This window comes from Paraburkholderia sp. WC7.3g (assembly GCF_050436345.1).
Taxonomy (GTDB): domain Bacteria; phylum Pseudomonadota; class Gammaproteobacteria; order Burkholderiales; family Burkholderiaceae; genus Paraburkholderia; species Paraburkholderia podalyriae.
The window spans coordinates 456,616-512,924 of the sequence record NZ_JBNDMA010000001.1; the positions used below are offsets into that span (position 1 = coordinate 456,616).

The 56,309-nt window shown below is 65.2% G+C and carries 56 protein-coding genes (2 of these 56 only partly in view); 20 read left to right on the top strand and 36 right to left on the bottom strand.

Annotated features, from left to right (window positions below; genetic code table 11):
- Positions 1-180, top strand: partial view of a sensor histidine kinase gene (locus OKW43_RS02155; protein WP_187636193.1) — the 3' end only. Its footprint begins 1,029 nt before the window's first position; the window shows 180 of its 1,209 coding nt (coding positions 1,030-1,209); its start codon lies beyond the left edge, outside the window; the stop codon is at positions 178-180.
- Between the two features lie 30 nt (positions 181-210).
- Here the strand turns inward: OKW43_RS02155 and OKW43_RS02160 are convergent, their stop codons facing one another.
- The 3 genes from OKW43_RS02160 to OKW43_RS02170 all read right to left on the bottom strand — a co-directional run bounded on the left by OKW43_RS02160 (position 211) and on the right by OKW43_RS02170 (position 2,377).
- Positions 211-570: a hypothetical protein gene (locus OKW43_RS02160; protein WP_429444913.1), complete on the bottom strand. Its 360-nt coding sequence runs from the start codon at positions 568-570 to the stop codon at positions 211-213.
- Between the two features lie 14 nt (positions 571-584).
- Entirely contained in the window at positions 585-1,571 is a 987-nt protein-coding gene (locus OKW43_RS02165) for a hypothetical protein (RefSeq protein ID WP_429444915.1), read from the bottom strand.
- Positions 1,572-1,798: 227 nt separating this feature from the next.
- Positions 1,799-2,377: a hypothetical protein gene (locus tag OKW43_RS02170; RefSeq protein ID WP_429444917.1), complete on the bottom strand. Its 579-nt coding sequence runs from the start codon at positions 2,375-2,377 to the stop codon at positions 1,799-1,801.
- 242 nt (positions 2,378-2,619) lie between these two features.
- Here OKW43_RS02170 and OKW43_RS02175 point away from each other — a divergent pair, with 242 nt between their 5' ends.
- Positions 2,620-2,895, top strand: coding sequence for a metal/formaldehyde-sensitive transcriptional repressor (locus tag OKW43_RS02175; protein WP_429444919.1), 276 nt, complete (start codon positions 2,620-2,622; stop codon positions 2,893-2,895).
- Between the two features lie 6 nt (positions 2,896-2,901).
- A complete protein-coding gene (gene dmeF, locus OKW43_RS02180) occupies positions 2,902-3,843 on the top strand; it encodes a CDF family Co(II)/Ni(II) efflux transporter DmeF (protein WP_429444921.1) in 942 nt (313 codons plus the stop codon).
- Positions 3,844-3,990: 147 nt separating this feature from the next.
- On the opposite strand, the gene pcaF is transcribed toward dmeF, so the two are convergent.
- From pcaF to OKW43_RS02215, 7 genes are all read right to left on the bottom strand, one after another.
- The gene (gene pcaF, locus OKW43_RS02185; protein WP_429444923.1) at positions 3,991-5,193 is read right to left on the bottom strand and encodes a 3-oxoadipyl-CoA thiolase; all 1,203 of its coding nucleotides are present in this window, start codon (positions 5,191-5,193) and stop codon (positions 3,991-3,993) included.
- A 359-nt stretch (positions 5,194-5,552) separates the two neighbouring features.
- Positions 5,553-6,533 (bottom strand): D-erythronate dehydrogenase, encoded by a 981-nt coding sequence (gene denD, locus OKW43_RS02190; protein WP_429444925.1) that lies wholly within the window; start codon positions 6,531-6,533, stop codon positions 5,553-5,555.
- 79 nt (positions 6,534-6,612) lie between these two features.
- Positions 6,613-7,413: a 2-oxo-tetronate isomerase gene (otnI, locus tag OKW43_RS02195; protein WP_187636199.1), complete on the bottom strand. Its 801-nt coding sequence runs from the start codon at positions 7,411-7,413 to the stop codon at positions 6,613-6,615.
- 61 nt (positions 7,414-7,474) lie between these two features.
- A complete protein-coding gene (locus tag OKW43_RS02200) occupies positions 7,475-8,137 on the bottom strand; it encodes an aldolase (protein WP_429444927.1) in 663 nt (220 codons plus the stop codon).
- A complete protein-coding gene (otnK, locus tag OKW43_RS02205) occupies positions 8,134-9,447 on the bottom strand; it encodes a 3-oxo-tetronate kinase (RefSeq protein ID WP_429444929.1) in 1,314 nt (437 codons plus the stop codon). Before otnK ends, OKW43_RS02200 begins: the two co-directional genes overlap by 4 nt.
- A gap of 14 nt (positions 9,448-9,461) precedes the next feature.
- Positions 9,462-10,352, bottom strand: a complete 891-nt coding sequence (ltnD, locus tag OKW43_RS02210) for an L-threonate dehydrogenase (protein WP_429444931.1) — start codon at positions 10,350-10,352, stop codon at positions 9,462-9,464.
- Positions 10,353-10,397: 45 nt separating this feature from the next.
- Entirely contained in the window at positions 10,398-11,102 is a 705-nt protein-coding gene (locus tag OKW43_RS02215; protein WP_429444933.1) for a FadR/GntR family transcriptional regulator, read from the bottom strand.
- Between the two features lie 244 nt (positions 11,103-11,346).
- On the opposite strand from OKW43_RS02215, the gene OKW43_RS02220 reads away from it, so the two are divergent.
- Positions 11,347-12,171, top strand: coding sequence for an IclR family transcriptional regulator (locus OKW43_RS02220; protein ID WP_429444935.1), 825 nt, complete (start codon positions 11,347-11,349; stop codon positions 12,169-12,171).
- Between the two features lie 45 nt (positions 12,172-12,216).
- Here the strand turns inward: OKW43_RS02220 and OKW43_RS02225 are convergent, their stop codons facing one another.
- A complete protein-coding gene (locus tag OKW43_RS02225; RefSeq protein ID WP_429444937.1) occupies positions 12,217-13,407 on the bottom strand; it encodes a M20 aminoacylase family protein in 1,191 nt (396 codons plus the stop codon).
- A gap of 111 nt (positions 13,408-13,518) precedes the next feature.
- Between OKW43_RS02225 and OKW43_RS02230 the strand changes: the two genes are divergently transcribed.
- Positions 13,519-14,427: a LysR family transcriptional regulator gene (locus tag OKW43_RS02230; protein WP_187636250.1), complete on the top strand. Its 909-nt coding sequence runs from the start codon at positions 13,519-13,521 to the stop codon at positions 14,425-14,427.
- 30 nt (positions 14,428-14,457) lie between these two features.
- Here the strand turns inward: OKW43_RS02230 and phnN are convergent, their stop codons facing one another.
- The 3 genes from phnN to phnF are packed head-to-tail and all read right to left on the bottom strand — an operon-like array spanning position 14,458 to position 16,525.
- Positions 14,458-15,009 (bottom strand): phosphonate metabolism protein/1,5-bisphosphokinase (PRPP-forming) PhnN, encoded by a 552-nt coding sequence (phnN, locus tag OKW43_RS02235; protein WP_429444939.1) that lies wholly within the window; start codon positions 15,007-15,009, stop codon positions 14,458-14,460.
- Positions 15,006-15,770 carry a DUF1045 domain-containing protein gene (locus OKW43_RS02240; RefSeq protein ID WP_187636207.1) on the bottom strand — a complete coding sequence of 255 codons (765 nt, stop codon included), beginning with the start codon at positions 15,768-15,770 and terminating at the stop codon, positions 15,006-15,008. Before OKW43_RS02240 ends, phnN begins: the two co-directional genes overlap by 4 nt.
- Positions 15,767-16,525, bottom strand: coding sequence for a phosphonate metabolism transcriptional regulator PhnF (phnF, locus tag OKW43_RS02245; RefSeq protein ID WP_187636208.1), 759 nt, complete (start codon positions 16,523-16,525; stop codon positions 15,767-15,769). The genes OKW43_RS02240 and phnF overlap by 4 nt, the downstream gene beginning before the upstream one ends.
- A gap of 188 nt (positions 16,526-16,713) precedes the next feature.
- Here phnF and phnG point away from each other — a divergent pair, with 188 nt between their 5' ends.
- The 7 genes from phnG to OKW43_RS02280 are packed head-to-tail and all read left to right on the top strand — an operon-like array spanning position 16,714 to position 22,618.
- Positions 16,714-17,220 carry a phosphonate C-P lyase system protein PhnG gene (gene phnG / locus OKW43_RS02250; RefSeq protein WP_429444942.1) on the top strand — a complete coding sequence of 169 codons (507 nt, stop codon included), beginning with the start codon at positions 16,714-16,716 and terminating at the stop codon, positions 17,218-17,220.
- The gene (gene phnH, locus OKW43_RS02255) at positions 17,220-17,831 is read left to right on the top strand and encodes a phosphonate C-P lyase system protein PhnH (RefSeq protein WP_187636210.1); all 612 of its coding nucleotides are present in this window, start codon (positions 17,220-17,222) and stop codon (positions 17,829-17,831) included. The genes phnG and phnH overlap by 1 nt, the downstream gene beginning before the upstream one ends.
- Positions 17,831-18,967, top strand: coding sequence for a carbon-phosphorus lyase complex subunit PhnI (locus OKW43_RS02260; protein ID WP_187636211.1), 1,137 nt, complete (start codon positions 17,831-17,833; stop codon positions 18,965-18,967). Before phnH ends, OKW43_RS02260 begins: the two co-directional genes overlap by 1 nt.
- The gene (locus OKW43_RS02265) at positions 18,964-19,896 is read left to right on the top strand and encodes an alpha-D-ribose 1-methylphosphonate 5-phosphate C-P-lyase PhnJ (protein ID WP_429444945.1); all 933 of its coding nucleotides are present in this window, start codon (positions 18,964-18,966) and stop codon (positions 19,894-19,896) included. The genes OKW43_RS02260 and OKW43_RS02265 overlap by 4 nt, the downstream gene beginning before the upstream one ends.
- Positions 19,893-20,663 carry a phosphonate C-P lyase system protein PhnK gene (gene phnK, locus OKW43_RS02270; protein WP_429444947.1) on the top strand — a complete coding sequence of 257 codons (771 nt, stop codon included), beginning with the start codon at positions 19,893-19,895 and terminating at the stop codon, positions 20,661-20,663. Before OKW43_RS02265 ends, phnK begins: the two co-directional genes overlap by 4 nt.
- A gap of 8 nt (positions 20,664-20,671) precedes the next feature.
- Entirely contained in the window at positions 20,672-21,469 is a 798-nt protein-coding gene (gene phnL, locus OKW43_RS02275; protein WP_429444949.1) for a phosphonate C-P lyase system protein PhnL, read from the top strand.
- 15 nt (positions 21,470-21,484) lie between these two features.
- Entirely contained in the window at positions 21,485-22,618 is a 1,134-nt protein-coding gene (locus tag OKW43_RS02280; RefSeq protein WP_429444951.1) for an alpha-D-ribose 1-methylphosphonate 5-triphosphate diphosphatase, read from the top strand.
- 26 nt (positions 22,619-22,644) lie between these two features.
- On the opposite strand, the gene OKW43_RS02285 is transcribed toward OKW43_RS02280, so the two are convergent.
- From OKW43_RS02285 to manD, 4 genes are all read right to left on the bottom strand, one after another.
- Positions 22,645-23,475 (bottom strand): GntR family transcriptional regulator, encoded by an 831-nt coding sequence (locus OKW43_RS02285; RefSeq protein WP_222945668.1) that lies wholly within the window; start codon positions 23,473-23,475, stop codon positions 22,645-22,647.
- 54 nt (positions 23,476-23,529) lie between these two features.
- Entirely contained in the window at positions 23,530-24,828 is a 1,299-nt protein-coding gene (locus OKW43_RS02290; RefSeq protein ID WP_187636216.1) for an MFS transporter, read from the bottom strand.
- A gap of 81 nt (positions 24,829-24,909) precedes the next feature.
- Positions 24,910-25,956, bottom strand: coding sequence for an L-idonate 5-dehydrogenase (locus tag OKW43_RS02295; RefSeq protein WP_429444953.1), 1,047 nt, complete (start codon positions 25,954-25,956; stop codon positions 24,910-24,912).
- A 141-nt stretch (positions 25,957-26,097) separates the two neighbouring features.
- A complete protein-coding gene (gene manD / locus OKW43_RS02300; RefSeq protein ID WP_429444955.1) occupies positions 26,098-27,306 on the bottom strand; it encodes a D-mannonate dehydratase ManD in 1,209 nt (402 codons plus the stop codon).
- Positions 27,307-27,470: 164 nt separating this feature from the next.
- Here manD and OKW43_RS02305 point away from each other — a divergent pair, with 164 nt between their 5' ends.
- A complete protein-coding gene (locus tag OKW43_RS02305) occupies positions 27,471-28,970 on the top strand; it encodes a mannitol dehydrogenase family protein (protein WP_429444957.1) in 1,500 nt (499 codons plus the stop codon).
- A 30-nt stretch (positions 28,971-29,000) separates the two neighbouring features.
- Here OKW43_RS02305 and OKW43_RS02310 read toward each other — a convergent pair whose 3' ends face one another.
- A complete protein-coding gene (locus tag OKW43_RS02310) occupies positions 29,001-30,818 on the bottom strand; it encodes a diguanylate cyclase domain-containing protein (RefSeq protein ID WP_429444959.1) in 1,818 nt (605 codons plus the stop codon).
- Positions 30,818-32,068, bottom strand: coding sequence for an ABC transporter substrate-binding protein (locus OKW43_RS02315; protein WP_429444961.1), 1,251 nt, complete (start codon positions 32,066-32,068; stop codon positions 30,818-30,820). The genes OKW43_RS02310 and OKW43_RS02315 overlap by 1 nt, the downstream gene beginning before the upstream one ends.
- 613 nt (positions 32,069-32,681) lie before the next feature.
- Between OKW43_RS02315 and OKW43_RS02320 the strand changes: the two genes are divergently transcribed.
- From OKW43_RS02320 to OKW43_RS02340, 5 genes are all read left to right on the top strand, one after another.
- On the top strand, positions 32,682-33,464 hold the full coding sequence (locus OKW43_RS02320) for an ABC transporter substrate-binding protein (protein ID WP_187636221.1): 783 nt from the start codon (positions 32,682-32,684) through the stop codon (positions 33,462-33,464).
- Positions 33,465-33,729: 265 nt separating this feature from the next.
- Positions 33,730-34,845 (top strand): succinylglutamate desuccinylase/aspartoacylase family protein, encoded by a 1,116-nt coding sequence (locus OKW43_RS02325; protein WP_187636222.1) that lies wholly within the window; start codon positions 33,730-33,732, stop codon positions 34,843-34,845.
- A 317-nt stretch (positions 34,846-35,162) separates the two neighbouring features.
- Positions 35,163-36,341: a porin gene (locus tag OKW43_RS02330; protein ID WP_429444964.1), complete on the top strand. Its 1,179-nt coding sequence runs from the start codon at positions 35,163-35,165 to the stop codon at positions 36,339-36,341.
- A 292-nt stretch (positions 36,342-36,633) separates the two neighbouring features.
- Positions 36,634-37,926: an MFS transporter gene (locus OKW43_RS02335; protein WP_429444966.1), complete on the top strand. Its 1,293-nt coding sequence runs from the start codon at positions 36,634-36,636 to the stop codon at positions 37,924-37,926.
- 43 nt (positions 37,927-37,969) lie between these two features.
- Positions 37,970-39,025, top strand: a complete 1,056-nt coding sequence (locus OKW43_RS02340; RefSeq protein ID WP_429444968.1) for a serine hydrolase domain-containing protein — start codon at positions 37,970-37,972, stop codon at positions 39,023-39,025.
- A 3-nt stretch (positions 39,026-39,028) separates the two neighbouring features.
- On the opposite strand, the gene OKW43_RS02345 is transcribed toward OKW43_RS02340, so the two are convergent.
- Complete coding sequence (locus OKW43_RS02345; protein ID WP_187636226.1) at positions 39,029-40,762, bottom strand: IlvD/Edd family dehydratase; 1,734 nt, start codon at positions 40,760-40,762, stop codon at positions 39,029-39,031.
- Positions 40,763-40,982: 220 nt separating this feature from the next.
- Positions 40,983-41,423: a DUF1801 domain-containing protein gene (locus OKW43_RS02350; protein WP_187636227.1), complete on the bottom strand. Its 441-nt coding sequence runs from the start codon at positions 41,421-41,423 to the stop codon at positions 40,983-40,985.
- 132 nt (positions 41,424-41,555) lie between these two features.
- Between OKW43_RS02350 and OKW43_RS02355 the strand changes: the two genes are divergently transcribed.
- Positions 41,556-41,999 (top strand): VOC family protein, encoded by a 444-nt coding sequence (locus tag OKW43_RS02355; protein WP_187636228.1) that lies wholly within the window; start codon positions 41,556-41,558, stop codon positions 41,997-41,999.
- Positions 42,000-42,052: 53 nt separating this feature from the next.
- On the opposite strand, the gene OKW43_RS02360 is transcribed toward OKW43_RS02355, so the two are convergent.
- The 9 genes from OKW43_RS02360 to OKW43_RS02400 all read right to left on the bottom strand — a co-directional run bounded on the left by OKW43_RS02360 (position 42,053) and on the right by OKW43_RS02400 (position 50,881).
- Complete coding sequence (locus tag OKW43_RS02360) at positions 42,053-42,433, bottom strand: BON domain-containing protein (RefSeq protein WP_187636229.1); 381 nt, start codon at positions 42,431-42,433, stop codon at positions 42,053-42,055.
- Positions 42,434-42,463: 30 nt separating this feature from the next.
- A complete protein-coding gene (locus OKW43_RS02365; RefSeq protein ID WP_187636230.1) occupies positions 42,464-43,609 on the bottom strand; it encodes a porin in 1,146 nt (381 codons plus the stop codon).
- Between the two features lie 139 nt (positions 43,610-43,748).
- Complete coding sequence (locus OKW43_RS02370; RefSeq protein ID WP_187636231.1) at positions 43,749-45,374, bottom strand: 3-(methylthio)propionyl-CoA ligase; 1,626 nt, start codon at positions 45,372-45,374, stop codon at positions 43,749-43,751.
- A gap of 50 nt (positions 45,375-45,424) precedes the next feature.
- Complete coding sequence (locus tag OKW43_RS02375; protein WP_429444972.1) at positions 45,425-45,781, bottom strand: Rieske (2Fe-2S) protein; 357 nt, start codon at positions 45,779-45,781, stop codon at positions 45,425-45,427.
- Positions 45,782-45,813: 32 nt separating this feature from the next.
- Complete coding sequence (locus OKW43_RS02380) at positions 45,814-46,380, bottom strand: RBBP9/YdeN family alpha/beta hydrolase (RefSeq protein WP_429444974.1); 567 nt, start codon at positions 46,378-46,380, stop codon at positions 45,814-45,816.
- 18 nt (positions 46,381-46,398) lie between these two features.
- Positions 46,399-47,247, bottom strand: coding sequence for a TauD/TfdA dioxygenase family protein (locus OKW43_RS02385; RefSeq protein WP_429444976.1), 849 nt, complete (start codon positions 47,245-47,247; stop codon positions 46,399-46,401).
- A gap of 10 nt (positions 47,248-47,257) precedes the next feature.
- Positions 47,258-48,238 (bottom strand): quinone oxidoreductase family protein, encoded by a 981-nt coding sequence (locus OKW43_RS02390; RefSeq protein ID WP_429444978.1) that lies wholly within the window; start codon positions 48,236-48,238, stop codon positions 47,258-47,260.
- 107 nt (positions 48,239-48,345) lie between these two features.
- Positions 48,346-49,668: an MFS transporter gene (locus tag OKW43_RS02395; RefSeq protein ID WP_187636236.1), complete on the bottom strand. Its 1,323-nt coding sequence runs from the start codon at positions 49,666-49,668 to the stop codon at positions 48,346-48,348.
- A 157-nt stretch (positions 49,669-49,825) separates the two neighbouring features.
- On the bottom strand, positions 49,826-50,881 hold the full coding sequence (locus OKW43_RS02400) for a 3-keto-5-aminohexanoate cleavage protein (protein WP_187636237.1): 1,056 nt from the start codon (positions 50,879-50,881) through the stop codon (positions 49,826-49,828).
- 241 nt (positions 50,882-51,122) lie between these two features.
- Here OKW43_RS02400 and OKW43_RS02405 point away from each other — a divergent pair, with 241 nt between their 5' ends.
- Positions 51,123-52,124 carry an AraC family transcriptional regulator gene (locus tag OKW43_RS02405; protein WP_187636238.1) on the top strand — a complete coding sequence of 334 codons (1,002 nt, stop codon included), beginning with the start codon at positions 51,123-51,125 and terminating at the stop codon, positions 52,122-52,124.
- Between the two features lie 90 nt (positions 52,125-52,214).
- Here the strand turns inward: OKW43_RS02405 and phaC are convergent, their stop codons facing one another.
- The 5 genes from phaC to OKW43_RS02430 form a co-directional block, all read right to left on the bottom strand.
- Complete coding sequence (gene phaC / locus OKW43_RS02410; RefSeq protein WP_429444981.1) at positions 52,215-53,957, bottom strand: class I poly(R)-hydroxyalkanoic acid synthase; 1,743 nt, start codon at positions 53,955-53,957, stop codon at positions 52,215-52,217.
- Between the two features lie 13 nt (positions 53,958-53,970).
- The gene (locus OKW43_RS02415) at positions 53,971-54,441 is read right to left on the bottom strand and encodes a MaoC family dehydratase (RefSeq protein WP_429444983.1); all 471 of its coding nucleotides are present in this window, start codon (positions 54,439-54,441) and stop codon (positions 53,971-53,973) included.
- An 83-nt stretch (positions 54,442-54,524) separates the two neighbouring features.
- A complete protein-coding gene (locus OKW43_RS02420; protein WP_429444985.1) occupies positions 54,525-55,472 on the bottom strand; it encodes an electron transfer flavoprotein subunit alpha/FixB family protein in 948 nt (315 codons plus the stop codon).
- A 13-nt stretch (positions 55,473-55,485) separates the two neighbouring features.
- The gene (locus tag OKW43_RS02425; protein WP_429444987.1) at positions 55,486-56,235 is read right to left on the bottom strand and encodes an electron transfer flavoprotein subunit beta/FixA family protein; all 750 of its coding nucleotides are present in this window, start codon (positions 56,233-56,235) and stop codon (positions 55,486-55,488) included.
- Between the two features lie 70 nt (positions 56,236-56,305).
- On the bottom strand, positions 56,306-56,309 hold the 3' end of the coding sequence (locus tag OKW43_RS02430) for an acyl-CoA dehydrogenase (protein WP_429444989.1). 1,799 nt of this gene lie beyond the right edge of the window; only the last 4 of its 1,803 coding nucleotides appear in the window; its start codon lies off the right edge, out of view; its stop codon occupies positions 56,306-56,308.

Below are 56,309 nucleotides of genomic sequence, written 5' to 3' on the forward strand. Positions count from 1 at the left end.
GATGCGGAGCGCGTGTTCGACGAGTTCGAGCGCGCGGCCGGTGAGGAAATTCCGGGCACGGGGCTCGGGCTCGCGATCGTCAAGGAGCTATGCCGGGTGCTCGAGGGGCAGATCGAATTTGCGTCGCGCGAGGGCGTGGGGACCACGTTCGAAATCCGGTTTCCGCTGCGCGTTCAGTGAGCCGATCCATCGCATGATCCGTTTGCACGTTCAATGCAGTTGCGGTGCAGGCCGGCCCCGGCCCGCGGGTAGGCACTCGCTCATCACGCCGTTCTGCTCGCTCAATGCACGCACGACCACCTCCGACGATTTGCCGTCACGCCGCGCGAGCTCGGCCAGATCGAGCAACGCGGCGTAGCGCGCGGAACAGTCGCTCGCTGCGCTGGTGGCCGGCTTCGCGCGAAACTCGCGGTTGGGCTCGAGGTACGCGTTTAGCCCTAGCAGTGTTGCCATCACGATTGTCGCCAGCGCGGCTGCTTTGCTGAGCGCGCGCCACGCAGACACGGCGGCTCGCGAGTAGCGCATGGCGCGACGTGAGCGCCACGCTTCGACGCAGGTTCTGATTCGCATCGCCGCGCTCATCGTCAGGCCCAATGCGCCGGCACCCACACACGCCCGAACCAATGGCCCGGCACCCAGACGGCAGCCCGCGGTGCGACATACACAGCACGCGGCGCGATGTAGACGGCCGGCGGAGGCGGAGGCGCCACCACCACCACCGGCGGCGAAACGTAGGCCGGCGGGGGCATCACCACGACGGGCTTCGGCGGCACGTAGACGACCGGCGGCGGCACGACGACCGGAGGCGGCGGCGCGACCACTATCGGCTTCGGCGCGACGACCACGGTCGTGCCGGTCGTCGTCCCGCCCGCAACCACCACACCGCCTGTTACCACCGTACCGCTCGAGTTCACCGTGTTGCCCTGCGTGCCGGTCACGCTCGTCGACGTCGTCACGACGCCGGGCGCGACCCGCGTCGCGGTGCCCGAGTGATAGACGCTGTTGTCCGGGCCCGTCACCGTGCCCGAGCGCGCGCAGGTCGACCCCGCGCAATTCGTCGACGCCGCATGATTGACCGTATTGCCGTTCGACCCCGTGATCGAGCCCGACGACGAATACTGGCCCGGCGCGGTGCGCGTCACGTCGCCGGACGTCGTCGCCGTTTTGCCGTCGGGGCCGCTCAACGCGCCGGTATGCGAGCAGGAGCCGCCCGCGCAACTGGTGTCGCCGGAGTGCTGCACCGAGTTGCCGTAGCGGCCCGTCGCGGTACCCGAGTTCGAGAACTGGCCGGGCGCCGTACGCGTGAGCGTGCCGGTGTTGCTCGCGAAGCCGCCATACGGGCCGGCCACGCTGCCCGCATGCGAGCAGCTACCGCCACCGCACGAGCCGTAGTGCGCGCCGTTATAGACGCCGCGCGACGTGTACGCGGTGCCGTGACCCGACCACGCGAACGCCGATGCGCTGCCGAGTGCGAGCACGGCGGCGGCCGCGCCGAGCACCGCGTTGCGCAGCGCGGCTCGCGCCAGGCGGGCGCTGACCTTGTCGGAACCTGCGAACGAACGATTTTTCACGGTATGTCCTTGCTGGATTCGGGCCACTTGCGTCACTGCCGCGTGGCGACGAACGGACTATAGAAGGACACACCGCGGAAATCATCACGGAAGATATGTCGAGCTGTTTCACCGCGACGCGGGCCCGCCAGGCAAGGCTTCGCCGCCATCCGGCGGGCGCCGCGACATGTTTCGACATAGTTTGCGAAGCCGACGCGGCCACGGACCGCTCCCGCTAGCTCGCCCCGTCACTGCCCGACAGGCGTCACCTGCATGGCGGCCGCCGACACGAACGCCGCATGCACGGTATCGCCGATCTTCACGTCGCTGAGATCGACATCGGGCGCGGCTTCGAAGGTCTGCGTCTGGGATGCGCCGCGCAGCGTCACCAGGCGCTGTTTGCGATCGATCTTCAGCACGGTGGCGAGCACCTCGGTCTGTCGCGCCGCCTCGTACCCGCCCGATGCCGGTGTATAGCTGTGCCTGTCGGCGCGCTCGCGAATCCCCTTGCTCGCGCTGCTTGCCTTGTCGACCTTGGTGAGCACCGCATTCTTGTACAGCACGTCGACGCGATCGCCGATCTTCAGCTGATCGAAGCCCGCAACCTGCTGGCTGACGAGCACGATCGCGACGTCGCCGTGCGGGCCCTTCAGTGTCAGTGAGCGGTTGCCCGCATCGATGGCGACGATCTCCGCCGTCATATGCACCGGCTGCGCCGCGCTCAGTACCGCTTGCGCGGTGCTCGCCATGTCGTCCTGCGCGCGCACCGGCGGGGTCGCGGCCGCCACCGCGATGGCCAATGCTGCCGCTAGCGTCGCTGTTTTCATCCGCGTTCTCCTCGAGCAAGGTTTCAATAGTGCTTGACGGTCGGTCATGCGGGCGGCGCGCAATCGCTTCGCGCCCCGTAGCATTCGTGCCCGACGCGTTGAACTCCGCGTCTTCGGAACCACCACGTCAAACAGTATGACGCGAACGATCGGCCGACGTATGCGTCGGCAGGGCCGCCGACAGCCGCCAGAAACGCAATGTCAGTGCGGTGCTATCATCTATACCCATAGGGGGTATGCGTATGTCACATCTGAGTGAACACAAAGACGACTTATTGAAGCGCGTTCGCCGCATCGCGGGCCAGGTTCAGGCTATCGAGCGTTCACTGGAATCGGACACCGATTGCGAAAAAGTCCTGCATCTGGTGGCCGCGACACGCGGCGCAATGAACGGCCTGCTCGACGAGATCGTCGAGGCGCACGCGCGCGAGCATGTCGCGCATCCCGACCTGACGGCCAGCCAGCGCAAAAAGGGCGTGGATTCATTGATCGAGGCGATCCGCCGCTATTCGAAGTAGGTTTCTATGACTGACAACATGATCCACAAGCACGAGCACTCGTTTCTCGGCAGCTCGCACGACGAAAACGCACGCCGGACCCGTTCCGTCGTCGCACTCACTCTTGCCATGATGATCGGCGAGATCGCGGCCGGTTACATGACCGGCTCGATGGCGCTGCTCGCCGATGGCTTCCACATGGCGACGCACGCTGGCGCGCTCGGGATTGCGGCGCTCGCGTATGCGTTCGCGAGACGCAACTCGGCAAACCACGCTTTCAGCTTCGGAACAGGAAAAGTGGGCGAGCTTGCCGGCTTCGCTTCGGCGTTGATTCTCGCGCTGGTGTCGCTGGGCATCGGCATCGAATCGGCGTTCCGACTCATCCATCCCACCGGTGTCGCGTTCGGGCAGGCAGCGGTGATTGCGGCGATCGGGCTGGTCGTGAACATCGTCAGCGCGTTGCTGTTGTCGGGCGGCCATGCGCACCATGGGCATCATGGGCATCACGATCACGACCAACATCATCATCACCATCATCACGGCCATGCGCACGGGTCCGACAACAACCTGCGCTCCGCCTACCTGCACGTGCTCGCCGATGCGCTGACCTCGGTGCTGGCAGTCGTGGCCCTGCTGGCCGGCCGCTATCTCGAGTGGGTGTGGCTGGACCCGCTGATGGGCATCGTCGGTTCCATCGTCATCGCGCGCTGGGCATGGACGCTGATGCGCGACACGGCCGGCGTGCTGCTCGATAAAACCGACGAGCACGTTGCCAGCGAAATCCGCGAAATCCTGGACTCGCACGGCGACGCCGAGATCGCCGACCTGCACGTCTGGCAGATCGGCCCGGAGGCGCGAGCGGCAATCGTTAGTGTGCGCACGCACGGCAGCGTCACCGCGGAGACGATCCGCGCGCGGCTCGCGCCAGTGCATGAGGTCATGCATCTGACAGTCGAAGCGGCGTCATAACGGCCGCGCCCGGCGAAGCAAGGCGCAATCAAAACAAAGGGCCGGCGTGTCTCGACGACACGCCGGCCCTGCTGCTTTGTGCTATTCAGCTTGCGCCGAAACCCGCAAAGCGCGAGTACGAACCCGCGCGCTAAAACAACTCACGCATCACACGCGCTCGATCGCGATCGCAATGCCCTGGCCGACGCCGATGCACATCGTGCACAGCGCGAAGCGGCCCTGCGTGCGTTGCAACTGATACGTCGCGGTCGTCACCAGACGCGCGCCGCTCATGCCGAGCGGGTGGCCGAGCGCGATCGCACCGCCGTTCGGGTTCACGCGGGGATCGTCGTCGGCGACGCCGAGGGCGCGCAGCACCGCGATGCCTTGCGAGGCGAACGCTTCGTTCAACTCGATCACGTCGAACTGATCGATCGTCATGCCCAGACGCGCGAGCAGCTTCTGCGCGGCGGGTGCCGGGCCGATGCCCATCACGCGCGGCTCGACGCCGGCCGTCGCCATGCCGAGCACGCGGGCGCGCGGCGTCAGGCCGAAGCGCTTCGCGGTTTCTTCGTTCGCGAGCAGCAACGCGGCCGCGCCGTCGTTCACGCCCGACGCGTTACCGGCCGTGACCGTGCCGTCCGGACGCACGACGCCCTTCAGCTTCGCGAGCGTTTCGAGGCTCGTTTCGCGCGGATGCTCGTCCTGCGTGACCGTGATCGGATCACCCTTTTTCTGCGCGATCGTCACGCCGACGATTTCCTGCGCGAGCGTGCCGTCGCGTTGCGCGCGCGCGGCCTTCTGCTGGCTACGCAGCGCGAATGCGTCCTGGTCGGCGCGGCTGATGTTGTAGTCGGTCGCGACGTTTTCGCCGGTTTCCGGCATCGAGTCGACGCCGTACAGCTTCTTCATCAGCGGATTCACGAAACGCCAGCCGATCGTCGTATCGTAAATCTCGGCCTGACGCGAGAACGCGGTCGGCGCCTTGCCCATCACGAACGGTGCGCGGCTCATGCTTTCGACGCCGCCAGCGATCATCAGTGCGGCCTCGCCCGACTTGATCGCGCGCGCGGCGATGCCGACCGCATCCATGCCCGAGCCGCACAGACGGTTGACCGTCGAGCCCGGCACGTCCTTCGGCAGACCCGCGAGCAGCAGCGACATGCGCGCGACGTTGCGGTTGTCGTCACCGGCCTGGTTCGCGCAGCCGTAGATCACGTCGTCGATCGCGGTCCAGTCGACGTTGTTGTTGCGCTCCATCAGCGCCTTGAGCGGCACCGCGCCCAGGTCGTCGGCGCGCACTGACGACAGCGAACCCGCATAGCGGCCAATGGGGGTGCGAATCGCGTCGCACAGGAATGCTTCGGTCATGGGATGTCTCCAGTTGAAATGCTGCGTGCGCTGTGCCGCGGTCGGCTTTGCGCCATGACGCCGGTTCGATGCAGCGAGGCATCGGCCCGGTGGCCGACGGCCGCCGGCAGGAAGCTGCAAATGAGCGGCGGCGCGCGGCCGTCACGTCGGAGCAGCTTAGCGCAGGATCGTGAACGATGGGCTTCGGAGCGACGAGCTGCGGCTCTCGCGTCTTCCTCGCCCGGCCTCATGTTCTTTGTGCGAACGTACGGTCATATATCGAACAAACCAGGCTCGATGATAGGCGTGGGCACGAAAGCGTGTCAAGCACGGCCGCAGCCGTGCCAAGCGATACCAGGGAATACGCGGAAACGGGATCTTCAGCGAACTTCGATTCCTTCATCGGCGATGTAGCCGCGGATCACATCCGCGAAACTGCGCTCGGCCGCGAGCCCGAGCCGTTCTGCGCGCGACGTATCCCACGCACCGGGCCAACTGCCGACGATCTTCTCGATGCGCTCGTCGGGCTGCCGCACGATGCGGCTCGCGACCGCATCGCCCGCGACCTCGCGCAGTGCCGCGATCATTTCGTCGACGCTGACCGACAAGCCCGGCAAGTTCAGCGCGCGCTGCTTGCCGAGCGCGGCGCCGTCGAGTTCGAGGCCGGCGATCAGGCTGTCGATCGCCTTGCGCGGCGACAGCAGCCACAGCCGCGTCGAACCGGCGACCGGACACACGGCCTCTTCGCCATTGAGCGGCTCGCGGATGACGCCGCTCGCAAACGACGACGCCGCCGCATTCGGCCGCCCCGGCCGTACGCTGATAGTCGGTAGCCGCAGTACGCGGCCGTCGACGAAACCGCGCCGCGAATAATCGTTCAGCAGCAGTTCCGCGATCGCCTTCTGCGCGCCATACGACGACTGCGGATTCAGCGCGGTGTCGTCCTTCACGAGCGCGGGCAGATCGCCACCATAGACGGCGACCGAACTGGTGAACACGACGCGCGGTTGGTGCCCGCGCTGACGGCAGATTTCGAGCAGCAGCCGCGATGCATCGAGATTGATGCGCATGCCGAGATCGAAGTCCGCCTCGGCCTGGCCGCTGACAATCGCAGCCAGATGAAAGATCGCCGACGTTTGATCGTCGATCACACGTTCGAGCACGCTGCGCTCCGCGATATCGCCGACTTCAGTGCGCACGCGCGCATCGCCGAAATCGTGGGCGCGCACGACGTCGAGAAGCACCAGCCCGGTAATCGCTTGCGCTGCGCCGTGCGCATCTTTCAGCGCGCCGCGCGCGAGCAGTTCGCGCGCGAGACGCTGGCCGAGAAAACCCGCGCCGCCGGTAATCAGTACTTTCATGGTTAGGTGTCCACTGTAGTTGTCAGCGATAGCAGCAAAAGCAGCGAGATCAGCAGGGATCAGCGAAAGCCAGCGAAGCTCAGCGCCCCGCGTCGAGATAAGGCTTCAGCCAGCCCAGTCCCGCCGAGGTCCCCGCGCGCGGCCGGTATTCGCAGCCGATGTAGCCGTCGTAGCCGAGCGCATCGATCAGATCGAACAGGTACGGATAGTTCAGTTCGCCGATGTCGGGCTCGTGCCGCTCCGGCACGCCGGCGATCTGGATGTGGCCGATGCCGGCCATATCGCGTTTGAGCTTGATCGCGAGATCGCCCTCGACGATCTGGCAGTGATAGCAATCGAACTGCACTTTCAGGTTCGGCGCGCCGACTTCGGCGCAGATCGCCTGCGCGTCGTCCTGTCGATTGAGGAAATAACCGGGAATGTCGCGCGTGTTGATCGGCTCGATGACGATCGTGATCTGATCGGCTTGCGCGGCTCGCGCGGCATAGGCGAGATTGTTCAGGTACACGTCGCGCTGTGTTTTACGCTGCGTTTCGCCCGCCTGATCGCCGCCGATCAACCCCGCCATCACATGCAGCTTGCGATTGCCGAGCACTCGCGCGTACCCGAGCGCCGTGTCGACGCTGCGGCGGAACTCATCCTCGCGGCCGGGCAGCGATGCGATGCCGCGCTCGCCGCCGTGCCAGTCGCCGGGCGGTGCATTGAACAGCGCCTGCGTGAGGCCGTGCGCGTCGAGCCGTGCCTTCAGTTCGTTCGCGCGGTACTCGTAGGGAAACAGGAATTCGACCGCATTAAAACCATCGCGCGCGGCCGCGGCGAAACGATCGAGGAACGCGTGCTCGTGGTACATCATCGACAGATTGGCGGCGAAGCGAGGCATGGTGGCAGCTCCTTTAAGACAGTGCGATGCGGTGCGCGGCCTTCATCGGTCATGCGCCCCGCTACCAGCGCGCGCCGAACGCGGCACAGAGTTCTTCGATCGCGGCGGGGTCGAGCGGCGCGGGTCGCGGATTCGTCATCAGCCACAGGCGCGCGGTCTCCTCGAGCTCTTCGAGCACATACGACGCATGCGCGACCGAGCGGTCCCACACCACCGGCCCCAAACGTTCGAGCAACACCGCGCGCACCCGATCGGCCAGCGCAGCGATCTGCGCGGCCACTTGCGGATCGCCCGGGCGTCGATAGCGAATCAGCGGTACATGTCCTACTTTCATCACGTAGTACGGCGTGATCGGCGGCAACACGTCCGCTTCGCTCCACACGCCCGCGAGCGTCAACGCGACCAGATGGGTCGAATGGGTATGGACGATGCCGCGCGCGTCGCCGTTGCGCGCATAGATGCCGCGATGCAGCGCGAGCGTTTTCGACGGCTTGCCGCCCGACACCGCGTGGCCATCCGCATCGACCTTCGCGATGTCGGCCGGATCGAGGCGGCCGAGGCACGCGTCGGTCGGCGTGATCAGCCAGCCGTCGTCGAGCCGCGCGCTGATGTTGCCGGCGCTGCCGACGGTATAGCCGCGCTGATACAGACTCGCGCCGACCGCGCAGATTTCCTCGCGCACGCGCGCTTCGGTGGATGTATGAAGTGCCGGTGCGTCGCTCATTGCGCGGCTCCGTCGAGATGGCCCAGCGCCTTGTCGAAGAAGTCGGTCGTGCCGAAGTTGCCGGACTTCAGCGCGAGCGCGAGCGGCTCGGCGCCGGTCGTCGCCGTGGCCGGCACGCCCGGATCGATCTGCGCGCCGATGCGCAGCATGCGCACGTCGAGCGCCTGCACGACCGCGCCCGAGGTCTCGCCGCCCGCGACGACGAACTTGCGCACGCCGCGTTCGCGCAGGCCGCGCGCAATCGACGCCAACGTCATCTCCACCAGATGCCCGGCCTCGTTGACGCCGAGTTCGCGCTGTACGGCCTGCACCTGGTCGGTCGATGCGGTCGCATAGATCAGCACCGGCTCCGCGTGCGCGAAGCGCTGTTGCGCGAACGCGAGCGCCTCGCCGACGACATCCTCGCCGCGCGCCGCCGCGAGCGGATCGATGCGAAACGCGGGCCGCGTCGCGCACCATGCGGCGACCTGCGCGTTGGTCGCTTTCGACGCACTGCCCGCGAGCACCGCCGACAAACCTCCGACACGCGGCAATTGCGCGGCATGGGTTTGCTCGCCGAGCAGAGCCGCGCGCCGAAAGTTGGCCGGCAAGCCGAGCGCGACGCCGGAGCCGCCGGTGATCAGCGCGAGATCCGCGCAGGCCGCGCCGAGCGTGTGCAGATCGGCGTCGGACACCGCGTCGGCAATCGCGATGCGCACGCCGTCGGCGCGCAACGCGGCGAATGCGGCGCGCGCGCCCGCGTCGCCTTGTGCGAGCGCGTCGTAACGCACGAGCCCGACCTTCGATTGAGTTTGGCGCCGCAGCACGCGCACGAGGTTCGCGTCGCGCATCGGCGTCAGCGGATGGTTTTCCATGCCCGACTCGTTGAGCAGCGCATCGCCGACGAACAGATGACCGCGAAAAATCGTGCGGCCGTTCTCGGGAAACGCGGGACACGCGATCGTGAACGACGCGCGCTCAGCGAACTCGGCGGACAGCGCGTTCAGCAACGCATCAGTCACTGGGCCGATGTTGCCTGCATCGGTCGAATCGAAGGTCGAGCAGTATTTGAAGAAGAATTGCCGGCAGCCTTGCGCGCGCAGCCAGGCGAGCGCGGCGAGCGATTGCGCGACCGCGTCGGCGGCGGCGATCGTGCGCGACTTCAGCGCAACGACGAGCGCGTCGGCGTCGAGCGCTTCGTCCGAGGTGGGCACGCCGATCGTCTGCACGGTACGCATGCCACCGCGCACGAGCATGTTGGCGAGATCGGTGGCGCCGGTGAAATCGTCGGCGATGCAGCCGAGCAACGCGGGTTTCGTCTGAGCCGTCATGACCCGCCCCTCGCCTATTGCTTCGCCGGCAATTCGATGCCGGGAAAAATCTTCACCACCGCCGAGTCGTCTTCGCCACCGTGGCCCGCCGTCGACGCCATCATGAACATCTGATGCGCTGCCGCCGACAGCGGCAGCGGAAATTTGGTGCGACGCGCGGTATCGAGCACGAGGCCCAGGTCCTTCACGAAAATATCGACCGCCGACAGCGGCGTGTAGTCGCCCGCGAGAATATGCGGCACACGATTCTCGAACATCCACGAATTGCCCGCGCTGTGCGTGATCACGTCGTACAGCGCGTCCGGGTCGACGCCTTCGCGAAGGCCGAGCGCGAGCGCCTCGGCGGCCGCCGCGATATGCACGCCGGCCAGCAGCTGATTGATGATCTTCACCTTCGAGCCGACGCCATGCTCGGCGCCGAGCCGATACACGTTGCCGGCGATCGCGGCGAGCACGTCCTCGCACGCGGCGTAAGCGGCCGTGGGACCGGACGTCATCATCGTCATTTCGCCCGACGCGGCGCGCGCCGCTCCACCCGATACCGGCGCATCGAGCATCAGCAGACCGGCCGCCTCGACGCGCTTGCCGAGATCGCTCGCGAATTCCGGCGCGACCGTGGCACACGCGATCACGACACCGCCCGGCTTCATCGCCGCGAGCGCGCCATGCTCGCCGAACAGTACGGCTTCGGTTTGCGCGGCATTCACGACCAGCGTGATCACGACCTCGCAATGCGCGCCGAGATCCGAGGGCGTCGCGCAGCCTACGCCGCCTTCATCGACGAACGCCTGCAGCACGTCGCGCCGCAAGTCGCACGCGTGAACGCCAAAGCCCGCGCGCAACAGCGAGCGCGCGACGCCGAGCCCCATGGCCCCCAAACCTATGACACCGACATTTCTCGACATGCGTGACCTCTATGGATTGGTGCTGCATTCGTGGATTCACGCGCGTCAGACGATGCCCGCCTCGGCAAGTCGCCGCGCCGCGTTGTACAGATGCGTCTGCGCGGCATTGCGCGCCGCCATCGGATCGCCGGCACGAATCGCGGCGGCGATCGCCGCGTGCTCCTCGCGCACCTGCCGCGAGAAGTCCTCGCGCAGCGCCTCGTTGCGACGCGTAACGACCGTGCCCGCCTGGAGGTACTGATTGACGAACGTCAACGTCTTCAGGAAATAGGGATTGCCCGTCGCCGCCGCGATCGCGCGATGAAACGCGACGTCTTCGGCAACGCCGTCTTCGCCGTCGGCGACCGCCCGTTCGATGCGCGCGAGCGCGGCGTCGATCGCGGCCATGTCGGCATCGCTGCGGCGCATCGCGGCTTCCGACGCGACCTCGGCCTCGATCGCGCGGCGCAGCGCAAGGATGTGCACGACCGAGCCCGGTTCGACGGCTTCCGCATAGTCGATCCGCAGCGGGCGGATCGCGCCGTGCCCGGCGACGAACACGCCACTACCCTGGCGCGGCTCGACCACCCCCTCGTTCTTCAGCCGCGACAGCGCCTCGCGAATCACCGTGCGGCTCACGCCGAACTGTTGCGAGAGCACGGCTTCGGTCGGCAGCCTGGCGCCGCGCGCGAAGGTGCCCTTGTCGATCTGCTTCAGCAGTTGCTGCGCGACGGTGTCGCTCAACGCGCGCGCGGGAATCTTGTCGAACATGGTGGATCGGTGGGATCGGATGCGGTGAAGTGATCTGGTTATCGGGTCATCATACAAATTTGAACCGCGAATCGCATTCACGCAAACCCTGGGTTTTTTGAACGGATCGGCGTTATTTGGCGAAACAGAAGGCTTAAGCTATCGTCTCGCCTTTGCGCCGCCACGCAAAACGCGGCGCCGCATCGAAATCAACGCGCGTCGCACGTCCTTCGTGCGCACTTTTCCGACACCACGATCAAGGTCCATGAGCAAAGCCCTGCCGCCGTCTTCCGTCGCGCCCGCCAACGCCGAACCGGCCCCGGAGAAACCGGGCGACTCGTACGTGCAGTCGTTCGCGCGGGGCCTCGCGGTCATCCGCGCATTCGACGCGACGCGCCCCGAACAGACGCTCACCGACGTCGCCGCGGCGACCGGCCTCACGCGCGCCGGCGCGCGCCGGATCCTGCTCACGCTGCAAACGCTCGGCTACGTGGAAGCCGAGGGGCGCCTGTTCCGTCTGACGCCGAAGATTCTCGACCTCGGCTTCGCGTACCTGACCTCGATGCCGTTCTGGAATCTCGCCGAACCGGTGATGGAGAGCCTGTCGGCGCAGGTGCACGAAAGCTGCTCGGCGGCCGTGCTCGATCGCACCGAGATCGTCTACGTGCTGCGCGTGCCGACCCACAAGATCATGACGATCAACCTGTCGATCGGCAGCCGCCTGCCCGCGTACTGCACGTCGATGGGCCGCGTGCTGCTCGCCTCGCTCGACGACCAGACGCTCGACGCAACGCTGAACTCGTCGCCGCTCTACGCGCACACGCCGCGCACCGTCACCGACAAGGAAGAGTTGAAGAGGTTGATCGAGCAGGTGCGACGCCAGGGGTGGGCGATCGTCGATCAGGAGCTCGAAGGCGGCTTGATTTCGCTGTCCGCGCCGATTCGCAATCGCCAGGGCCGTGTGATCGCCGCGATGAACATCAGCGGCAACGCGCAGCGCAATTCGGCCAAACAGATGGTGAAGGCGTTTCTGGAACCGCTGCAGCAAGCCGCGCAGACGGTCTCCGAGATGGTCGCGCGACGGGGCTGATGAGGCGCGCACTGGGTCGCGCCCCGCGGCGTTCGCTGCGATCGCTCACCGCGCGAGGTAGCGCTCCACCAGCCGCGCCCAGAAGGCTGCGCCGATCGGCAGGTTGCGGTCGTTGAAGTCGTAGTGCGGGTTGTGCACCATGCAGCCGTCCTCGCCGGCGCCATTGCCGATGCGCAGGAACGTGCCCGGCCGCTGCTGCAGCATGAACGCGAAGTCCTCGCTGCCCATCAGGATGTCGGTGTGCTCGACCACCTTGGCGTCGCCGACCAGCTCGCGCGCGACCTGCACCGCGAAATCCGTTTCGGCGTCCGTATTGATGACGACCGGATACCCTTCGATGTACTCGACGTTCGCCGTGCCGCCATAGCTCGCGGCCTGCGATTCGGCAAGCTCGATGATGCGCTTCTTCAGCAACGCGCGTACCTCGGGGCTGAACGAGCGCACGCTCAGTTCGAGCCGCGCGCTGCTCGAAATCACGTTGTTCGCGGTGCCCGCGTGCATCGAGCCGACCGTCACCACGGCCGGCTGCGACGGATCGACGTTGCGCGCGACGATCGTCTGCAGCGCCATCACGATGCTCGCGGCCACCACGACCGGATCGACGGTCAGATGCGGACGCGCCGCATGCCCGCCGATGCCTTCTATCGTGATGATCGCCTTGTCGCCCGCCGACATGAACGGCCCCTTGCGGAACAGCAGCACGCCCGGCTCCGCGCCCGGATGGTTGTGCAGGCCGAACACGGCGTCGCACGGGAAGCGCTCGAACAGGCCGTCGTTGATCATCTTCAGCGCGCCGCTGTCGATGCCGCTCTCCTCGGCCGGCTGGAAATACAGATGCACGGTGCCCGAGAAATTGCGCGTGGCCGCGAGCCGTTGCGCGGCGCCGAGCAGGATCGTCGTATGGCCGTCGTGGCCGCACGCGTGCATCTTGCCGTGGGTGCCGCTCGCGTACGGCAGGCCGGTCTGCTCGATGATCGGCAGCGCGTCCATGTCCGCGCGAATGCCAATGCTGCGCTGACTGTCGCCCACTTTCAGCGTGCCGACCACGCCGGTCTTGCCGACCCCGCGCGTGACCTGCCAGCCCCATCGTTCGAGCTTGTCGGCGACGAGCGCCGCCGTTTGCACTTCTTCGTACGCGAGTTCGGGATGGTGATGAATGTGATGGCGAATCTCGCGCAGGCTCGCGGCGGCGGGCTCCAGATCGGACACTTCGGTCAAACGCGGGGTCTCGTTCATAGTTGGTATGGCTCCAGTGAGTAGCCTCGCACTATAGCCACGCCGTCAGGTTCGAATAAGATGCTATTTTTTTCACCCTGATTAACGCGTCTTATATTGGGGCCTACCCTTATGAAGCTGCAGCAGTTGCAGGCCTTCGTCGTCGCCGCGCGTCAGCGCAGCCTGCGCGCCGCCGCGCGTGAGCTTGGCGTCACACAGCCGGCCGTCACGCATACGATTCGCGAGTTGGAGAGCGCGCTCAACGCGGAACTAATGGTGCGCAGTGTGCGCGGCATCGAGCTGACCGCGTGCGGGCTCGCGCTGTTGCCGCGCGCCGAGCAGTTGCTCGGTGACATACGCCGCACCGTCGAGGCCGTCGAGCAGGTGAAGGGGGAACTGGCCGGCAAGGTCAGCGTCGGCACGATGCCATCGCTCGCGCTGACGGTGCTGCCGCATGCGGTGTCGAGCTTCCGCGAGAAGATGCCGCTAGTCAACCTGCATCTGGAGGAAGTCACGGTGCCCGATGCGCTCGCGCGTTTGCGCAACGGCGCGCTCGATCTCGCGGCGATCCATCACGTGCAGGCATTGGACAGCGACCTGGTGCAGGTGCCTCTGTACTCGACGCAGTTCGTCGTCACGATGCGCGCCGGGCATCCGCTCGCGAACGTCACGCGTCTGTCCGAACTGCTCGACGCCGAGTGGATCGTCACGGTCGGCGCCGATCATTTCCCGCACAGCGTGATGATGGCGATGTTCAGCGCGCACGGCCTGCCGGTGCCGAAGCGGCTGTTGCGCGCGCCGTCGTCGTTTGCGGTGACGCTCGGGCTGGTGTCGCAGACCGACGTGATCAGCTGCTTCACGCGGCCGCTCGCGCAGAAGGTCGCGCCGCTCGGCATTTGCGTCGCGCCGATCGAAGACGCGCTGCCGAACTACGATCTAAGCATCATCTCGCGACGCGATCTGCTGCCGACGCCGGCCGTGCAGCAGTTCGTCGCATGTTTGCGGCAGGTGACGCGGGAGCGGATGGAGGCCGTGCAATAAGCCGCTTGCCCGGGTGAGCGTGCGCTTGCGCTATGGGCTCACGCGCTCCTTGAGCACTGTGATCAAAGCGTGACCCGCGTCTTCGAGCGCGCCGGAGTTGTCGATCGTCGTGCAGCGCACGCCGGCGGGCAATGCAAACGGCGCACGCCGCGCGAGCCGCGCCGCGACCTGTTCCGCCGATTCGCGCGCCCGCGCGCCGAGCCGCGCTTCGAGAATATGGGGCGCGGCGCTCACATGCACCACTTCCGCGCGTGGATAGCGCGCGAGCGCATGCTGCACGTACTGCCGCGAGCCGTTGACGACCACCGTGCAGCCGCGCGCGAGCCACGCATCGAGTTCGATACCGATGCCATAGCGCAGCGAATGGCTCGACCATTCGAGCGCGAACAGGCCGAGCAGCGAACGCGCGGCGAACTCCTCGACGCTCAGTGTGACGTGCACTTCCCCATTGCCGCTCGGCCGCGTGATGTAACGATGCGCGAACACGACCGGCTCGCCGGCAAGCCGCTTGCGCGCGAATTGCAGCAGCGAGTCCTTGCCCGCGCCCGACGGCCCCATCACATAGATCAAACGCCCAGTCATTGGCTGCTCACCGCGCGTTGCTGCTTATCGTTGCCATAGCCGCGTTGCGCGCCGTCGCTGAACGGCAGCGCCCGCCACAGAATGAACGGGTCGCCCGGCGCCGGCTCGACGAACAGCGCGGCCTGATCGACCGCGAGCGGCCCAAGCGCGGGCGTGCGCTCACGCCACCAGGCGAGCAGCGTCGCGCGCTCGTCGGCATCGGCGAGCGAACTCGACAACGTCATGTGAAAACGGAACTCGTCGAACACGTACGGATAGCCCCATTGCAGCAGCAACGCACGTTGGCGCTCGCTAAGCGGCGCGGCGAGCCGGCGCTCGAGATCGGCCGCCGACGGATGCGCGCGCAGCCCGTCGAGCGATTGCAGCGCGTTCGACGCGAGTTCGCGAATGCGCGCCTCGCCATCTGCATTCGCGGGACGCATCGCGACGAAGTCGCCCAGCATGGCCGCTTCCACCGGCAACGCGAACGCGTGCTGCGCGAGCGCCCACGCACGCGCGGCCGCGAGCACGTCGTGCTGCGTGACGCCGGCGCCGGGCCGGAACGGCGCGACCAGCGTGCCATGCCAGCCATAGCGGCGCGGCGCGTCGGTCAACGCGGCGAGCGGGCGCGTCAGTCCCGGCGGCTGCGGCTGCGCGCAGCGCTCGCCGCTGTGCGCATCACGGCCGAGCCATGTCGAGCCGGCCCGCCACCAAGCGGATTCACGCGACGGCGCGTAGTACAGCGCAAAGCGCGCTTCGGCACTCCATGCGGGGCCGCTCACAGGTCGTGCTCCACGAGCAGTTGCACGCGGTCGGCCGCGAAATGCGTGAAGCCGTATTTGACCGGCGTGCCTTGCAGATCGACGTCGACGTTCTCGACCCACAGCACCGGCTGCTGACGGTTGATGTTGAGCCGCCGCGCGACCTCCGGCTCAGGCAGCACGCTGCCGATGCGGCTCCACTTGCGCAGATAATCGTCCACGCCGAATTCGGCCAGCGCCTTCGTCGTGCCACCGAGGCGTTGCACCACCTCCGGCAGATCCGGAAAACGCGTGGCCGGATACCAGCTGCGCGCGAACGTGAGCGGCACGCCGTCGGACGCGTTCAGCGATTCGATGCGATACACGGCCGCGCCCGCGCGCAGACCCAACGCCTTCGCGACAGTGGGCTCGGCCTTAACACGCGCCGCCGACAGCATCGTGCCCGCGGGCGAGTGATGCTGCTGACGCAGGTTTTCGGTGAAGCGCGTACGGCGGCCGATCGAATAGTCGATCGCGCCGGGCTGCACGAACGTGCCGCGCCCCTGCTCGACGCTGACCAGGCCGAGCGCGGCGAGGCCGAGCATCGCGCGACGCACCGTGTGGCGGTTGACGTCGAAGCGCTTCGCCAGCTCGCCCTCGCTCGGCAGCCGCCCTTCTTCGCCGAACCCGCTCGCCGCGATCTCGGCGGCCAGGATCTGTTCGATCTGTCTCCAGACGGCCACGCCCGCGCCGCGTTCGAGCGTCGTGGCCGGCGCCGCGCTGTCGTTCGATGTCATGGTGCTGTCATTCCCTTCGGTTCAAATGATCGCCATCACGTGCATTGTAGTGCGCGAGCCGTGATGGAAATATGAAACGTCAGCCTTGTACGACAGTCCAGACTTCTATGCTTATAAACGTCTAGACGTTTAGACGTTTAGATGAATAGATGCTCCAATGTACACTCGCTGGATCGATAGGAAATCCGATGAGCCCGAGTTCCGTTCCTCCCTCTTCGCCGCTGCCGGCCGTGTCTTCGGCGGCGCGGCGCGCCTGGATGGCCGTGCTGGCGCGTACGCCGCGCGCCGACCTCGAAGCGGCGCTGCAGCGCGCGCTGCAAGGCCGCCCCACCCCCGCGTACGACTGGCTGCGTCCCCCTGAAATCGGCCTCGCGATGGTGCGAGGGCGGATCGGCGGCAGCGGCGACCCGTTCAATCTCGGTGAGGCAACGCTCACGCGCGCCACGCTGCGTCTGCATGCCAGCGGCGACGCCGAGGCCACCGTCGGCTTCGCCTGCCATCTGGGACGCGACCGCCGTCGCGCCGAACTGGCCGCTCTCGCCGATGCTTTGCTGCAGATGCCCGAGCATCATGACAGCCTGCAGCGTCAATTGATCGAGCCGTTCGCCGCGCAACAACGGACGCGGCGCGCGCAACAGCAACAGGATGCCGCGGCGACGCGCGTCGAATTCTTCACGATGGTGCGAGGCGACTGATGGAACATTCACCGATTGCGTTGTCCGCGCTGACGCCGGGTTTCGCGGACCCGGTCCACGATACCCAGGCCGTGTTTCGCACGCTGCTCGACGCGTTGTCGCGGCCCGGCACGATCGGCGTGATCCATGACGTGCTGCCCGCGTTGCGCAACACACCAGTTGAACCCGCCGCGTTCGCCGCGCTGCTGACGCTGTGCGACTACGCGACGCCGGTCTGGCTCGCGCAGCCCGATACCGCGCTCGCGTCGGCGTTGCGTTTCCATACCGGCGCGCCGCTCGTCGAGGCGCCCGGCGCGGCCGCGTTCGCGTATGTGCACGATGCCGACGCGTGGCCGCCGCTCGAAAGCTTCGCGCCCGGCAGCGACGAGTCGCCCGAACAGTCGGCCACGCTGCTGATCCGCGTCGACGCGCTGAGCGGCGGCACACCGGTCACGCTCAGCGGACCCGGCATTCGCGGTACCGAAACAATTTCGCCGGTCGGTCTTCCCGCGCGGTTCTGGCAAGAACGCGCGATGCTCGCACCGCTGTTTCCGTGCGGCATCGACTGTTATCTGGTTTGCGGCCTGCGCGTGATCGGCCTGCCGCGCACAACTGAAGCGAAGGTGAACTGATGTACGTTGCCGTCAAAGGTGGGGAACGCGCGATCGAGGCGTCGTGGCGCCTGCTCGACAAAGCGCGCCGCGGCGATACGCAGATCGCCGAACTGAGCGTCGCGCAGATTCGCGAGCAGTTGCGGCTCGCGGTCGCGCGGGTGATGACCGAAGGCTCGGTCTACGACGAAGAGCTCGCCGCGCTCGCAATCAAGCAGGCGGCCGGCGATCTGGTCGAAGCGATCTTCCTGCTGCGCGCGTATCGCACCACGTTGCCGCGCTTCGGCTATACGCGTGCGATCGATACCGAAACGATGCAGGTCGAGCGGCGCATCTCGGCGACCTTCAAGGACCTGCCCGGCGGCCAGCTGCTCGGCGCGACCTATGACTACACGCAGCGTCTGCTCGATTTCGCGTTGCTGGCCGATGGTGATGGTGCACAGCAAGGCGTGACGCGAGGCAGCGGGCCGGTTCCGCAAGAGCCGCCCGCGCCGGAATCGATGCCGCGCGTCGTGTCGCTGCTCGACAAGGAAGGCCTGATCGAACAGGAGCGCCCGACACCCGATGGCGCGCAACCCGGCGATCTGTCGCGCGAACCGCTCGCGTTTCCGGCGAGCCGCGCAACGCGTCTGCAAAATCTCGCGCGTGGCGACGAAGGCTTCCTGCTCGCGATGGGCTATGCGACGCAGCGCGGCTACGCGCACTCGCATCCGTTCGCGGGCGAGATCCGCTTCGGCACGATCGCGCTCGAGATGGACCTCGACGAACTCGGCGAAGCAGTCGACATCGGCGATATCGACATCACCGAGTGCCAGATGATCAACCAGTTCGCGGGCAGCGGCGCGGTGCCGCCCGCCTTCACGCAAGGCTACGGTCTCGCGTTCGGCCACTCGGAGCGCAAAGCGATGGCGATGGCGCTGGTCGATCGCGCGTTGCGCGCCGAAGAACTCGGCGAAACGCTCGCGTCGCCGACGCAGGACATCGAATTCATGCTATCGCATAGCGACAACGTCGAGGCGTCGGGTTTCGTGCAGCACCTGAAGCTGCCGCATTACGTCGACTTCCAGGCGGAGCTGGAACTGGTACGGCGTCTGCGCGCGCAGCATCACAGCCACGATGAAACAAGCCGCGAGACCGGCAAGGAGCAGGCAGCATGAACGCGCCCGACACCGCCGTTGCCAACACCTCATACGACAGCGCCGCACACGGCTACAACTTCGCGTATCTCGACGAGCAGACCAAGCGCATGCTGCGCCGCGCGCTGCTGAAGGCAGTCGCCGTGCCGGGCTACCAGGTGCCGTTCGCGTCGCGCGAAATGCCGCTGCCGTATGGCTGGGGCACCGGCGGCATCCAGGTGACGGCCGCGATCATCGGCAAAACGGACACGCTGAAGGTCATCGATCAGGGCTCGGACGAAACCACCAACGCGGTCAACATCCGCCGCTTCTTCGCGCGCACCACGGGCGTGACGACCACGCGGCATACCAGCGAAGCGACGATCATCCAGACGCGGCACCGGATTCCTGAAACGCCGCTGACCGAGCGGCAGATCCTCGTCTATCAGGTGCCGATGCCCGAGCCGCTGTACCGGCTCGAACCGCGCGTCGCAGAATGCAAAAAGCTGCATGCGCTCGCCGATTACGGATTGATCAGCGTGAAGCTGTACGAGGACATCGTGCATCACGGCAGCATCGCGACCACCTACGACTACCCGGTGATCGTCAATCATCGCTATCTGAGCTCACCGTCGCCGATCCCGAAGTTCGACAATCCGAAGATGCATATGAACGCGGCGCTGCAACTATTCGGCGCGGGCCGCGAACGCCGCATCCACGCGATTCCGCCTTATACGCCGGTGCGCAGCCTCGACTTCGACGATCATCCGTTCGAAGTGCAGAAGTGGCAGCACGCGTGCGCGCTGTGTGGATCGAAGGAAAGCTTTCTCGACGAAATGATCGTCGACGATGCGGGCACGCGCATGTTCGTGTGCTCCGATAGCGACTACTGTCACGAGCGGCGCGGCGACGGCGATATCGAACCGCCAGCAGCGCTGCCGCGCGCCACGCGCGAAGGAGAATCCGCATGACGCCGCTTCTGAGCGCACGCGCGCTCACCAAACAATATGGCGGCCGCAACGGTTGCCGCAACGTGAGCTTCGATCTGTATCCGGGCGAGGTGCTGTGCATCGTCGGCGAATCGGGCTCGGGCAAAACCACGCTGCTCAATACGCTGGCGCTGAAGACCGAGGCCGATAGCGGCTCGCTGCACTACACCGCGTCGCATGGCGACTCGCTCGATCTGCGCGCGCTGTCCGAGCCGCGCCGCCGTCTGCTGATGCGCACCGAGTGGGGCTTCGTGCAGCAGAATCCGCGCGACGGCCTGCGCAGCGGCGTATCGGCCGGGGCCAACATCGGCGAGCCGTTGATGGCGGTCGGCGCGCGCCACTACGGCGAGATTCGCCGCACGGCCACGCAATGGATGGAGCGCGTCGAGCTCGACGCGACGCGCATCGACGAATTCCCCGCCGCGTTTTCGGGCGGCATGCAGCAGCGTCTGCAGATCGCGCGCAATCTCGTCACCGGTCCGCGGCTGGTGTTCATGGACGAACCGACCGCCGGTCTCGACGTGTCCGTGCAGGCGCGTCTGCTCGATTTGCTGCGTACGCTGAGCTCGACGCTGCATCTGTCGGTGCTGATCGTCACGCACGATATCGGCGTCGCGCGTCTACTCGCGCATCGGCTCATCGTGATGCAGGCGGGCGAAGTCGTCGAAGCCGGCCTGACCGATCAGGTGCTCGACGATCCGCAGCACCCTTATACGCAAACGCTGGTTTCCTCGGTTCTGCCGGTTTGAGGCTCACAATGCGATCCACTGAGGTAGTCATCGACGCAGACAGCAATGCGCGCCACGGCGAGCGCGCTTTCGCCGACAACGCGGCGCTGATGCTGCGCGCCACCGGCATCGGCAAGACTTTCACGCTGCACGGCCAGGGCGGCGTGCGGATCGACGCGCTCGCGAATGTGTCGCTCGAGGTCGAGCGCGGCGAATGCGTGGTGCTGGTCGGGCCGTCGGGTGCGGGCAAGAGCACGCTGCTGCGCTGTCTGTATGGCAACTATCTGGCGAGCAGCGGCTCGATCGCGATTCGCGACACCAGCGATCACGGCCGGCCTGTCACGATCACCGGTGCCGAACCGCGTGAGGTGCTGCGTCTGCGCCGTGGCGTGGTCGGCTACGTGAGCCAGTTTTTGCGCGTGATTCCGCGCGTGCCGACGCTTGCGCTGGTCGCCGAGCCGCTGGTGTTGCACGGCGTCGCCGAACACGAAGCCAGCGCGCGCGCCGCTGAATTGCTCGCGCGGCTGAACGTGCCCGAGCGTCTGTGGTCGCTCGCGCCCGCGACGTTTTCGGGCGGCGAGCAGCAGCGCGTGAACATCGCGCGCGGTTTGATCGCCGGGCATCCGCTGTTGCTGCTCGACGAGCCGACCGCTTCGCTCGATGCGGAAAACCGCGACGTGGTGGCCGATCTGATCGTCGAGGCGCGCGAGCGCGGCGCGGCGATCGTTGGTATCTTTCACGACGAGGAGACACGCAACAAGGTCGCGACGCGCCGCCTCGAACTGCGGCCGCCGCTGCGGCACCAATCTGAAACCAGCCCCGACTGACTACGGAGCAAGTCGATGTTGATCAGCAACGCTCGCATCGTGACGCGAGACGAAGAATTCATAGGCGCCGTGCGCGTCGAAGACGGCGTGATTCGCGACGTCGAACGCGGTGGGAGTTCGGCGCGCGACGCCGAAGACTGGGACGGCGATTATCTGCTGCCCGGTCTGATCGAACTGCATACGGACAATCTCGAGAAGCACCTGGTGCCGCGTCCCGGCGTCCAATGGAATACCGACGCGGCCTTCGTGATCCACGACGCGCAGGTCGCCGCAGCCGGCATCACGACGGTATTCGACGCGCTCGCGATCGGCTCGCGCTCGAACGTTGGGCTGCGTAACCGCGATGTGCAGACGCAATGCGCCGATTCGCTGCTGCGGCTGTCCACGCGTCGACTGCTGCGCGCCGAGCACTTTCTGCATCTGCGCTGCGAGATCGCGACCGCCGACGTACTAGAGGTATTCGATTCGCTGTGCGCGCATCCGCTGCTGCGGCTCGCGTCGGTGATGGACCATACGCCGGGCCAGCGCCAATGGCACGACCGCGAGCAATGGCGCCGCTACCAGGAACGCAACGGCAAGATGAGCGACGAGCGCGTCGCGACCGCGCTCGCCGAGCTTGCGGTCGAACAGGCGCGTTACGCGGATGCGCACCGCCGCGAGATCGTCGAGCGTTGCGGGCGGCTCGGCATTCCGGTCGCGAGCCACGACGACACGCTGATCGAGCACGTCGAACAGGCGAAGGCCGAGGGCATCGTGCTCGCCGAATTCCCGACCACGCGCATCGCCGCGCAAGCCGCGCGCGAGCACGGCATCGCGACGATCATGGGCGCGCCGAACATCGTGCGCGGCGGCTCGCATTCGGGCAACGTGTCGGCGCTCGAGCTCGCGCGCGCGGACCTGCTCGACATTCTGTCGTCGGATTACGTGCCATCGAGCTTGCTGAGTGCGGTGTTCGATCTCGTCGAAAAAGCGGGCTGGCCGCTGCCGCGCGCGATGGCAACGGTCTCGGCCGAACCGGCGCGCACCGCCGGCCTCACGGATCGCGGCGCGATCGAGCCGGGCCTGCGCGCCGACCTCGTGCGCGTGACGATGCTCGACAGGCTGCCGGTGCCGCGCGCGACTTATCGCGGCGGAGTGCGGATCGTTTGAGTGGGCTATATGAGCGCGCCTGCGTCTCAGCTCGACAACGGCACGCGCTCAGGTTCGTCCGCCTCGAACCAGGCGGGGTTGCGCTCGGCGATCGGGCCGAGCGACACGAGGATTTCGCGCAGATGGCGGCGCATCGCGTCTTCGGCGGCTGTCGGGTCGTGCGCGCGCAGTCCGGCCAGGATCTTCGCGTGCTGGCGGATCAGCAGATCGAGCGGCGACACATCGGGTAGGCTCAGATAGCGCACGCGGTCCATTTGCGCCTTGATGTCCTGGATCGTTTCCCACGCGGCCGTGCAGTCGATTGCCCGGGCGATCGCGTAGTGGAACGCTTCGTCGAGCGCGAGAAACGCGGCCGTGTCGTTCGCTTTCGCCGCGAGTTTCTGCTCGCGCAGATTCTCGGCGAGCGCCTGCAACTGCTCGTCGGTAATCGAAACCGCCGCCTTGCGCACCACCGCGGTTTCGATCGCCTCGCGAATGAAGCGTCCTTCGCGCACCCGACGCGGAGAAATCCGCTTCACGAAGGTGCCGCGCTGCGGCAGCACTTGCAACACGCCCGCCTCGACCAGCTTGATGAATGCTTCACGTACAGGCTGGCGAGACACCTGAAACATGTCCGAGACCTCCTTCTCCGACAGCGGCGTGCCCGGCACCATCTGGCCGACGAAAATCGCCTCGCGCAGCGCGCGGAAAATCTGTTTGCCGATCGGCTCGTGAGAATCGAACGACAGGTGTGCGGTCAGGTCGGGCAGCCCGACGCGCGCGTTAGCCTGCGCGGCGGCGCGGCCACGCTTGCGTGGCGCGCTCGACGCGGCGGCGGAAGAAGACGGGAGCTCGGCGAGATGATTGCTGGTGGGCATTGGCAAAGCAGCGAATAGCGGCGGATCGGAAGCGAATAAAAGCTCCGCACCATACTACCATGCGCGCTCGACCGTCAAAGTGCCCGCGCGCGGCTCACGCACCCATATCAAGGAACAGACGGCGCCGAGCACCGCAATCGCGCCTGCCAGCACGAACGCGCTGCCGTATGCACCATGCGTCGCCTCGACGATAAAGCCGGTCACCGCCGGCCCGATCACGCCGGCCAGGTTCGCCAGCAGATGCACGAAGCCGCCCACGCCGCCGACGTGTTCGCGCGGCACGGTGTCCTGGATCACGGCCCAATAGACGGCGCCCGTCGCATAGAGGAAAAAGATCGACACCGACATCAGCGCGACCGCGCCCTGCATACTGGAGACGCGCCCGGCGAGAGCAACGCACAGCGCCGCCGCGCCGAGGCAAGTGCCGAGCACGAGCTTGCGCGACAACAACGGCTTGCCCGTGATGCGCAGAATCAGGTCCGAAATGAAGCCGCCGGCCGCGAGGCCGATGCTGCCGAGCAGCCACGGAATCACGGTCGCGATGCTCATGTCGTGCAGGCTCAGGTGATGCGCGTCGGTCAGGTAGCTCGGGAACCACGACAGAAAAAAGAACAGCACGTAGTTGTAGGAGAAGAACGCGAACGCGGTCGCGAGAATGATCGGCTTGCGCAGGAAGTGGCCGAGCCCCGGCTTGCCCTGCTCGCTGCCGCCTGCGTGTACAAACGCGGGCTCGTCCGTCTGGCCGGCGCGGATCAGGTCGAGCTCGGCCGGCGTAATGCGCGTCTGCTGATGCGGATGCTCGGTCGTCGTCAGCGACCACAGCACGAGCCACGCGAGGCCGAATAGCATGATCGCGACGAACGCCCAGCGCCAGCCGAACTGCACGGCCATGAAACCGACCACAGGGCCCGCCAGCGCGCCGCCGAGCGGCGTGCCCGAACTGATCACGCCGATCGCGCTCGCCACCTCGCGGCGCGGAAACCAGTTGTTGACCATCTTGCTGGTCGATGAGCTGAACGGCCCTTCCCCCATGCCGAACAGCACGCGCAGCACGATCAGCGAACCGATGCCGCTCGCGAGCGCGGTCGCGCCGCAGAACACCGACCACACGCCCATCGCGGTACCGAACACCCGTTTCGCGCCGACCTTGTCGGACGCCAGACCGCCGACGAAATTGAATAGCGCATAACCGATGAAAAAGCTGCTGAACACGACGCCCATCTGCGCGTGCGAAAAATTGAGGTCCTTCTGGATCAACGGCGCGGCGATCGACAGCGCCGCGCGATCGAGGTAGTTGATGACGCCTGCCAGGAACAGCAGCGCGACGACGAACCAGCGTTGACTCTTGATCATCGGATGTCTCCTTCGGTGGCGCCTCTTGATGGGCGTTCGACGTTGCTTCCGGGTTTGGGTTGGGGTGGCGGATGGCGCGCTTCAATCGAACGTCAGATGGACCTTCATCGACTGCGAGCGGTCCAGCGCAACTTCGAATGCATGGTTCGCGTCGTGCATCGCGAACGCGTGCGTCATCAGCGGACGCAGGTCGAGCTTGCCGGCGGCGATTTCGTCGGCGGCCACCGCGTATTCGTCGGTAAAGCGAAACGAGCCGCGATAGCAGAGCTCTTTCGCCATCACGAGATTCGCCGCGACCGGCGACTGCCCCGCCGGCAGATTGCCGACCTGGATCACGGTGCCGCCCGCGCGCGCCGAGCGCAACGCCGTGTCGAGCCCCGCCGGACTGCCCGATGCTTCGATGACGACATCGAACGTGCCGCGCCTGTCGGACCACGTCGCGATCGTCGCGGTATCGGCGGCATTCACGGTCTGGTCCGCGCCGAGTTGCCGCGCGAGCGCCAGCGCGCGCTCGGACAGATCGACTGCGACCACGCGATGCGCGCCGGCGCGTCGCGCCACACTGAGAAGCATGCAGCCGATCGGACCGCAGCCGACCAGCAGCACGCGCGCGCCCACCAGCGAGCCCGCCTGCCTCACCGCATGCAATGCGACGGCGAGCGGCTCGGCCATCGACGCCTGCGCGAAATCGACGCCGTCCGGCACCGGCACGCATTGCCGCGCGGCCACGACGATGTGCTGGCGGAACATGCCCTGGGTGTGCGGAAACGTCGACGCACTGCCCATGAAGCGCATGTTCAGGCAATGATTGGGCATCCCGGCCGCGCAGAAGCGGCATGTGCCGCACGCCAGACCCGGATTGACGGCGACGCGTTGCCCGCGCGCAAACCCGGGTTGCGCGCTGACGCCCTCGCCGAGCACGTCGATTTCACCGGCCACTTCGTGGCCGAGCACGAACGGCTCGCGCACCGCGAAGTCGCCGCTTTTTCCTTTGAAGTAGTACGAGAGATCCGAGCCGCAGATGCCGCCCGCGCGTACACGTACGCGGACCTCCCCCGGACCGGGTTCGGGTGGCTGCATTTCGTCGATGCGGATCAGTTTCGGTTCGTGAAGTACGGCTGCGAGCATGATGGACTCCAGGGTTAGCGTCGCGGGCGCGTTCAACGGCGCGCAAGCGGAGAAGACGGTGATGACGATGCGAACGCAGCGGGTGAAGGCTGTCTCGGTGATTCTGTTTTCAGTGAGCGGGAACGTTGGGCGTCTGGACGCTCACCAGTTCCACAACGTGCCGTCTTCCAGACGCGCGACCGGCAGGTAAGCCGGATCGTACGGATAACGCGCTGCCGCAACTTCGTCGATGTCGACACCGTGACCCGGCGCTTCACCGGGATGCATGATGCCCTTGTCGAAGCGCCACGCATGCGGGAAGACGTCGAGCGCTTCAGCCGGAAAGCCCATGTATTCCTGAACCCCAAAATTCGGCACCCACAGGTCGAAATGCAGCGCGGCACCCATGCAGACCGGCGACAGATCCGACGGACCGTGGCAGCCCGTTCTCACCTGGTATAACGCAGCAAAATCCGCGATCCGCCGCAGATGCGTAATGCCGCCAGCATGCGTGAGCGTCGCGCGGATATAGTCGATCAACTGTTCCTCGATCAACTGCTTGCAGTCCCAGATGCTGTTGAATACCTCACCGACCGCAATCGGCGTGACGGTGTGCTCGCGAATCAGCCTGAAACCGGCCTGGTTTTCCGCGGGCGTCGGGTCCTCCATCCAGAACAATCGATACGGTTCGACGGCTTTGCCGAGCCGCGCCGCTTCGATCGGCGTCAAACGGTGGTGCACGTCGTGCAGCAGATGCGTGTCGAAGCCGAAACGCTCGCGCACGGCCTCGAACAGTTTCGGCACGAAGTCCAGGTATTTTTCCGACGACCAGCTCTGCTCTTCCACCGCACCCTTGGTAGCGGGCTCGTACATGCCGTTGCCCTTCGCGACGCCATACACCGAGCGCATGTTGGGCACGCCGCATTGAATGCGGACGGCCTGATAACCGGCCTCGATATGTTCGGCGTAACGGTCGAGCGCTTCGGGAATATCGCGGCCTGTCGCGTGGCCGTACACCATCACGCCTTCACGCGACGCGCCGCCGAGCAGCTTGTAAAGCGGCATGCCCGCCACCTTGCCGAGGATGTCCCACAGCGCCATGTCGACCGCGGCGATCGCCGTCATCGTGACGGGACCGCGCCGCCAGTACGCGCCTTTGTAGAGGAATTGCCAGGTGTCCTCGATACGCGCCGGATCGCGGCCGATCAGCAGCGGGCAGACGTGGTCCTTCAGATACGAAGCGACCGCCAGTTCGCGGCCGTTCAGCGTGGCATCGCCGATGCCGTGGACGCCTTCGTCGGTGACGATTTTCAGCGTGACGAAATTGCGGCCGGGGCACGTGACGATGACGTCGGCGCGAACGATTTTCATGAGTGCTCCTGGCAGAAAACGGGGAACCGCGATGACGGGCGAACCGGACGTGGCGGCATAAAAATCACTGCATCAGCCTGTCTCAAGCTGTTTGAACGATGCTACCATACAAGTATAGTTACTCGTCAAATCAGGGTTTCCCCGCCCCACCAGGACCACTTCCCATGACCGCCGCGACCGTCGCCTTGCCGCCAAACCGCCTGTCCCGTGATGCGCTGCCCACACTGCAGGCACATCTGCTGTCGCCGCAATGGAGGGAGCCGCGCATCGGCATCGTGCATCTGGGGGTCGGCAATTTTCATCGCGCCCATCAGGCGCTTTACACCGAAGAGGCGATGCTGGCCGCCGGCGGCGACTGGGGCATTTGCGGCGTGACGCTGCAAGGCAACGTCGGCAAACGCAACGCGTTGATGGAACAGCAGGGGCTTTACAGTCTCGTCGAACGCGGGCCCGACGGTGCGAAGGTGACGGTCATCCGCGCGCTGCGCGAAGTGCTGGCGATGCCCGCCGACGCGGCCGCGATATTCGCGCGTCTCGCTGACCCGCTGGTTCGGATCGTTTCGCTGACCGTCACGGAAAAAGGCTATTGCCGCGACGCGAAGACCGGCGAAGTCGATCTCGATGATCCCGCCATCGCGCACGATCTCGCTGCTCCGCTCGCGCCGCGCACGGTGCCCGGTATCCTCGTCGCGGCCTTGCGCGCGCGGCGCGACACCGCGAACGGGCAGCCCTTCACGGTGCTGTCGTGCGACAACCTTGCGCACAACGGCGCCGCGCTGCGCCAGGTGGTGTGCTCGTTCGCACGTCGACTCGACGCCGCGCTCGCCGACTGGATCGCCGCGGAAGTCGCGTTTCCATCAACGATGGTCGATCGGATCGTCCCCGCCACCACCGACACCGAATGCGTGAGCGCAGCCGAACAGCTCGGCTACCGCGACGCCGCGCCGGTGCCTTGCGAGCCGTTCAGACAATGGGTGATCGAAGATCGATTTCCGCAGGGCCGTCCCGCGTGGGATGCGGTCGGCGCACAGCTCGTCGGCGATGTGATGCCGTTCGAACTCGCGAAGCTGCGCATGCTGAACGGCACGCATTCGACGCTCGCCTACCTGTCGATGCTCGGCGGCTTCGACACGATCGACGCAGCGATCGCCGAGCCCGCGCTGCGCAATCTGATTCACGCGATGATGACCGACGAAATCGCGCCGACGCTGAGCCTGCCTGCATCGTTCGACATTGCCGGCTACCGTGACGCATTGCTCGCGCGTTACGCGAACCCGGCGCTCAAGCACCGTTGCGCGCAGATCGCAATGGACGGCAGCCAGAAGCTGCCGCCGCGATTGCTCGCGACCATCGCGGCCCGCATCGACGCGGGTCGACCTTATCGCCGGCTCGCGCTCGCCGTCGCCGCGTGGATGACATTCCTGCGCGGCCACGCGGACGACGGCACGCGCTACGAAATCAACGACCCGCTCGCGGATAAACTGAAAGCGCTTGCGGCGTCCGCGCAACGCGACACCGTGGCGCTGGTGAACGCGCTACTCGGCGTGCGCGAAGTGTTCGATGCGAAGCTCGCGGCTCACGCGGCATTCAGAACGACGCTCGATGACGCGTTGCGTCTGTTGCAGCAACAAGGCGCACGCGGCGCAATCGCGGCGTGGCAATAGAAAACGCTGATCGGCGCGAATAAAACCGCATCACGCGGTGGGCTCCGCCTCGCGCCCCTCGGTCCCATCGCGCGCGGCGTGCGCCCGGGCAAGCTCCCGCGCCTGTTCGTCGAGCCGCGCCGCGAGCAGATCCCGATAGCGCAGATACGCGCAACGTCCGCCCGATTTCGCCGCATACATCGCGGCATCGGCATTCAGCAGCAGTTCCTCGGCATTGCCGCTGTCGTGCGGGAACTCGCTGATGCCGATGCTCGCGCCGACCGTCATGCTATTGCCGTCGACGCTCAGCGTTTCGTTCAGCGCATCCATGATGCACGCGGCGATCGGGGGCGTGACCTCCGCCGCGCGCGGCCCTTCGATCAGCACGATGAACTCGTCGCCGCCGAGCCGGGCGACCACGTCCGTGAGATACAGCACGTCCTTCAGACGGCGCGCGATTGCGACCAGCACCTTGTCGCCAACGGAGTGGCCGAACTGATCGTTGATCTGCTTGAAGCCGTCGAGGTCGACGAACAGCACGGCGAGGCCTTCGCGGCGGAACCTGGCCTCGTCGATCGCGCTTTCGAGCTTCTGCATGAACAGCATGCGGTTCGGCAAGCCGGTCAGCACGTCGTGCGAGGCCAGATGCACGAGCTCGCTCTGCTTGCTGTGAAGCGCATCCATCTGCGCACGAATTTCGCGGCGCAAACGCTCGAAGCAGCGCGCGAGCACGCCGATTTCGTCGGTGCGTTTGAGCGGCAAGGTGTGCATCGCGTGCTCGGCGAACAGGTGGGTCGCCGCATGCGCGAGCAGATGCAGCGGCTTGGTGAGCGCCCTCGCGAACAGAATCGCCAGCAATACCGACAATGCGCTGAACACCAGCACCATGCGAACGATCCGCGAGCCGAGCTGATTGGCGCCGCTCAACACGTCCTCGAGCGGCTTCGCAAGACCGAGCACGATGAAGCGGTTGCCCTCCGAACCGCCGAACGGCCGTCGCACGAACGCGAGCACGCGCCCGGCCGTCTCGCCGGACCCCGCGAGACCGTTGACGAGCACCTCGCTCTGCCGTTGCTCGAACAGCTGCTTCGTGGCCGGGAAGCTGTCCTGCATCAGCACGCGCCGGCCGCGGTCGAAGCCGAAGGTTTGCGACGCGTCGGGATGAACCAGGAAGTCGCCCCACTCGTTCGCCAGATAGACCTGATAGTCGCTCGGCAGATCGCTCTGCAAACGCCGCAGCATGCCGGCCAGATCGATGTCGATCACGACGGCGCCGAGCACCGTGCCGCGCGCGTCCGCGATCGGCGTGCCGAGGCGCAGCGTCGGCTTGCCTTGCGCCGCATGCGTGCCGGATTCGTGATTGACCGAAATCGGCGACGTGTAGATGCGGCCCGGCGAAAACGCGAGCGTTTCGAACACGTAGGGGAACTGAGCTTTTTCCTGCAGACCGTCACCCTTGACCCGCACGAGACCGTCGCTGTCCCGATCGAAACGGATCAGCTCCAGCCCGTGATGCTGCCGCGTGATCAGCCGCATCTGCAGATACTCCGGGTGGTGCAGCATGAAGCTCGAATACACCTGCGCGAGCCGCTCGCGGGCAAGGTTCGGGCCGATGCCATCGTCGGTCTGCGCGACGATTACCGACGACGGCATCGTCGCGAGCACGAGCGCGTCCGCCGCGACGTCGTCGATCGATAGCGCAATGCGCTGGCCGAGCAACTCCGTCGAAGTCCGCAGGCTGTGCTCGGCTTCGTTGACGAGCATCGTGCGATTCGCGCGATACGCGTAATAGCCGGTCGCGCCCGACGCCAGCACGCCGATGCACGCGAGCAGCACCGATAGCTTGAAGGTCAGGCCGCGGTGCAGCATCAGAAGCGCTCCGAACGGTCGCCCGACACGATCCGCGTCCACAGTTGCTCGCGGCGCTCGATATCTTCGACCGGACTGATCCACACGATGTGCGCGGTGGCGCTGCCTTCGGCCGGCCCGCTGAGCGTATTCGCGAGCCCCTGGCGCTGCGTGAGCAACGCGCTCACGCTCGGTTCGAGCATGTAGTTGATCCACGCGAGCGCGAGCGGCTTGTCGGTCGCCGCGCGCGTCATCGACCAGCAATCGAGCCACGCGAGCGCGCCTTCGTCCGGAATCACATAGCCGACGTCCGCGCCCGCGCGCCGCAGCAACTGTACCTGCTGCGTGCCGTAGTTGCCGAACATCAGCGCGACCTTGTGCTGGATGAAGAACGCGGTCGCCTCCTCGGGCAGCGTGTAATAGGTCAGCAGGTTGCGGCGCAGCTCGACGAGCTTGTGCGCGATGGTGCGCATCTGCGCGGGGTCCAGTTGAAACGGATGCGGATAGCCGAGCGCGAGCGCGGTGAGCGAGAAGTTGTGCTGCGCACTATTGAAGTCGAGCACCTTGCCGCGATACCGCGGGTTCCACAGTTCGAGCATCGAATGCGGCGCAACCGGAATCTGCTGGCGATCGTAGATGAGCCCCATCGACGAATACGTGAACGGAATCGCATACACCTTGCCCGCCGACGTCAGGCCGTCGATCGAGCCGAGCGCCTGGAAACGCGGCAACTGCTGCTTCGTGTTCGGCAGACTCGCGAGATCGAGCGGCGCGAGCAGATTCGCCTGCGTATAGCGGCGAATTTCGGCGGTGTTGGCGGCGAGCACGTCGAACGGCGGCGTGCCCTTGCTGTGCATCTGCGCCCACAGCGCCTCGTCGGAATCGACGAGCGTGACCTCGACCTTCGCGCCGTAGCGCGTTTCGAACGACTTCACGACGTCCGGGTCCGCGTAGCCGGGCCACGCCAGCACGTGCAGCACTTTGTCGGCGGCCACGGCGGGCGTCGCCGCGCCGACACCCGCGCACAGGCACGTGGCTATTAGAAAGGGCAAAACACGGGCTAAAGCCCCCGACCAAACGACGCACCAAAATCCGGATGTGCCAATCGATGAAAATCCCGACGCAACGCTCGACGAGAAACCGCCAAAAAACCGGCGCTGCAATAATGCCGCGCGAGATGCCGCGCGAGCCCGCGCGCCGGCGCTCGCGATTTGCCGCTTGAAAGCGTGTTTGCAACAGCCTGTTTGATCCGCCGTGAACATCGTGTGCATGAATAACACCGTTAAGCAGAAAGGCCTTCTGGGCGAGCGCAAACGCGCGGCATTGGAATCTTGACGGCTGTCCGAGGACATACTTCAGAGCGAGCCAGCCCGCGCCGCGGTCGGCATCCAGCGCGCGGAGCATCGATGATAGCGCCAAAGCCTGTGTTTTTTGCATCGATCGAAACGGCGGCCAAGAATGTCGGGCGCTAGTTAATTAACGGCAAATTCAGGCGCGAGCTTTAACGATCCGTCCGCGTTTCAAACTCGCGTTTCAACCCAGTTTTCGGCGAACTCGCGAGAAAACCGTCGCAAATTCCAGTCGATTGCGCTCGCCGCCCACCGTATTACCGCTCGCGCATTACACCCCCGTTACGCAAACCCCGCCAGGCGTGTACGATCCCGGCACACCGGCTTGCGCGCAAGCGTTGCTCTAGAGGGCTTCCTCCCGCGCCATCCGGTGTTCTACTAGCTTCCCAATATTTTTGAACTGATAAGCTTGGCGCGCGTTGCAGGCCACCCCGGCTTGCAGCCTGACCAGAAGCCCGGTCGCGAGTCGCGCCGGGCGTCCCAAGGCGGCACAACCGTCGAGGGCGTAATTGAACTACACCGAGGAGTAAAAACAGTGAAGAAACTGCTAGCGGCTTTGACAGTTGCTCTGCTTGCCACCGTCTCGATTGGCGCACACGCTAAAGATTGGTCGACGATCCGTTTCGGCGTTGACGCCAGCTATCCCCCGTTCGAGTCGAAAGGCGCGGACGGCAAGCTCGTTGGCTTCGACATCGACCTCGGCAACGAAATCTGCAAGCGCGTCGGTGCGAAGTGCGTGTGGGTGGAAAACGACTTCGACGGCATGATCCCGGCGCTCAAGGCGAAGAAGTTCGACGGCGTGCTGTCGTCGATGTCGATGACGCCGCAACGCGCTGAGCAGATCGCCTTCTCGTCGAAGCTGTTCAACACGCCGACGCGTCTCGTTGCGAAGAAGGGCTCGGGCATTATGCCGACCGCTGAATCGCTGAAAGGCAAGACGGTAGGCGTCGAACAGGGCACCATCCAGGAAACCTACGCGAAGACCTACTGGGAACCGAAGGGCGCGAAAGTCGTGCCGTATCAGAACCAGGACCAGGTCTACGCCGACCTGATTTCTGGCCGTCTGGACGCGGCACTGCAGGACGCCGTGCAGGCCGAGCAGGGCTTTCTGAAGACGCCGCGCGGCGCGGGCTTCGACTTCGTCGGCAAGGACCTCGACGATCCGAAGATCCTCGGCAACGGCGCCGGCATTGGCATGCGCAAGGAAGACACCGATCTGAAGGCGAAGGTTGACAAGGCGATCGCCGACATGATCAAGGACGGCACCTACAAGAAGATCGAGAAGAAGTACTTCGACTTCGACGTGTACGGCAGCTAAACCGCCCGCGCGCGCCGCACGGCGCGCCGGCAGCTTGCCCAAACGGGCTCCGCGACGCGGAGCCCGTTTTGTTTTGTGGCTCCACATCGAGCCACATCAAGCCACATGCTGTGGCATATCGGCTAAGATCGTGCGACACGCGGCCGCCGTGAGACAGGTTGCCGTAGTCCGCGCACGCGGACCCCGCGCGCAGCCGGCGCGTATCTTTCCCCTTGCAATCAACCACCTAGCGCGGCTGCTCCGAACGGGCCGCGAAGCCAAAACCATGCAAACCCAGACCCATCCGCTGATTGCCCCGTCGCTTGGCACCGCCCGCGAACTGACGAGTTTCCACTACGGTCCCGGCGGCGGGCAAAAGATCTATATCCAGTCGTCGCTGCACGCGGACGAGCTGCCCGGCATGCTGGTGTCGTGGTCGCTGCGCCGCAAGCTGGCCGCGCTCGAAGCCGCGGACAAGCTGCGCGGGGAAGTCGTGGTGGTGCCGGTGCCGAACCCGATCGGTCTGAACCAGCATCTGCTCGGCCAGATGCTCGGCCGCTTCGAAACCGGCAGCGCGCAGAACTTCAACCGCAACTTCTACGACCTCGCCGAGCTCGTGCTGCCGGTCATCGAGTCGCATCTGACCGGCGACATCGACGCGAACCGCGCCGCCATCCGCGCGGCGATGCGCGAAGCGCTCGACGCGCAGCAGCCGACCACCGAACTCGGCTCGCAACGCCTCGCGCTGCAAAAGCTTTCGTACGACGCCGACGTCGTGCTCGATCTGCATTGCGACTGGGAAGCCGCGATGCACCTATACACCAATCCGGAGCTGTGGCCCGACGTCGAGCCGCTCGCGCGCTACCTCGACGCGAAGGCGTCGCTGCTCGCGCTGAACTCGGTCGGCAATCCGTTCGACGAAATCCACAGCTTCTGCTGGTCGGATCTGCGCAGCCGTTTCGGCGAGCGCTTCCCGATCCCGAACGGCGGGATCTCGGTCACGATCGAGCTGCGCGGTCAGCGCGACGTGTCGCACGAGCTGGCGGAAAAAGACGCGCAGGCGATCATCGAGTATCTGACCTCGCGCGGCGTGATCGACGGCGAGCCGGCGCCGCTGCCGCCGCTAGAATTCCCGGCGACGCCGCTCGCGGGCGCCGAGCCGCTCGTCGCGCCGATCAGCGGCGTGCTCGTCTATCGCTGCGCAGTCGGCACGCGGGTGGACGTGGGCCAGGCAATCGCGGATATCGTCGATCCGTTGACGGACCGGGTCGTCACGATCGAAAGCAGCGTGGCGGGCGTGCTGTACGCGCGGCATCTGGCGCGCTTCGCGACGGCCGGCCTCGAGTTCGCGCGCATCGCCGGCGCGACGCCGTTCCGCAGCGGCTCGTTGCTGAGCAACTGACACCAAAGCCGCTGCGACTATCGATGTGTCGCAGCCGGCCATGTAACTGTATTTTCAACGCACGCACCTGAAGCAATCGATCGCCCGCCGCGCGGCGGGCGTTCCGCTGCCACGCGTTGCCCGCCTCCCCTTCAGGGTCGACCGACCCGCCCCGCCTCCGGTACGCCGGCAAAGTGTCGCGCCGACACGACACCGTGAAAAGATTTTTTCACTGTCACATACGTTACTCAGCGCCCCCTTAAATTGCCGGCCATCGCGCGACATTGCCGCAGAGCATCGCGTCGCGATCGCTAAAATTTCCTAACCGGAGAAGTATTTTGAACAAAAAAATCCTGACCGCCGCTACGCTCGCCGTCTTCGCCACCGCCGCTCACGCACAAAGCAGCGTCACGCTGTACGGCTTGATCGACGCGGGTATCAGCTACGTGAACAACTCGAAAACGGCCACCGGCCACAGCAGCCTGACCAAGTACGACGACGGCGTCGCGAACGGCAGCCGTTGGGGCCTGCGTGGCACGGAAGACCTTGGTAATGGCCTGAAGGCGCTGTTCGTGTTGGAAAACGGCTTCAGCAGCGCGAACGGCACCGCCGGCCAGGGCGGCGCGATGTTCGGCCGCCAGGCGTACGTTGGTCTGGCGCAGAACAACGTCGGCTCGCTGACGTTCGGTCGCCAGTACTCGTTCTCGACCGACTACCTCGGCTCCAACTACGCGACCGGCGGCCAGACCGTCGCGGGTAACTACGCGTACCACATCAACGACGTCGACCAGCTCACGTCGAGCCGTATCAACAACTCGGTCAAGTACAGCAGCGCGAACTTCGCCGGCCTGACCTTCGGCGCGATGTACGGCTTCTCGAACACGGCTGGCGGCTTTGCCGGCACGCCGGCTACGGGCACGGCGGCTGCCCCGGTCGCGGGTTCGTCGCGCGCTTACAGCTTCGGCGCGAACTACGCTAACGGCCCGTTCGGTATCGGCGCGGCATACACGGACATCCGTTACCCGGGCCAGGCATCGCCGGCCTTCTCGACGTCGCTGGCTAACGTGACCTTCCCGACGATCGGCACGGGCCAGATCCAGGATCTGCGCACGGTCGGCGTTGGCGGCCGTTACGCATTCGGCCCGGCAACGCTGTGGGCGCTGTACACGAACACGCGCCTCGCTCCGATCTCGGGTCAGTCGACCACCTTCGCCGCCTACGAAGCAGGCGCGAAGTATGCGTTCACGCCGGCGATCACCGCAGGCGCAGGCTACACGTACATGCACCTGAGCGGCGCGAACGTCGGTCACTGGAACCAGGTGAACCTGAGCGGCGACTACGCGCTGTCGAAGCGCACGGACGTGTATGTGCTGGGTATCTATCAGATCGCGTCGGGCCACAACGGTACGCAGAATCTGCAGGCACAGATCGGTTCGAGCACGAGCTACTTCAGCACGTCGGGCGTCGGCGCCGACAACCAGCTCGCGTTCCGTGTCGGTCTGCGTCACAAGTTCTAAGCAGACGGTTCGCGGTGGGGAACACCTGTGTTCCCTGCGTGGCTGCATCGATGGAAAGCGCCCTGCCCAGGGCGCTTTTTCGTTTGCGGCGCGAATTCAGTCGGGCAGCTCAGTGTTCCCGATCTGGATCATCACAGTTGTGCTTTGCCTTTTCGGCAACGCTATCTGCCAAATATTGTAATTGTCGATCAATATCGTCCACGCCAAGATCGGGTCACGCTTCGAATCCCGCGCCCGCTCCGCCCTCGAGACACTGCCGGCGCGCCCCCACACGCCGCCACAGGACTTCGTCATGAGCATGGACTCCGTCACCACCGCCGACGCGCTCGCGCCGCACGACTCGCGTTCGAGCGTATCGCGGCTGATTCTCGCGACCTCGATCGGCAACGCGCTGGAGTTCTACGATCTCGTCGTGTACGGCTACTTCGCGGCCGTGCTGTCGCGTACGTTTTTTCCGGTGCACGACCGCACCGTGTCGCTGCTGCTCACGCTCGGCACCTTCGCGCTGTCGTATCTCGCGCGACCGATCGGCGCGCTCGCGCTCGGCTCGTTCAGCGACCGCAAAGGCCGCAAGGCATCGCTGACTTTATCCATTGCAATGATGACCCTCGGCACCGGCATGATCGCGATAATGCCGTCATACGCGGCGATCGGCGTGCTCGCGCCGATCGGCGTATTCGCGTCGCGGCTGTTGCAGGGATTTTCGGCGGGCGGCGAGTTCGGCAGTTCGACCGCGTTTCTGATCGAACATGCGCCGGCGCGCAAAGGCTTCATGGCGAGCTGGCAGTTCTCGAGCCAAGGCGCGAGCACGCTGCTCGCATCGCTGTTCGGCGCGGTGTTGACGAGCACGCTGACGCCCGCGCAACTCGAGGGCTGGGGCTGGCGCATTCCGTTTCTGTTCGGCATGCTGATCGGTCCGGTCGGGTTCTACATTCGCCGCCGCATCGACGAAACGCCAGAGTTCGAGCGCGCGGAAAAATCCGCCGCGCCGGTGCGCGAATTGCTCGCAACGCAAAAGGAACGGGTGCTCGTGTCGATCGGCGCGCTCGTGTTGACCACCACGGCCAACTACATGCTGCTCTACATGCCGACGTACGCGGCGCGGCAGCTTGGGCTGGCGCCGTCGTCGGGCTTCATCGCGACGCTCGTCGCCGGTCTGATCATGATGGTGCTCACGCCGATCGTCGGTCATCTGTCCGACAAGGTGGGGCGCGTGCGCATCATGCTCGGCGCCGGCGTGGTGTTCTTCGCGACCGTCTATCCGGCCTTCGTGCTGATGAACGCGCACCCGTCGCTCGGTTCGTTGCTCGCCGCGGTCACGTGGGTCGCGTTGCTGAAGGCGACCTACTTCGCGCCGATTCCGGCCTTGATGTCCGAGCTGTTCCCGACTCGCACCCGCACGACTGGCATGGCGCTCGGCTACAACATCGGCACCACCGTGTTCGGCGGCTTCACGCCGCTCGCCGTTGCCGCGCTGATCGCGGCGACCGGCAATAATCTCGCACCCGGCCTCTATCTGATGCTCGCAGCCTTGCTCAGCCTTTTCACGGTGATGTGGGCACGCGTGCGACTGCACGTACGCTAAGCCTCAGTGTCGCTGGCTTCGTTGAACCGACAGGACCTTATCCATGCAAGACCGTTTGCGGCAAGCCGTGCAATTCGCGGTGGATCATGAATCGCTTTGGGACCGCCATGTGGGTGGCGCATGGGGTGTGCACGTGAACGACCCGCCGCCGTGGAACAAGCTGCTCGGTCCGGTGCATGATCGCGGGCCGGTGTCCGGCGCGATCGCCGTCGACGGCCGCGTGCTGACGAGCTGGGGCGAACCGGATCGCGCTGATCTGACTTTCAGCGTCGCGAAGATGTACCTCGCGCTACTCGCCGGCGTCGCGCACGATCGCGGCCTGTTGCCCGACGTCGACGAACCGGTGTGCGCGCGCGTGCCCAACATCGGCTTCGACGACGAACACAACGCGCCTATCAGCTGGGCGCATCTGCTGCAGCAAACGAGCGAATGGCGCGGCACGTACTTCGGTTTGTCGGATCAGGCGGACCACTACCGCGCGGTCAATTTCGCCGCGCCGCCCGATGGTAAGAAGGGCGACCTACGTCCTCTGCAACGGCCGGGCACCTACTGGGAATACAACGACGTCCGCATCAACCAGTTCTCGCTCGCGCTGCTGCATCTGTTCCGTCAGCCGCTGTCCGAGGTGTTTCGCGAAGCGATCATGCGACCTTCGGGCGCGAGCGAAAACTGGCAATGGGTCGGCTACGACAACGCGTGGGTCGAGATCGACGGGCGACGCATGCAGTCGGTGCCGGGCGGCACGCACTGGGGCGGCGGTATGTCGGTCGGCGCGAACGACCAGTTGAAGATCGCGCAGATGCTGCTCGACGACGGGGTCGCGAACGGCCAGCGCGTGCTGTCGTCCGAATGGATCGCGCGCATGCGCACGCCGTGCGCGATCGCGCCGTTCTATGGGTACCTAGTGTGGCTCAACACCGGGCGCAAGGTGTTTCCGAACGTGCCGGCGTCGAGCTATTTCGGCGTCGGCGCAGGCAGTTCGTTCACGTGGGTCGAACCGGAGCGGCGCATGACGGTGGTCGTGCGCTGGCTGAATCCGGCCGCGGCGAACGAGTTTTTCGGGCTCGTGCTAGACGCGGTCGACAGCCTCGGCCGCTAGCCGTCAGTGCGAATGCCGCGGCACGGTGGAACCTCGACACCCAACGAGGAAGTCGAGATCGCAACCCTCGTCGGCCTGCAGCACATGGTCGATATACAGGCGCCGGTAGCCGCCACCTTCCGGCGGCTGGGGCGGCACATGCTGCGCGAGACGGCGCGCGAGTTCCGCATCGCTGATGTCGAGGTGCAGCGTGCCCGCGTCGCAATCGAGCTCGATCCAGTCGCCGTCCTGCACCGCGGCGAGCGGGCCACCGGCCGCCGCTTCCGGCGTCACGTGCAGCACCACGGTGCCGTACGCGGTACCGCTCATGCGCGCATCGGAAATGCGCACCATGTCCTTCACGCCCTGCTTCAGCAGCTTTGGCGGCAGGCCCATGTTGCCGACTTCGGCCATGCCCGGATAACCCTTCGGCCCGCAGTTCTTCATCACCAGCACCGAATTCGCGTCGACGTCGAGCGTCTCGTCGACGATGCGCGCCTTGTAGTGCTCCAGGTTCTCGAACACGACCGCGCGTCCGCGATGCTTGAGCAATTCGGGCGTCGCCGCCGACGGTTTCAGCACCGCGCCGCGCGGCGCGAGGTTACCGCGCAGCACGCGGATGCCGCCATCGGCTACGAGCGGCTTGTCGAGCGGACGGATCACCTCGTCATTGGTGTTGGGCGCATCCTTCACGTTGTCCCACAGCGACTTGCCGTTGACCGTCAGCGCGCTGGGATGAGGCAGCAGGTTCGCTTCGCCGAGCCGGCGCAGCACGGCCGGCAGGCCGCCCGCGTAATAAAACTCCTCCATCAGGAAACGGCCCGACGGCATCAGGTCGACGATCGTCGGCGTGTCGCGGCCGATGCGTACCCAGTCGTCGAGTTCGAGATCGATACCGATGCGTCCCGCGATCGCCTTCAGATGAATCACCGCATTGGTCGAGCCGCCGATCGCCGCATTGACGCGAATCGCGTTGATGAACGCCTCGCGCGTGAGGATCTTCGATAGCTTCAGGTCTTCGAGCGCCATTTCGACGATCCGGATGCCCGACATATGCGCGAGCACGTAGCGGCGCGAGTCGACCGCGGGAATCGCCGCGTTATGCGGCAGCGACGTGCCGAGCGCCTCGGCCATGCAGGCCATCGTCGACGCGGTGCCCATCGTGTTGCAGGTGCCCGCCGAGCGCGACATGCCCGCCTCGGCCGACAGAAACTGATGCAGATCGATCTCGCCGGCCTTCAGCGATTCGTGCAGTTGCCACACCGCGGTGCCCGAGCCGATGTTCTTGCCGTCGAGCTTGCCGTTCAGCATCGGGCCGCCAGTCACGACGATCGCCGGCACGTCGCAGCTCGCCGCGCCCATCAGCAGCGCGGGGGTCGTCTTGTCACAACCGGTCAGCAGCACGACCGCGTCGATCGGATTGCCGCGGATCGCTTCCTCGACGTCCATCGCCGCGAGATTGCGCGTGAGCATCGCGGTCGGGCGCAGATTCGATTCGCCGTTAGAAAACACCGGGAACTCGACCGGGAAGCCGCCCGCTTCGTAGACGCCGCGCTTCACGTGCTCAGCGAGCTTGCGAAAGTGCGCGTTGCACGGCGTCAGCTCGGACCACGTGTTGCAGATACCGATCACGGGACGCCCGTCGAACTCGTGATCGGGAATGCCCTGATTCTTCATCCAGCTTCGATACATGAAGCCGTTCTTGTCAGCCGTGCCGAACCACTCGGCCGAGCGCAATTTCCGCTTTTTTTCCGACATGCTAGGTCCTTGATGCATGTGCCGGGACCCTCACCGGCCAATTTGACTGAAGCGGCGCACCCCGGCGCTACTGCGCACGGTTGCCGCTCAGTGTCCAGGGATGGTGAAGTGTACGGAGCAGGTTGATATCTTTCCAATTATATTTTGGGTGATATCGATATCAATTCTGGTATCGATCCGCCGGCGCGCGCGGCCATTGGGCGAACGGACTGTGCCGACTTCAGGCCTCGCCGGTATTCGCCTGGCCGGCCGCCTTCTTACTGGAGGCTTTCGGTTGCGCGGAGCGAGCGTTCTTCTTCAGATGGCTCCGGTTGTAGTCGATCGCGGCGCGCACCAGCGCTTCCAGTGCGCGCTCGTCGACCTCGTCGCCCTCGAGGAAGTCGATCGCGCGCCGTGCGTTGCCTTCGAGGCCAGCGTTGAACAGGCCGTCCGGGTCGGCCAGGGCCGCCCCGTGCGCGAAGGTCAGCTTGACCTTGCCCTTGTGCGCGTTGGCGACCGCGATCATGCCGTCGCGTGACCAGACGGGGCTGCCCATCCACTTGAACTCCTCGACGATGTCCGGGTCCGCCGCGAGCACGCATTGACGGATGCGAGCGAAGGTGGCGCCGCGCCAGTCGATGAGGCCTGCGATCAGTTCGTCGATATGTTCGGAAGCGTTCATTGGGGTAAGCTCGAACCAATAGGATGCCGTAGCGATCTGATTATTCTAGTCCCCCTTCGGGTCGCTGGCGCACGTCCGCGGGCGAAGCACCGCGTTTTCCGCCGATCATTCGCCCGCAACCGGGAGGTGACGATGAACGCGATTCACGAGGTCTACCCGTATCTGCGAGTGCGCAATGCCGCGCAGGCTATTGAGTTCTACGCACAGGCATTTGGCGGCATGGAGCAGTTTCGCCTGACCGAGCCAGGCGGGCGCATCGGTCATGCCGAAGTGAAGATCGGTCCCGCGACCGTGATGCTATCCGATGAATATCCCGAGCACGGCATGCTCGGACCGACCGGCGACAACCGGCCGGGTGTGCTGCTGCATATCCACTGCGACGACGTCGACCAGCTCGTCGCACAAGCGGTCAAAGCGGGCGCAACCGTGGTCCGCCCGCTAACCGATCATTTTTATGGCGAACGCTCGGCGACCGTGCGCGATCCGTACGGCCACGAATGGCTGCTCGGCGCGCAGATCGAAGCGCTCACGCCTGAAGAGATGCAGCGCCGTTACACGGCGCTGTTCGACAGATAGTGGCTTGTTATAGTGGGCTCCTCGCGCTTAATCCCCCCGATGCGTGAGGTCTTTTACATTCCACCCAACGGTTTTTGCACGGTCAGCTTGTTGGTCACCGAAGTCACCCCAGCAACGCCTTTCGCGATCTCCGCGACCTGATTGACCTGCGAAGCGTCGGTGACCGTGCCATTGAGCGTCACCGTGCCGCCTTTTACGGTGACGCCGATATTGCCGGCGCTGATCTCCTTGTGCTTGCCGATGGCGGCATACACCTGCCGACGCAGCGCGCGATTGGCTTTCCTTTCGCTGACGGGCGATGCGGCGTTAGCTTCAGCCGCGGATGCGCCCGGCATGCTCGAAGGTGCACTGGCCGCCGGCTGCGACCATGCGTTGCCGGACGCGGCCAGAATCAATGTGGCAATCGCCAACGCGCGTGCCTGAATGCTTTTCATCGAATACTCCAGTTGTTATAGATGACGTAATCAGAAGCTATGACGGATGCCGATCATGGCCGCCGTGGTGGACACGCCAGGCGCAACCGGGGCGCCATAGACGATGGTCTGGTTCATGGTCCCCTTGTTGTCGACGTAACCCACTTGCGCGTACGCCCTTGTGCGCTGGGACAGGTTGTATTCCGCGCCCACGGCGACTTCGCTCGAATGGTTCGCCGAGTTGTTCTTGTCTTTCAGGTAGTAGTACCCGGACGTGATCTTGAAACGCGGATTGATCTGGTAGCCGAGGCCCCCCGAGATCATTTCGAAGTCCGCGGTGTTGCTATGGGCCGGGTTCTTGCCGGCGCCGTACGAGGCCGACACCGAAAATCCGGCGATCGTGTACATCGCACCGAAATAGTAGAAACGGTTGTTCGCAAGCCCGGTCGCCGGGATAGCGGGCGCCGCCGGGTAGGTGATCGGGTACGGGTTGGTATCGTGGCCGTTGTAATACAACGCGGACAGATTCAGACCGTAGTTCGAATACTTGAGCACGGCCGACTCGCGCGTGCCGCCCTGGAATTGACCGGCGACGCCGCCCGGCGCGTACTCGAGCGCGAGCGACGCGCCATGGAATTTCGGCGAGTTGTAGACGAGCGCGTTGCTGTCGTACAGCGCGCCGATCGGCGCGTTCGTGCTGGTGCCGGGCCAGCCGGCCGCCTGATTGACGCCCAGCCACGCGGTCAGAATACTACCGAAATACTGCGCGCCGCGGACGTCGGTTTCCGCCATCGCGTAGATCATCGGCACGATCTGCCGGCCAGCGTCGAAGGTACCGAACGGCCCGGATACGCCGACCGTCGCGTACTGGTTGAAGATCGCGGTAACGCCCGGCGTGTCGGACAGCCCGAACTTGCCGTTCGCGGTGTTGAACGCACCCTGCAGCTTGAAGTTGACCTTGTAGCCGCCGCCGATGTCTTCGCTTCCCTTCACACCCCAGAAGCTCGAATAGATGCCGCCGTCCTTCAGCTGATAAATTTTGCCCGTGTTCGGCGCGTGCGGCAGAAAAGTAGCCGCCGATGTGCTCTGATACAGCAGCCCGGTATCGACTACGCCATAAAGCGTCACTGACGACTGCGCATGAGCCGCGGTGGCGAAAATGGCCAACACGATAGCGCTACTTGACTTCAACTTCATTGTGTCTCCTTCGCGTACCGGCGGTGGCGCAAAAGCCGATGCTGCGGTCGCTTCAAGATGGTTGGTGGTTATGTGAGCGCCGGGTTCACCCGGTCGCCTTGTTGCGTGATTCGAACTGCGTTGCTGCGAGAGCCGCGCGTCAGGGCAGGTAGTAGTTGCCGAACTGATCGCGTAACTGGTTCTTCAGGACCTTGCCTGTTGCGCCGATAGGCACCGTGTCGACGAACACCACTGCATCGGGAGTCCACCAGCGCGCGACCCGGCCGTTGAAGAAGGACAGCAGTTCGTCGCTGGTCAGCTCGCTGCCCGGCTTTTTCACGACCAGCAGCAGCGGCCGTTCGTCCCACTTCGGATGCCGTGCGGCGATACACACTGCAGTCGAGACTTCCGGATGCAGATAAGCGACGTTTTCGATCGCAGCCGAACTGATCCATTCGCCGCCCGACTTGATCACGTCCTTGCTGCGATCGGTGATCTGCATGAAGCCGTGCCGGTCGATCGTCGCGATGTCGCCGGTCGGAAACCAGCCGTCGCACAATGGCGACTCGACGTCGGCGCCGAAGTACTGCAGCGTGACCCAGTGACCGCGCACCTGCAGATCGCCAGCGCTCTCGCCGTCCCACGGCAATTCATTACCGTGGGAGTCGACGATCCGCATGTCGATGCCGAACAGCGCGCGTCCCTGCTTCGCCTGAATCTTGTACTGATCGTCCATCGGCAGCGACTGCTGATGCGCCTTGAAGCTGCAGACCGTGCCGATCGGGCTCAATTCGGTCATGCCCCACGCGTGCAGCACCTCGACCCGATGGCGCTTCTGGAACGCCTCGGTCATCGCGGTCGGACACGGCGCGCCGCCGATCACCGTGCGTCGCATCGACGAGAAGGTCCCGCCCATCGCATCGACATGCGTGAGCAGTCCCTGCCACACGGTCGGCACGCCGGCCGACAGCGTCACGTGTTCCGTTTCGATCAGTTCATAGAGCGACTTGCCGTCGAGCGCCGGCCCCGGAAACACCAGCTTCGCGCCGACCATGCAGGCGATGTAGGGCAGTCCCCACGCGTTCACATGGAACATCGGCACGACCGGCAGGATCACGTCGCGCGCGGAACAGTTCAGCGAATCGGGCAGCGCCGCCGCGTAGGTGTGCAGCACGGTCGAACGATGGCTATACAGCACGCCCTTCGGATTGCCGGTGGTGCCCGACGTGTAGCACAGCGACGACGCGCTGTTTTCATCGAGCAGCGGCCATTCGAAAACGTCGTCTTGCAGCTCGAGCAGATCCTCGTAGCACATCAGCATGCCGGTCAGGTCGTTCGCTTGCGGCATGTGCGCGCGATCGGTCATCGCCACGAATACTTTCGGGCTCTTCACCCGGGGCGCGACGCTCTCGATCAGCGGCAGAAAGGTCAGGTCGAAGAACACGACACGATCTTCCGCATGCTCGATGATGTACGCGAGCTGGTCGACGTGCAGTCGCGGGTTAAGCGTATGCAGCACGGACCCGGAGCCCGACACCGCGAAATAGAGCTCCATGTGGCGATAGCCGTTCCACGCGAGCGTCGCGACGCGCTCGCCCTGGCCGACGCCGAGCGTCGACAGCGCGTTGGCCATACGGCGCGCGCGCTGCGCGAGGTGCCGATACGAATAACGATGGATGTCTCCTTCCACGCGTCGCGACACGATTTCCTGTTCGCCGTGATGGCGCTCCGCATGCGTGAGCAGCGCGGAAACCAGCAGCGACTGCTGCATCATCAAGCCTTGCATCTTTCCGTCTCCTGATTGGTTGTGGCGTCTCGCGCCCGGCCTACCCGGCCTTACGTTGCCGCGCTGCCGGCTCGCGCCTGCGAGGGCGTCGCGTTCGGCGCGTCGAGACTCACCACCACCTTTGAATCCACTATTCCGACCGGGAAGGTCGTCACACTCAATCCGCCTGTTCCCGGCATACAGCCCGTGCGCACGTCGAACCGCAAACCGTGCGCCGGGCAGCGCAACATGCAGCCTTCCAGCTTCCCGCTCGCGAGCGAGGCCCCGTTGTGCGGACATGCGTTGTCGATGGCGTGAAGCGTGCCTTCGATGTTGAACAGCACGATGCTGCGGCCATCGATGAAGGCCAGCTTGCGCTGGCCCGGCGCGAGCTCACCGGCAACACCCACCACGCTCTGACGCGACATCCCAGACTCCTTCTGATCCGGCGCGGGCCGCGTCACATCAGTACCAGGCGGCGAATCAACGTCTCCGCCATCGGCCATTCGCCAAAGCCCGCAGCGGGATTGAGGTGCCCCACTTCGCCGAGATCGACGAAGCGGCTGCCCCAGTCCTGAGCCATGTCCTGTACACGCTCGTACCGCGCGAGCGGATCGTTGCGGCTAGCACCGACGATGCTCGGGAACGGCAGCGGCTTGCGCGGAATCGGCAACCAGCCGTTCTGCTCGAGCGTATCCAGCTCCGGATAGCCCGCCGGCATCGGCGTCTCGAGGTCCGCGGGCGCCGCGAGCAGCGCAGCGTGAATCTCGCGCTTGTGCTGCGCCGCCCAATGCACGGTGATCATCACGCCCGCGCTATGCGCGACCAGAATCACCGGGCCGTCGATCCTCGCGAGCGCGGCATCGAGCGCCGCGACGCGTGCCGCGCAACTGAGCTTGTCGTGCTCGAGCGGCGGCACCGACAGCGCTTTCGGCAGCCGTTGCTGCAGCAGGGTTTGCCAATGCTCCGCGACGTGGTCGCGCAGGCCCGGGACCATCAGAATGGTCGGTTTCAATTCGTAATTCATGGGAAGCTACCTGCTAGTTCAGTACGGCTTGTCGCCGATGATGCCGGCGCGTTCCATCTTGCGATGGCACGGCGGGTAGTCCATCACCGCATAGTGCTGCGTGCTGCGGTTGTCCCAGATCGCGATGCTGTTCTTCTGCCAGCGCCAGCGCACCTGGTACTCGGGGATGTACGCCTGGCTGATCAGATAGCGCAGCAGATCGCCCGCGCCCGGATTCGCGTCCTGTCCGAAACGCACGCGTTCAGGCGTGTGATAGTTCGTGAAATGGCTGGTGAAGGCGTTCACGAACAGCACCTTCTCGTCCGTCTCCGGGTGCGTGCGCACGACCGGGTGCTCGGCGTCCGGAAACTGCGCCTTCAACGCGAGCCGCTTTTCGATCCGCATCGCGGCACCGAAGCTCGCCTCGATGCTGTGGCGCGCGCGCAGGTCCGCGATCTGCGTCTTCACGTGCGCCGGCAAATTCTCATAGGCGAGGACCATGTTCGCCCACATCGTGTCGCCGCCGACGGGCGGGCACTCCACGCAGCGCAGCACGGCGCCGAATTGCGGCGCTTCGCGCCACGTGGCGTCGGCATGCCACGCGTTTTCGTAGCGGTCGTTGGGCTGATCCGGGGTCTTGTAGATGCGCACGAGACCCGGATGCTCCGGATCGCTGCCCGCGACCGGATGGTCTTCCAGTTCGCCGAAGCGGCGCGCAAACGCCAGGTGTTCGGCGCGCGTGATGTCCTGGTCGCGCAGGAACAGAACCCGGTGCTTCAGCAGCGCAGAGCGGATCTGGGCAAACAGGCCATCGTCGTTGATCGCATGGGCGAGATTCACCCCGGTCAGTTCGGCGCCGATCGAGTACGTCAATTGTTCGACTCGCATGACTAGCTCCTCAGATCACGAAGACCGACGAACCCGTCGTCTTACGCGATTCCAGATCCCGATGCGCTTGCGCCGCATCTTCGAGCGCATAACGCTGATTGACCTCGATGCTGATGCGTCCCGACGCGATGAGTTCGAAGATTTCGCCGGCAAGCTCGTTCTTCTCGACCGGGTCGGCGATGTAGTCCGCGAGCGCCGGGCGAGTCAGATAGAGCGAGCCCTTCATCGCCAGCAGTTGCGGATTGAACGGCGGAATCGGGCCGGAAGCCGTACCGACGCAAACCATCAGACCGCGGCGCTTCAACGAATCGAGCGAGGCCTCAAAGGTATCCTTGCCGACGCTGTCGAACACCACGTTCACGCCGACACCATCGGTCAGTTCGCGTACGCGCTTTGCGACGTCTTCGCGGCTGTAGTTGATGGTGTGATCGCAGCCGTGCGCGCGGGCCACCTCGCCCTTGGCCTCGGTCGAAACCGTGCCGATCACGGTCAGACCCAGCAGCTTCGCCCATTGCGAAACGATCAGGCCGACACCGCCGGCGGCGGCATGCAGAAGGATCGTGTCGCCCACCTTGAAGTCGTGAATGCGGCGCATCAGATACGCGGCGGTCAGGCCGCGCATGGTCATGCCGGCCGCCGTTTCGCAGTCGATCGCATCGGGCAGCCGGATCAGCGGCGCAGCCGGAATCAGGCGTTCGGTGCTATACGCGCCGAGCGTGTTGATAAAGCCCGTGTAGGTCACACGATCGCCCACTGCCACGTTCGTCACGTCCGGGCCAACGGCTTCGACCACGCCCGCGGCCTCCACGCCCATCCCTGCGGGCAGCGGGACCGGGTACAGGCCGCTGCGGAAGTAGGTGTCGGCGAAATTGAGGCCCACTGCCTGATGGCGCAGGCGAACCTGTCCGGGGCCGGGGTTGCCCACTTCGACGTCCTCGTAGCGCAGGACGTCGGGACCACCGGTTTCATGAAAGCGAACTGCCTTTGCCATGTTGAATCTCCAATTCTTTACAAGATCTGCAATCTGCAGAGTTCGTTGCGCCCGCGGCGCAGTGACGGGTTCTGTTCACCACGTCGTCCGTGCGGCGCGCTGCGATGTCAGCGTGCGGCCTGCTCACGCAGGGTGTTCAGACGATCCAGGTCGCCCGAGTAGTTCCGTTTGCCGATCATGAATGCGGCAGCCGCGACGAGCGGTGCGAACGGCACCAGTTGCAACGCACCCAGCAGCCCGATCCGATCGGCGACAATGCCGGTGAGGACAGCCGCCGGCGCGAGGCCCAGCAGGTTGTTCGCGAGCGTCAGGGTCGCAAACGCCGAGGCATGAATCGTCGGCGGCGTGAGGTTCGCCACCATCGCGCCCGACGGGCCGCTCGCGCCGGCGCAGAAGAACATGCCGGCACCGATCACGACGAGTTGCCACGGCCCCGCGGGCATCTGGAAGCCAATCGCGAGCAGGACGAAACAGGCGAGGCAGAAAGCGATCGCGGCGACCCATTTGCGTTCCCGGGCGTTCTTGCTGAGCCGGTCAGCGAGGTTTCCGCACACCACCATACCCACCCCGGTTATCAGCACGAACACCGCTGCGCACATCGCGGCCTTGCCGGTGGCCATGCCGTAGTAGCGATTCAGGAAGCTCGGCAACCACGCCCACACAGCGGCGGGAACCAGCAGATGAAGGCCGCTGCCCACATAAGCGCACACCACGGACTTCGTCGAGAACAGTCCCCGCATCAGCGCGCGCAGGCTCATGCACACGCCGCGCGATTGCGCCTGCCTCGTCACGCTCGCCGGCTGCAGCTGCACGAGACGCTTTTCGGTGACGACCAGGCGGTAGATCACGACCAGCACGATCCCCATCGCCGCCATTGCGCCGAATGCCGAACGCCAGCCGAGGTGAGCCGCCACCGCGCCGCCGAGGGCCATGCCCAGCACCGAGCCGAATGCGCCGCCCGCCATGAAGGTGCCGGTCAGCGTGGAGCGCAGCCGCACCGGAAAAATGCTCAGGACAACCGCGATGCCGACACTACCGTAGGCCGCTTCGCCGATACCGACGAAGGCACGCGCAAGCAGCAACTGGCCATAGCTCGTCGCGACCGCGCAGCCCGCCGTCGCGAGACTCCACATCGCCGCCATCAGCACGATGCTCTTCACACGGCCCCAGCGGTCGGCGAGCACCGACAGCGGAAACGTGAGCACACCGACCATCAGCGCGACCACGCTGCTGAGCGAACCCAGCTGCGCGTCGGACAAATGCCATGCGGCCTTGAGCGGCGGAAACACGGCATTCAATACCTGCCGCGACATGTAGTCGGAAAGCAGCAACCCGACCGTCAACGCAAACACCACCCACGCATAAGCGCGCACGCCCGTCTGTGCTGCCGAAACTTCGCCCGTCGTGGGCCCAGCATGCTGAATCAGCATGGTTCTGTCTCCTTCCTGTCTGACGCCCTGGCGGCCGCCTTGCCCGCGAGGGCCAACGACCTGTTATGGATTCCGCTACCGGCTCCCCGCTATGCGCCGGGGAGCGCTATCCGTGAAGCCCGGCCTCGGCTTACGCGTCGGTCCGGGCTCCCGGCGATCACGCCGCGCGCAGCGGCATGTTCCTGACGCCGGCCTGGCGGTTCGGCGCCATACCGTTGGCGACGAGCGTCTCGTCGATCGTCTCGTACTGCACACCAATACGATAGATCTCGCGCGCTTCTTTACCAGTGGCAATCTCGCGCCCCAGTTCACGCGCGACGCGCACGCACTGCTCGATCTGCTGCACCGACGTGAAGCGCTTGCCGTGCTGGTCGATGATCGTGTCCTCGATGCCGCAGCGCGGATGCAGGCCCATCGACATCGCCATCATGTTGAACGGCAGCACGTTCTTCAGCAGCGACTCGGCGGTGAGCGTGCAGCCATCCGGCGCGCGATGCACGAAGTTGAAGAAGTTGAACGGATTCGGGCCGTCGAAGCCGCCACCGATACCGATCCACGTCAGGTTCAGCGGTCCCTTGTACACGCCCTTGCGCACGAGGCGCTCGAGCGTTTCGAGCGCGTGGATGCCGGTGAGCTGGAAGTGCGGCTGGATCCCCGAAGCCTGAAGGCGGCGCAGGTGCTCCTCGACCCATGCGGGGCCAGCCGGAACGGTCATTTCACTATAGGCGGTCATGAACGCGGGGTTGGACAGCGAGGTGCCTTCCAGATACTCCGGATAGAGCAGCTCCATGATGTTCATCTGCGTGGTGTTGATCGCGACCGTCACCTGATCGGGCTTCGGTTCGAGATCGGCCAGCATGTGGCGCGTGTCGTCGGACAGCCACTTCGCGCTCTGTCCTTCATCTTCCGGTGCAAACGAAATCGAGCCACCGACCTGAATGATCATGTCGGGCACCGCGGCACGCACACCCGCGATCAGTTCATTGAACTTCGACAGGCGCTTCGAGCCCTTGCCGTCCAGTTCACGCACATGCAGGTGCAGTACCGTGGCGCCGGCGTTGTAACAATCGACGGCCTTCTGGATCTGCTCGTCCATGGTGACTGGGATGTCTTCCGGGAAGTCCTCGGGCATCCATTCCGGGCCGTACGGCGCCGTTGTGATGACTACCTTGTCCTGATTCTCAGGGTGCAGCGAATCGTCGAGAAACTGCATTTGTTTGCCTCCGTCCAGTTTGGGGTGACGCTGTTCCGATGTCGCGAAGTCGCTTGAAATTCGCTGGAACATTTCGAACGCCATGTACCCACGATACGGCAATCGCACGCTACACTTTTATGATTGGGCGCCATCCTTTTAGCCATTCGTGCCACTTCGCGTTAACACCAATCTGTGCGCGAAGCAAGCGTTTAATGACAAGAAAATGACCCCGCATGTGAATGCGTCCGGAGAAACCACGATGGAAACAAGGGTGACGTCGGTAGCCATGAGCGGCTATTTCGAAGTGACGCGACGGCTCGGACTGAATCCGGTCGAGCTCGCGAAACAGGCCGGCATCGATGCCGGCGCGCTCGCGAATCCGGACGATCGCGTACCGATCGCCGCCTGCTGCCGGCTGCTGGAAATGACGGCCGAAAAGGCCTCCTGCCCAACTTTCGCGCTGCAAATGGCGGAAACGCGGCAGACCTTCGGCAGCGGCGTGGTCAATGTCCTGCTCGCGCACAAACGCACGCTGCGCGAAGTGCTGCTGGCTGCGGCCCAATACCGTCATCTGCTGAACGAAGCGCTGGCGGTCCATGTCGAGGACGCGGACAAAACGGTCACCATTCGGGAGGAACTCGTCGTCGAACCGGGTACCCCGACAACGCAGGCGATCGAGCTGGCGCTCGGTGTCCTCGCGCGGCACTCCAGCGCGCTGCTCGGCAAGTTCTGGAAACCGCGCGAGGTCCATTTCACGCACCCGGCGCCCGCGGACCTGACGTTTCATCGGCGCTTCTTCGGCTGTCCGCTGGAGTTCGGCAGCGACTTCAACGGGTTCGTTTGCGCGAGCGCCGATCTCGACTACCCGAATCCGCTAGCCGACCCTGAACTCGTGCGCTATGCGGAGAGCCTTGCGTCTCCGCTGAACGTGACCGGTGCGGAATCGGCCGCGCTCGAAGTGCGCAAGGCGATCTACCTGCTGCTGCCGCTCGAGCAGGCGAACGCCGAGCTGGTTGCTCGTCATTTGCGTCTGAGCGTGCGCACCATGCAACGCCAGTTGAATTCGGCCGGCACCAGCTTCTCGGATCAGGTGGAGGAAGTCCGCGGAGAACTTGCCGTGCGCTACATGAGCAATCCCAGCTATCCGATCGGACGGGTCTCCGCGCTTCTCGGTTATGCGCAACAGGGATCGTTCACGAACTGGTTCGTGTCTCGCTTCCACATGACGCCGCGCCACTGGCGCGCGAGCCATTCGAAATGATGAGGCGCGCCGCAAGTGAAGACAAAAAAACGGAGGGTGATGCACTGAACATCACCCTCCGTTCACGCGGTACGCGCCATGGCCATCCGGTCATGCGGCACGAAGCTTCACATACCGGCCCGGCGCGCTCTCGATGGTCTTGTACTTTCGATTGCCGAGCTTCGCACGCGCCTCGATCTGTTCGCCGGAATGCTGTTTGACCCAGTCTATCCAGTGATTCCACCAGCTACCGCGCCGCTGAACCGCCGTTGCGCGCCAGTCGTCGGCATTCTCGTCGCAGGTATCGTTGGTCCAGTAGCTGCGTTTGTTCTTCGACGCCGGATTGATCACGCCCGCGATATGGCCGCTTGCCCCCAGCACGAACTCGGTTTGACCGCCCAGTAACTGCGTCGATCGATACGCGGATCGCCACGGCACGATGTGATCTTCGTCGGCCGCCATCAGATAGCTCGGCATATCGATGTTGCCGAGATCGACGGGCGTATCGCAACAGGTCAGTTTGTTCGGCACGCACAGACTGTTTTCGAGGTACATATTGCGCAGATAGTAGCTGTACATCGGGCCGGGCAAATTGGTCGTGTCCGCGTTCCAGTAAAGCAGATCGAACGCAGCCGGGGTTTTGCCTTTCAGGTAGTTGTTCACGACATACGGCCAGATCAGATCGTTGGCACGCAGCGACTGGAATACGAAGCCGAGTTCGCGCCCGGGATAAAGCCCGCCACCACCGATCGTCCGCTCGCGCAGCGACACACCCTGCTCGTCGATGAAGACGCCGAGATCACCCGGGTCGTTGAAGTCGAGCAGCGCCGTCAACAGCGTCAGGCTCGCCACGGGGTCCTCGCCGTTCGCACGCATGATCGCCAGCGCCGACGACAGCATCGTGCCGCCCACGCACCAGCCCAATGCGTTGACCTTGTCGGCCCCACTGATGGCTCGCGCGACGCTGATCGCCTGCATCACGCCATCCTCGAGGTAGGCGTCCCATGTGGTCTGCGCCATGTCCTGCTGCGGATTGCGCCAAGACACGACGAACACGGTCAGCCCCTGCTCGCAGGCGAAGCGCACGAAGGAATTTTCCGGCTGAAGATCCAGAATGTAGAACTTGTTGATACACGGAGGAACGATCACGAGCGGTCTTGCGGCGACCTTCGGCGTCAGCGGTGCGTACTGGATCAGCTGCAACAGATCGTTTTCATAGACCACCGCGCCGCTCGATGTGGCAACGCTGCGGCCCACTTCGAACGCGCTTTGATCGGTGATCGAAATCGAGCCGTTGCCCAGGTCGTCGAGCAGTTGCGTCAAGCCCGCGAGCAGACTCGATCCGCCCGATTCCACCGCCGCCCGGATGACCTCGGGATTCGTCACGGCGAAATTCGCGGGGCTCGCGAAGTCGATGAATTGACGCGTGAAAAAGCGCAGCTTGTGCTTGTCCTTTTCATCGAGCGTGCTCGCCTCGACGAGTTCCGCGAGCGCCCGGGCATTGATCAGATAGCTCTGTTTCAGAAGGCTGTACCAGCCGATGCTGGACCAGTCGTCGGCGTGAAACCGCCGGTCTCCGTGCTCGGGCTCGGCGACCGACTTCACTGCCGGCCGCGCGCCGATCAGCCCGGCGACGGCGTCGCCCCACAGTTCCGCCTGCTGTTGCAGGTATTGGGTGCTCGCGTGCGTCATGGTGCCTCGCGCGACGAGCCCGTTGGAATCGATATCAGCGCGCTCGGCGTCGAGCACCGTCGTCGCGTGTCCATCCATGACGGGCGAAATGCGCCAGAAATCGAAGCCGGCGTTGACCCAGCCCGTGGAGAACTCGTGTGGCATGCTAAATGGCATTCTCATGGCGAACTCGCTGTCATCCGTTGGCGACGGCGGAAGCCGCGCTCGCCTCGACACGGTCGGCGCACGACGTCGGCATCACCACGGCGTCGCCTTCGATCACCACCTTGCCGCCGACCGTGCAAACGGTGGACAGCACCACGCGGCGCTTGTCGTGAATCAGTTCCTTGACGATAACTTCTGCCTGAACGGTGTCGCCGGGTCGAACCGGCGCCTTGAAACGCAGGTTCTGACCGAGATAGATCGTGCCCGGGCCAGGCAGCCGCCCCGCGATTGCCGCGGAGATGATGCTCGCGGTCAGCATCCCGTGAGCGATGCGCCCCTTGAAGGGTGTCGTTTGCGCAAACTGCTCGTTGATGTGAACCGCGTTGATGTCGCCCGACGCGCCCGCGAACAGCAGAATGTCCGCCTCCGTGATGGTCTTGGCGAAATGGGCGCTCATGCCCGGTCGCAGGTCTTCGAAATCGTATCCGTTAAGCTCATTCATGATTGTTCCACTTGCTGGGCACGTGTTTGCCCTGTGCTGGATGCATACTACGCATGGGGACGGGATCTCACCGCTGGATGCGGTTAGCCCAGAGCGTGCTCGAGCTCCGGCACGACGGCGAACAGATCGCCAACGAGACCGTAATCGGCGACGCTGAAAATCGGCGCTTCTTCGTCCTTGTTGATCGCGACGATGACCTTTGAGTCCTTCATGCCCGCGAGGTGCTGGATCGCACCCGAGATGCCGACCGCGACGTACAGTTGCGGCGCGACGATCTTGCCCGTCTGGCCGACCTGATAGTCGTTCGGCACGAAGCCCGCGTCGACGGCCGCGCGCGAGGCGCCGAGCGCCGCGCCGAGCCTGTCGGCCAGCGGTTCCAGCACCTTCGTGTAGTTCTCGCCGCTGCCCAGACCCCGGCCACCCGACACGATGATCTTCGCGCTCGTCAGTTCCGGACGATCGAGCTTCGTCACTTCGCGGCTCACGAACTGCGAGATGCCGGCGTCGGCTGCCGCTTCGATCTTCTCGACCGCTGCGCTGCCGCCAACGGCGGCGACCGCGTCGAAGCCCGTCGAGCGCACGGTGATGACCTTGACCGGATCTTGAGACTGAACCGTCGCGATCGCGTTGCCCGCGTAGATCGGACGCTCGAACGTGTCGGCGCTATCCACGGCCGTGATGTCGCTGATCTGCGCGACGTCGAGCTTCGCCGCGATACGCGGCGCGATGTTCTTGCCGTAGGCGCTGGCCGGCGCGAGGATGTGCGTGTAGTGCTTCGCCGCATCTTGCACCAGCGTCAGCACCGTTGCTTCGACGTTTTCCGCGAGGCCTGCGGCGAGTTGCGGCGCGTCGGCGAGCAGCACCTTCGCGACGCCCGCGATCTGCGCTGCGGCGTCGGCCGCCGCCTGCGCGTTGTGACCCGCGACCAACACGTGAATATCACCGCCGATCTTCTGTGCCGCTGCGATCGTGTTCAGCGTCGCGGCCTTGATCGACGCATTGTCGTGTTCTGCAATTACCAGGTTCGTCATTTCTTGGGTCTCCTCACAGCACCTTGGCTTCGCTCTTCAGCTTCTCGACCAGCGTCTTCACGTCCGGCACCTTCACACCGGCGGAGCGCTTCGGCGGCTCGGCGACTTTCAGCGTCTTCAGACGCGGCGTGACATCGACGCCGAGCTCCTCGGGCTTGAGCGTTTCCAGCGGCTTCTTTTTCGCCTTCATGATGTTCGGCAACGTCACGTAGCGCGGCTCGTTCAGGCGCAGATCGGTGGTGACCACAGCGGGCAGCGTCAGCGACAGCGTTTCCGCGCCGCCGTCCACTTCACGCGACACCGTTGCCTTGCCGTCCGCCACGACCACCTTCGACGCGAACGTCGCCTGCGGCAGATTCGCGAGCGCGGCGAGCATCTGGCCGGTCTGGTTGGAGTCGTCGTCGATGGCCTGCTTGCCGAGGATCACCAGCTGCGGCTGCTCCCTGTCGACCAGCGCCTTGAGCAGCTTCGCGACCGCGAGCGGCTGCAGGTCTTCGTTCGATTCGATCAGGATCGCGCGGTCCGCGCCGATCGCCAGCGCGGTGCGCAGCGTTTCCTGCGCCTGCGTCACACCGGCCGACACGGCGATCACCTCGGTCGCGACGCCCGCTTCCTTCAGACGCACGGCTTCTTCCACCGCGATTTCGTCGAACGGGTTCATCGACATTTTCACGTTCGCGATGTCGACGCCCGTCCCGTCCGATTTCACGCGGACTTTCACGTTGTAATCGACCACTCGCTTGACTGCTACAAGAACTCTCACAACACTCTCCTTCCCTATCGATAGGGCCGAGCCCTACCGCTTTAAATGGCACATCACGTCTCTTGATCGATCAA

Excerpts from the sequence above, each read along its gene's own strand:
- OKW43_RS02220 (WP_429444935.1), top strand. The coding sequence starts at position 11,347 with ATGAGCAAAGCCCTGCCGCCGTCTTCCGTCGCGCCCGCCAACGCCGAA.
- OKW43_RS02385 (WP_429444976.1), bottom strand. The coding sequence starts at position 47,247 with ATGCGAGTCGAACAATTGACGTACTCGATCGGCGCCGAACTGACCGGG.
- OKW43_RS02285 (WP_222945668.1), bottom strand. The coding sequence starts at position 23,475 with ATGCCCACCAGCAATCATCTCGCCGAGCTCCCGTCTTCTTCCGCCGCC.
- phaC (WP_429444981.1), bottom strand. The coding sequence starts at position 53,957 with ATGAGAATGCCATTTAGCATGCCACACGAGTTCTCCACGGGCTGGGTC.
- ltnD (WP_429444931.1), bottom strand. The coding sequence starts at position 10,352 with ATGTCGAGAAATGTCGGTGTCATAGGTTTGGGGGCCATGGGGCTCGGC.
- OKW43_RS02290 (WP_187636216.1), bottom strand. The coding sequence starts at position 24,828 with ATGATCAAGAGTCAACGCTGGTTCGTCGTCGCGCTGCTGTTCCTGGCA.
- OKW43_RS02170 (WP_429444917.1), bottom strand. The coding sequence starts at position 2,377 with ATGAAAACAGCGACGCTAGCGGCAGCATTGGCCATCGCGGTGGCGGCC.
- OKW43_RS02295 (WP_429444953.1), bottom strand. The coding sequence starts at position 25,956 with ATGCTCGCAGCCGTACTTCACGAACCGAAACTGATCCGCATCGACGAA.
- OKW43_RS02365 (WP_187636230.1), bottom strand. The coding sequence starts at position 43,609 with ATGAAGTTGAAGTCAAGTAGCGCTATCGTGTTGGCCATTTTCGCCACC.
- denD (WP_429444925.1), bottom strand. The coding sequence starts at position 6,533 with ATGAAAGTACTGATTACCGGCGGCGCGGGTTTTCTCGGCCAGCGTCTC.
- OKW43_RS02390 (WP_429444978.1), bottom strand. The coding sequence starts at position 48,238 with ATGGCAAAGGCAGTTCGCTTTCATGAAACCGGTGGTCCCGACGTCCTG.
- OKW43_RS02345 (WP_187636226.1), bottom strand. The coding sequence starts at position 40,762 with ATGTCGGAAAAAAAGCGGAAATTGCGCTCGGCCGAGTGGTTCGGCACG.
- OKW43_RS02335 (WP_429444966.1), top strand. The coding sequence starts at position 36,634 with ATGAGCATGGACTCCGTCACCACCGCCGACGCGCTCGCGCCGCACGAC.
- manD (WP_429444955.1), bottom strand. The coding sequence starts at position 27,306 with ATGAAAATCGTTCGCGCCGACGTCATCGTCACGTGCCCCGGCCGCAAT.
- OKW43_RS02370 (WP_187636231.1), bottom strand. The coding sequence starts at position 45,374 with ATGCAAGGCTTGATGATGCAGCAGTCGCTGCTGGTTTCCGCGCTGCTC.
- OKW43_RS02375 (WP_429444972.1), bottom strand. The coding sequence starts at position 45,781 with ATGTCGCGTCAGAGCGTGGTGGGTGTTGCCGGTGAGCTCGCGCCGGGC.
- OKW43_RS02200 (WP_429444927.1), bottom strand. The coding sequence starts at position 8,137 with ATGAGCGACGCACCGGCACTTCATACATCCACCGAAGCGCGCGTGCGC.
- otnI (WP_187636199.1), bottom strand. The coding sequence starts at position 7,413 with ATGCCTCGCTTCGCCGCCAATCTGTCGATGATGTACCACGAGCACGCG.
- phnK (WP_429444947.1), top strand. The coding sequence starts at position 19,893 with ATGACGCCGCTTCTGAGCGCACGCGCGCTCACCAAACAATATGGCGGC.
- OKW43_RS02360 (WP_187636229.1), bottom strand. The coding sequence starts at position 42,433 with ATGAAAAGCATTCAGGCACGCGCGTTGGCGATTGCCACATTGATTCTG.
- OKW43_RS02230 (WP_187636250.1), top strand. The coding sequence starts at position 13,519 with ATGAAGCTGCAGCAGTTGCAGGCCTTCGTCGTCGCCGCGCGTCAGCGC.
- OKW43_RS02265 (WP_429444945.1), top strand. The coding sequence starts at position 18,964 with ATGAACGCGCCCGACACCGCCGTTGCCAACACCTCATACGACAGCGCC.
- OKW43_RS02160 (WP_429444913.1), bottom strand. The coding sequence starts at position 570 with ATGCGAATCAGAACCTGCGTCGAAGCGTGGCGCTCACGTCGCGCCATG.
- dmeF (WP_429444921.1), top strand. The coding sequence starts at position 2,902 with ATGACTGACAACATGATCCACAAGCACGAGCACTCGTTTCTCGGCAGC.
- phnN (WP_429444939.1), bottom strand. The coding sequence starts at position 15,009 with ATGACTGGGCGTTTGATCTATGTGATGGGGCCGTCGGGCGCGGGCAAG.
- phnL (WP_429444949.1), top strand. The coding sequence starts at position 20,672 with ATGCGATCCACTGAGGTAGTCATCGACGCAGACAGCAATGCGCGCCAC.
- OKW43_RS02280 (WP_429444951.1), top strand. The coding sequence starts at position 21,485 with ATGTTGATCAGCAACGCTCGCATCGTGACGCGAGACGAAGAATTCATA.
- OKW43_RS02325 (WP_187636222.1), top strand. The coding sequence starts at position 33,730 with ATGCAAACCCAGACCCATCCGCTGATTGCCCCGTCGCTTGGCACCGCC.
- pcaF (WP_429444923.1), bottom strand. The coding sequence starts at position 5,193 with ATGACCGAAGCATTCCTGTGCGACGCGATTCGCACCCCCATTGGCCGC.
- OKW43_RS02315 (WP_429444961.1), bottom strand. The coding sequence starts at position 32,068 with ATGCACACGATGTTCACGGCGGATCAAACAGGCTGTTGCAAACACGCT.
- OKW43_RS02395 (WP_187636236.1), bottom strand. The coding sequence starts at position 49,668 with ATGCTGATTCAGCATGCTGGGCCCACGACGGGCGAAGTTTCGGCAGCA.
- phnF (WP_187636208.1), bottom strand. The coding sequence starts at position 16,525 with ATGACATCGAACGACAGCGCGGCGCCGGCCACGACGCTCGAACGCGGC.
- OKW43_RS02260 (WP_187636211.1), top strand. The coding sequence starts at position 17,831 with ATGTACGTTGCCGTCAAAGGTGGGGAACGCGCGATCGAGGCGTCGTGG.
- OKW43_RS02380 (WP_429444974.1), bottom strand. The coding sequence starts at position 46,380 with ATGAATTACGAATTGAAACCGACCATTCTGATGGTCCCGGGCCTGCGC.
- OKW43_RS02225 (WP_429444937.1), bottom strand. The coding sequence starts at position 13,407 with ATGAACGAGACCCCGCGTTTGACCGAAGTGTCCGATCTGGAGCCCGCC.
- OKW43_RS02310 (WP_429444959.1), bottom strand. The coding sequence starts at position 30,818 with ATGCTGCACCGCGGCCTGACCTTCAAGCTATCGGTGCTGCTCGCGTGC.
- otnK (WP_429444929.1), bottom strand. The coding sequence starts at position 9,447 with ATGACGGCTCAGACGAAACCCGCGTTGCTCGGCTGCATCGCCGACGAT.
- OKW43_RS02400 (WP_187636237.1), bottom strand. The coding sequence starts at position 50,881 with ATGCAGTTTCTCGACGATTCGCTGCACCCTGAGAATCAGGACAAGGTA.
- OKW43_RS02415 (WP_429444983.1), bottom strand. The coding sequence starts at position 54,441 with ATGAATGAGCTTAACGGATACGATTTCGAAGACCTGCGACCGGGCATG.
- OKW43_RS02215 (WP_429444933.1), bottom strand. The coding sequence starts at position 11,102 with ATGTTCGACAAGATTCCCGCGCGCGCGTTGAGCGACACCGTCGCGCAG.
- phnG (WP_429444942.1), top strand. The coding sequence starts at position 16,714 with ATGAGCCCGAGTTCCGTTCCTCCCTCTTCGCCGCTGCCGGCCGTGTCT.
- OKW43_RS02350 (WP_187636227.1), bottom strand. The coding sequence starts at position 41,423 with ATGAACGCTTCCGAACATATCGACGAACTGATCGCAGGCCTCATCGAC.
- OKW43_RS02405 (WP_187636238.1), top strand. The coding sequence starts at position 51,123 with ATGGAAACAAGGGTGACGTCGGTAGCCATGAGCGGCTATTTCGAAGTG.
- OKW43_RS02340 (WP_429444968.1), top strand. The coding sequence starts at position 37,970 with ATGCAAGACCGTTTGCGGCAAGCCGTGCAATTCGCGGTGGATCATGAA.
- OKW43_RS02355 (WP_187636228.1), top strand. The coding sequence starts at position 41,556 with ATGAACGCGATTCACGAGGTCTACCCGTATCTGCGAGTGCGCAATGCC.
- OKW43_RS02420 (WP_429444985.1), bottom strand. The coding sequence starts at position 55,472 with ATGACGAACCTGGTAATTGCAGAACACGACAATGCGTCGATCAAGGCC.
- OKW43_RS02175 (WP_429444919.1), top strand. The coding sequence starts at position 2,620 with ATGTCACATCTGAGTGAACACAAAGACGACTTATTGAAGCGCGTTCGC.
- phnH (WP_187636210.1), top strand. The coding sequence starts at position 17,220 with ATGGAACATTCACCGATTGCGTTGTCCGCGCTGACGCCGGGTTTCGCG.
- OKW43_RS02305 (WP_429444957.1), top strand. The coding sequence starts at position 27,471 with ATGACCGCCGCGACCGTCGCCTTGCCGCCAAACCGCCTGTCCCGTGAT.